The 57,671-nt window shown below is 35.9% G+C and carries 39 protein-coding genes (2 of these 39 cut by a window edge); 15 read left to right on the top strand and 24 right to left on the bottom strand.

All coding sequences use genetic code 11. The annotated features are described in order from the left end of the window. The 6 genes from VB798_RS15190 to VB798_RS15165 form a co-directional block, all read left to right on the top strand. On the top strand, positions 1 to 1,014 hold the 3' portion of the coding sequence (locus VB798_RS15190; RefSeq protein WP_323259793.1) for a glycosyl hydrolase. 888 nt of this gene lie to the left of the window's left edge; 1,014 of the gene's 1,902 nt are visible here — the last part of the coding sequence; its start codon lies beyond the left edge, outside the window; the stop codon is at positions 1,012 to 1,014. A gap of 4 nt (positions 1,015 to 1,018) precedes the next feature. Continuing rightward, on the top strand, positions 1,019 to 3,490 hold the full coding sequence (locus VB798_RS15185; protein WP_323259791.1) for a glycoside hydrolase family 2 TIM barrel-domain containing protein: 2,472 nt from the start codon (positions 1,019 to 1,021) through the stop codon (positions 3,488 to 3,490). A 234-nt stretch (positions 3,491 to 3,724) separates the two neighbouring features. After that, positions 3,725 to 4,324: an RNA polymerase sigma factor gene (locus tag VB798_RS15180; RefSeq protein ID WP_323259789.1), complete on the top strand. Its 600-nt coding sequence runs from the start codon at positions 3,725 to 3,727 to the stop codon at positions 4,322 to 4,324. A gap of 86 nt (positions 4,325 to 4,410) precedes the next feature. Next, entirely contained in the window at positions 4,411 to 5,412 is a 1,002-nt protein-coding gene (locus tag VB798_RS15175) for a FecR family protein (protein ID WP_323259787.1), read from the top strand. A 70-nt stretch (positions 5,413 to 5,482) separates the two neighbouring features. Then, on the top strand, positions 5,483 to 8,923 hold the full coding sequence (locus VB798_RS15170) for a SusC/RagA family TonB-linked outer membrane protein (RefSeq protein WP_323259785.1): 3,441 nt from the start codon (positions 5,483 to 5,485) through the stop codon (positions 8,921 to 8,923). Between the two features lie 9 nt (positions 8,924 to 8,932). Beyond that, positions 8,933 to 10,729, top strand: a complete 1,797-nt coding sequence (locus VB798_RS15165; RefSeq protein WP_323259783.1) for a RagB/SusD family nutrient uptake outer membrane protein — start codon at positions 8,933 to 8,935, stop codon at positions 10,727 to 10,729. A gap of 136 nt (positions 10,730 to 10,865) precedes the next feature. Here VB798_RS15165 and VB798_RS15160 read toward each other — a convergent pair whose 3' ends face one another. The 7 genes from VB798_RS15160 to VB798_RS15130 all read right to left on the bottom strand — a co-directional run bounded on the left by VB798_RS15160 (position 10,866) and on the right by VB798_RS15130 (position 29,157). Next, positions 10,866 to 18,224 carry a cellulose binding domain-containing protein gene (locus VB798_RS15160; protein ID WP_323259781.1) on the bottom strand — a complete coding sequence of 2,453 codons (7,359 nt, stop codon included), beginning with the start codon at positions 18,222 to 18,224 and terminating at the stop codon, positions 10,866 to 10,868. Positions 18,225 to 18,432: 208 nt separating this feature from the next. Continuing rightward, positions 18,433 to 20,163 (bottom strand): RagB/SusD family nutrient uptake outer membrane protein, encoded by a 1,731-nt coding sequence (locus VB798_RS15155; protein ID WP_323259778.1) that lies wholly within the window; start codon positions 20,161 to 20,163, stop codon positions 18,433 to 18,435. 43 nt (positions 20,164 to 20,206) lie between these two features. Then, entirely contained in the window at positions 20,207 to 23,542 is a 3,336-nt protein-coding gene (locus tag VB798_RS15150) for a SusC/RagA family TonB-linked outer membrane protein (RefSeq protein ID WP_323259776.1), read from the bottom strand. 373 nt (positions 23,543 to 23,915) lie between these two features. Further along, positions 23,916 to 25,346, bottom strand: coding sequence for a glycosyl hydrolase family 28 protein (locus tag VB798_RS15145; protein ID WP_323259774.1), 1,431 nt, complete (start codon positions 25,344 to 25,346; stop codon positions 23,916 to 23,918). A 463-nt stretch (positions 25,347 to 25,809) separates the two neighbouring features. Then, positions 25,810 to 28,056: a xanthine dehydrogenase family protein molybdopterin-binding subunit gene (locus VB798_RS15140; protein WP_323259771.1), complete on the bottom strand. Its 2,247-nt coding sequence runs from the start codon at positions 28,054 to 28,056 to the stop codon at positions 25,810 to 25,812. A 22-nt stretch (positions 28,057 to 28,078) separates the two neighbouring features. Then, a complete protein-coding gene (locus VB798_RS15135) occupies positions 28,079 to 28,534 on the bottom strand; it encodes a (2Fe-2S)-binding protein (RefSeq protein WP_323259769.1) in 456 nt (151 codons plus the stop codon). 158 nt (positions 28,535 to 28,692) lie between these two features. Next, positions 28,693 to 29,157, bottom strand: coding sequence for a nuclear transport factor 2 family protein (locus VB798_RS15130; RefSeq protein ID WP_323259767.1), 465 nt, complete (start codon positions 29,155 to 29,157; stop codon positions 28,693 to 28,695). A 161-nt stretch (positions 29,158 to 29,318) separates the two neighbouring features. On the opposite strand from VB798_RS15130, the gene VB798_RS15125 reads away from it, so the two are divergent. Genes VB798_RS15125 through VB798_RS15115 form a run of 3 tightly spaced genes read left to right on the top strand, consistent with a single transcriptional unit; the run spans position 29,319 to position 32,069 of the window. Further along, positions 29,319 to 30,233 carry a helix-turn-helix domain-containing protein gene (locus tag VB798_RS15125; protein WP_323259765.1) on the top strand — a complete coding sequence of 305 codons (915 nt, stop codon included), beginning with the start codon at positions 29,319 to 29,321 and terminating at the stop codon, positions 30,231 to 30,233. 12 nt (positions 30,234 to 30,245) lie between these two features. Further along, complete coding sequence (locus VB798_RS15120; RefSeq protein WP_323259763.1) at positions 30,246 to 31,181, top strand: alpha/beta hydrolase; 936 nt, start codon at positions 30,246 to 30,248, stop codon at positions 31,179 to 31,181. A gap of 33 nt (positions 31,182 to 31,214) precedes the next feature. Then, the gene (locus tag VB798_RS15115; protein ID WP_323259762.1) at positions 31,215 to 32,069 is read left to right on the top strand and encodes an aldo/keto reductase; all 855 of its coding nucleotides are present in this window, start codon (positions 31,215 to 31,217) and stop codon (positions 32,067 to 32,069) included. A gap of 50 nt (positions 32,070 to 32,119) precedes the next feature. Here the strand turns inward: VB798_RS15115 and VB798_RS15110 are convergent, their stop codons facing one another. Continuing rightward, positions 32,120 to 36,340 carry a hybrid sensor histidine kinase/response regulator transcription factor gene (locus VB798_RS15110; RefSeq protein ID WP_323259761.1) on the bottom strand — a complete coding sequence of 1,407 codons (4,221 nt, stop codon included), beginning with the start codon at positions 36,338 to 36,340 and terminating at the stop codon, positions 32,120 to 32,122. Between the two features lie 342 nt (positions 36,341 to 36,682). On the opposite strand from VB798_RS15110, the gene VB798_RS15105 reads away from it, so the two are divergent. Together VB798_RS15105 and VB798_RS15100 are read left to right on the top strand one after the other, a co-directional pair. Further along, positions 36,683 to 38,704, top strand: coding sequence for a protein-disulfide reductase DsbD family protein (locus VB798_RS15105; RefSeq protein ID WP_323259759.1), 2,022 nt, complete (start codon positions 36,683 to 36,685; stop codon positions 38,702 to 38,704). Positions 38,705 to 38,742: 38 nt separating this feature from the next. After that, positions 38,743 to 39,579, top strand: a complete 837-nt coding sequence (locus tag VB798_RS15100) for a sugar phosphate isomerase/epimerase family protein (RefSeq protein WP_323259757.1) — start codon at positions 38,743 to 38,745, stop codon at positions 39,577 to 39,579. Positions 39,580 to 39,671: 92 nt separating this feature from the next. On the opposite strand, the gene VB798_RS15095 is transcribed toward VB798_RS15100, so the two are convergent. The 10 genes from VB798_RS15095 to VB798_RS15050 all read right to left on the bottom strand — a co-directional run bounded on the left by VB798_RS15095 (position 39,672) and on the right by VB798_RS15050 (position 49,176). Next, positions 39,672 to 40,532, bottom strand: a complete 861-nt coding sequence (locus VB798_RS15095; protein WP_323259755.1) for a hypothetical protein — start codon at positions 40,530 to 40,532, stop codon at positions 39,672 to 39,674. Continuing rightward, the gene (locus tag VB798_RS15090) at positions 40,504 to 41,502 is read right to left on the bottom strand and encodes a type IV toxin-antitoxin system AbiEi family antitoxin (protein WP_323259753.1); all 999 of its coding nucleotides are present in this window, start codon (positions 41,500 to 41,502) and stop codon (positions 40,504 to 40,506) included. Before VB798_RS15090 ends, VB798_RS15095 begins: the two co-directional genes overlap by 29 nt. Before the next feature lie 322 nt (positions 41,503 to 41,824). Continuing rightward, a complete protein-coding gene (gene trxA, locus VB798_RS15085; protein ID WP_323259751.1) occupies positions 41,825 to 42,148 on the bottom strand; it encodes a thioredoxin in 324 nt (107 codons plus the stop codon). 28 nt (positions 42,149 to 42,176) lie between these two features. After that, on the bottom strand, positions 42,177 to 43,100 hold the full coding sequence (locus VB798_RS15080) for a sugar phosphate isomerase/epimerase family protein (protein WP_323259749.1): 924 nt from the start codon (positions 43,098 to 43,100) through the stop codon (positions 42,177 to 42,179). Positions 43,101 to 43,127: 27 nt separating this feature from the next. Next, positions 43,128 to 44,078: a thioredoxin-disulfide reductase gene (gene trxB, locus VB798_RS15075; protein WP_323259747.1), complete on the bottom strand. Its 951-nt coding sequence runs from the start codon at positions 44,076 to 44,078 to the stop codon at positions 43,128 to 43,130. Positions 44,079 to 44,220: 142 nt separating this feature from the next. Further along, entirely contained in the window at positions 44,221 to 45,345 is a 1,125-nt protein-coding gene (locus VB798_RS15070; protein WP_323259745.1) for a redoxin family protein, read from the bottom strand. 357 nt (positions 45,346 to 45,702) lie between these two features. Beyond that, entirely contained in the window at positions 45,703 to 46,938 is a 1,236-nt protein-coding gene (locus VB798_RS15065; RefSeq protein WP_323259743.1) for a PQQ-dependent sugar dehydrogenase, read from the bottom strand. 180 nt (positions 46,939 to 47,118) lie between these two features. Further along, the gene (locus tag VB798_RS15060; protein ID WP_323259741.1) at positions 47,119 to 47,511 is read right to left on the bottom strand and encodes a (R)-mandelonitrile lyase; all 393 of its coding nucleotides are present in this window, start codon (positions 47,509 to 47,511) and stop codon (positions 47,119 to 47,121) included. A 14-nt stretch (positions 47,512 to 47,525) separates the two neighbouring features. Then, positions 47,526 to 48,119 carry a flavodoxin gene (locus VB798_RS15055; RefSeq protein WP_323259739.1) on the bottom strand — a complete coding sequence of 198 codons (594 nt, stop codon included), beginning with the start codon at positions 48,117 to 48,119 and terminating at the stop codon, positions 47,526 to 47,528. 76 nt (positions 48,120 to 48,195) lie between these two features. Beyond that, on the bottom strand, positions 48,196 to 49,176 hold the full coding sequence (locus VB798_RS15050; RefSeq protein WP_323259737.1) for an aldo/keto reductase: 981 nt from the start codon (positions 49,174 to 49,176) through the stop codon (positions 48,196 to 48,198). A gap of 193 nt (positions 49,177 to 49,369) precedes the next feature. Here VB798_RS15050 and VB798_RS15045 point away from each other — a divergent pair, with 193 nt between their 5' ends. Both VB798_RS15045 and VB798_RS15040 read left to right on the top strand, forming a co-directional pair. After that, complete coding sequence (locus VB798_RS15045; protein WP_323259735.1) at positions 49,370 to 50,272, top strand: helix-turn-helix domain-containing protein; 903 nt, start codon at positions 49,370 to 49,372, stop codon at positions 50,270 to 50,272. Between the two features lie 37 nt (positions 50,273 to 50,309). Beyond that, complete coding sequence (locus VB798_RS15040; RefSeq protein WP_323259733.1) at positions 50,310 to 50,747, top strand: putative quinol monooxygenase; 438 nt, start codon at positions 50,310 to 50,312, stop codon at positions 50,745 to 50,747. A 72-nt stretch (positions 50,748 to 50,819) separates the two neighbouring features. Here the strand turns inward: VB798_RS15040 and VB798_RS15035 are convergent, their stop codons facing one another. From VB798_RS15035 to VB798_RS15015, 5 genes are read right to left on the bottom strand one after another with little or no spacing between them, the layout of a single operon-like run. Continuing rightward, positions 50,820 to 51,308: a cyclophilin-like fold protein gene (locus VB798_RS15035; RefSeq protein ID WP_323259731.1), complete on the bottom strand. Its 489-nt coding sequence runs from the start codon at positions 51,306 to 51,308 to the stop codon at positions 50,820 to 50,822. Positions 51,309 to 51,319: 11 nt separating this feature from the next. Next, entirely contained in the window at positions 51,320 to 52,384 is a 1,065-nt protein-coding gene (locus VB798_RS15030; protein WP_323259729.1) for an NAD(P)-dependent alcohol dehydrogenase, read from the bottom strand. Between the two features lie 45 nt (positions 52,385 to 52,429). Continuing rightward, positions 52,430 to 54,595, bottom strand: a complete 2,166-nt coding sequence (locus tag VB798_RS15025) for a xanthine dehydrogenase family protein molybdopterin-binding subunit (protein ID WP_323259727.1) — start codon at positions 54,593 to 54,595, stop codon at positions 52,430 to 52,432. Between the two features lie 11 nt (positions 54,596 to 54,606). Beyond that, on the bottom strand, positions 54,607 to 55,110 hold the full coding sequence (locus VB798_RS15020) for a (2Fe-2S)-binding protein (protein WP_323259725.1): 504 nt from the start codon (positions 55,108 to 55,110) through the stop codon (positions 54,607 to 54,609). 11 nt (positions 55,111 to 55,121) lie between these two features. Then, positions 55,122 to 55,883, bottom strand: a complete 762-nt coding sequence (locus VB798_RS15015; protein WP_323259723.1) for a hypothetical protein — start codon at positions 55,881 to 55,883, stop codon at positions 55,122 to 55,124. 169 nt (positions 55,884 to 56,052) lie between these two features. Here VB798_RS15015 and VB798_RS15010 point away from each other — a divergent pair, with 169 nt between their 5' ends. Beyond that, positions 56,053 to 56,937 carry a helix-turn-helix domain-containing protein gene (locus VB798_RS15010; RefSeq protein WP_323259721.1) on the top strand — a complete coding sequence of 295 codons (885 nt, stop codon included), beginning with the start codon at positions 56,053 to 56,055 and terminating at the stop codon, positions 56,935 to 56,937. A gap of 20 nt (positions 56,938 to 56,957) precedes the next feature. Next, positions 56,958 to 57,521 carry a sugar O-acetyltransferase gene (locus VB798_RS15005; RefSeq protein ID WP_323259719.1) on the top strand — a complete coding sequence of 188 codons (564 nt, stop codon included), beginning with the start codon at positions 56,958 to 56,960 and terminating at the stop codon, positions 57,519 to 57,521. A gap of 74 nt (positions 57,522 to 57,595) precedes the next feature. Here VB798_RS15005 and VB798_RS15000 read toward each other — a convergent pair whose 3' ends face one another. Beyond that, positions 57,596 to 57,671, bottom strand: partial view of a glycoside hydrolase family 95 protein gene (locus tag VB798_RS15000; protein WP_323259717.1) — the final stretch only. 2,402 nt of this gene lie beyond the right edge of the window; only the last 76 of its 2,478 coding nucleotides appear in the window; its start codon lies off the right edge, out of view; the stop codon is at positions 57,596 to 57,598.

Raw genomic sequence — 57,671 nt, 5'->3', positions numbered from 1 at the left:
GGCAATATTTATCAGGCACTTATTTTATCGGATAATTCAACGATAGAACTTCAATCTGCTCAACAAATTGCCAAATTAGCGAGTCAAGGAATGAAATTTTTGAATTCAGGAAATTTACCTAAAAAGCAACCATCTTTTCTGAATTGGGAAGAAAATGATAAGAAAGTAGCAACACTTTTAAAATCAGCGATTCAACAGAAAAATAGCACTCAAATTACTGAAAAAGAACAAGTTGATACTTGGATTGCTACCTTAAAACAGACCGTGAAATTTAATGATTCTTATCATTTTACTCGCCAAATTCAAAGAGAAATGAACGATGAAAGTCGTATTCAATTTATCTGGAATAAAAGTGACCAATGGCAAACAATTTCATTATCGCTTGATAAAAAATATACAGGCAGTTATTGGCTTAATGCAGAAGATGGTACAATCACTCAAAATGCTAATCAGTCAAAGGCAAGCTATCAAATTCCGCCTTATAGTTCAGTGATTTTGTATGCTTCTACTAAACCGATTACAGATAATTCTTTACTATCAAAAGCCCCAGTTAGCCCTACAAATGCTAAAACACTTTTGAATATTGAAAAATGGGCTATTGAAGCAGATACATTAAAAGTAACAAACAGTCATTTATTCGACTGGAAAACAAACAATTCCTTTAAACATCTTGGCATTGAAGCAATTTATAAAAGCTCATTTGAAATAAATGAAATAGATTCAAAAAAGCATTACTTACTGGATTTGGGCAAAGTGTATCACACGGCAGAAGTATTCATTAACGGAAAATTTGCAGGTAAAAGAATCAATCCTCCTTATACTTTGGCAGTAGATAAGTATTTGCAAAAAGGAATTAATAAGATAGAAGTTAGAGTATTACCAACTTTGTTGAATCATTTTATTGTTGAAGCTGTAAAAGGTAATTCGCATTATAGACAATTCAAAAAAATGGATGGGCAATTGATGTCAAATGGTTTGGTGGGTACAGTTAAAATCTTAGAAGTAAAAGAATAAGTACATGAAAAATACCGTGAAACAGCTCCTTTGTTTGAGCATCATATTATTGGGAATTACGTTACAAGGAATCGCTAAACCTATTTTGTCAGGAAGAAAAATTTCTTTTGATGACCAATGGAAATTCAAAAAAGGCAAAGAAACGAATGCAAAAGACGTAAAATTTAATGATACTGATTGGCGAAAATTAGATTTACCGCATGATTGGAGTATTGAAGATTTGGTAGAAATGCCAAACGATAGTATCATAGGTCCCTTCTCTAAAAAAGCAGTTGGTAAAAATGCCACTGCTTTCACTGTAGGCGGAACGGCTTGGTACAGAAAACACTTTGTGTTAGACAAAACAAGTGCTGGGAAAAAGGTTTATATCCAATTTGATGGCGTTTATATGAATTCCGATGTTTGGATTAATGGGCATCATGTAGGTAATCACCCGAATGGCTATACTTCGTTTATTTATGAGCTGACTGCATTTTTGAATCCTGTTGGACAAGAAAATGTGATTGTCGTAGAAGTAAAAAATGAAGGAGATAATTCTCGTTGGTACTCAGGTTCAGGTATTTATCGTCATGTTTGGCTGAATATCGTTCATCCAACACATATTGAAAATTGGGGCGTTCAGATAGTTTCAAGCAAAGTTTCTGAGCAATCAGCTGCTATTCAAATTACTACAAACATCAACGATGCTCAAGAAAATCTAAGCTTAACAAGCGAACTATATGCAAGTACGGGAAAATTAGTGGCTACTAATACAGTGATTGTTTCTGGCAAAAGTAAAATGGAGCAAAATATCATTTTGAAAAACCCTGCTTTTTGGAATATCGAAAATCCAATTTTGTATAAAGCAAAAGTGCTTTTGAAACAAAACGGCAAAGTGATTGATGAATACACACAACATTTTGGTATCAGGAATATTCACTTCGATGCTGAAACAGGCTTTACGCTGAATGGAAAAAATATAAAACTCAGAGGTGCTTGTATTCATCATGACAACGGTCCATTGGGAGCGATGGCGATAGATAGAGCCGAAGAACGAAAAATTGAATTACTGAAAAAGAATGGCTACAATGCTGTTCGTTTTGCTCATAATCCCTATTCTGCAGAGCTTTTAGATGCTTGCGATAGACTTGGAATGTTAGTAATGAATGAAGCCTTTGATATGTGGAATATCAACAAAACACCAGATGATTATGCTGATTCTTTCAAAAATTGGTGGCAAAAAGATTTGACATCCTGGATTCAAAAAGATTTTAATCATCCTTCGGTTATTATGTGGAGTATTGGTAATGAAATCCCCGAAATAGTAGATAGTTTGGGCTATGAAACTTCACAGAAATTAGCTGATTTTGTGCGTACTTTGGATAATACAAGACCTGTTACAGCAGCAATTCCTTTCCATATTCCCTTGCTAAAAAGGAAAAAATGGGATGCGACAGCTCCTTCATTCGATGCACTTGATGTAAGTGGCTATAATTACGCCTTGCAATACTATGAAAGCGACCACAAAAAATTTCCCAAAAGAGTAATGGTTGCCACCGAATATTTTCCACCAAAGGCATTAGAAAATTGGAATGCCGTAGAGAAAAATTCTTATGTCATCGGTACTTTTAGTTGGGCAGGCATAGATTATTTGGGCGAGGGAGGCATTGGCTTGGCAAGACTTAAAAGCAATACAGGTAAAAAAGGGGATGGTCTTATGGGCGAAGGTTTTGTCGAAACGTTTATGTCACCCCAATGGCCAATATTTAATTCATATACAGGCGAATTAGATTTGATTGGCAACAAAAAATCAGCTTCCTATTACTTGGATGTTGTTTGGCGAAGAAGTAAAATTGAGATGTTGGTTCATCGTCCCATTCCAGCAGGCTACAAAGAACAGACAGGATTTTATGGTTTTCCAGATGAATTGAAATCTTGGACTTGGACAGGACATGAAAATGACTCATTACAAGTAAGGGTTTTTACAAGAAGCTCAATCGTAAAATTAGAATTGAATGGTAAAGTAATCACCGAGCAAACAGTTCCTAAAGGTTCTATAACAGCAACATTTACAATTCCTTATGTAGCAGGTAAATTAGTGGCTCGTTGTTTTGAAGGCGATAAAGAAGTGGCTTCTGAAACAATCACAACAGCAGGAAAGCCTTTTGCACTACGTTTAAAAGCCGATAGAGCAATTATCAAAGCGAATAAAAATGACCTTGCTTACATTAACGTAGAGATTGTAGATGAATTTGGAAATGTTGTTCCATCTGAAGATGAAGTATTAGTAAAGTACCAAATCGCAGGCAATGGTAGAATCATAGGCGTAGGCAATGGCAATCCAAGAGATATGTCGAGTTTCCAGAAACCAGAGAAAAAAGTATTCCAAGGAAAAGGATTAGTAATTGTTCGCCCAACACAAAAAGTGGGAGAAATTATCTTAAAAGCAGAAGCAGAAGGACTGAAAAGCAGTATTTTGAAAATTAAATCACAGTAAAATTTAGCTGAAATTTTTTTCATCAATTTTATTATTTCAGGAGAAACAAATTGACCTAAACAGATAAAACCCCTTTCCTTTGTGTTTGGGGTTTCTTTGTTTGCTCAAAATACGAGCGTATTATTTGCAAATGGCGGTTTTACTGATGAAAGTACTATTTTTCTTTGTGAAGCCTAGAATCTTGTTTTAACTTGCACATAAACGATTTATGTTTTTTCTTGAAATTATTAAAACTTGTATTCAGAATTACCAAATAACGAAACCGATTGGTGGAAACGCCTTCTTGATGGAGAACAAGAAGCACTGGGCTATTTTTACCAAAAATATGCTGACACGCTATTGAAGTACGGACTTTCGATTGTGTATAATCGAGATTTGGTAAAAGATGCTGTGCAAGAGCTTTTTGTTCAGGTTTGGAATCGAAGAAAAAATCTTTCTACTCCCAATTCCGTCAAATATTATCTTATCGTATCGCTCAGAAGAATTATTTTAAAAAGCGTTGTAAACGACCGAAAGCAGTCGGATACAAACCCAGAAGATGATTTTTTCGTGAATAATTACAGTCAAATCCCAGAATTAGATGCGCCAGATATTGATAATATGCTGAAAGTAGCCATTCGTTCGCTTCCGCCACGCCAGCAAGAAATTGTTTTCTTACGTTTTTTTGAAAACATGAGTTACGAAAGCATTGCTGAAGTAACGGGTTTAGATTACCAGATTTTGCGCAATACTTTACACAGAGCCATCAAAAGTTTAAGACATAACCTTTCGGATAAAATAGATTTGCTATTGCCAATGATGCTTTTGCTGTTCACTTGTTTGCTTCGCAATTAATTTATTTTTAAAAGGTTACAAAAACAATAAAGTACGTCTTTAACGATATAATCCTTAATTTAATCAACAGCTTTCCCATTTTGAAAATGAACTATTTAGCATTTGACATAGAAGATTTTATAATGGATGACTTTTTCCAAAAATGGGTAAAAACACCAGATGAACAAACGGAAGCGTTTTGGAGACAATGGCTTCTTGAACATCCTGAGAAAAAAGCTGTAGTAGCACAAGCGTCTAAATTCATTCAAAAAATTGATTTTAATGAAAAATGGACAGCCACAGAACGCTCAGAAATTTGGCATAATATTGCCATAAATCTGGAAAATGAAGCCATTGAAAATACAAATACAAATATCAAACCGCTTAAAAATTATTGGAATTGGTTGGCAGTTGCTTGTTCTTTGGTAATGATTACTGCTGTTAGTTTATATTTTTATCGTTTTAGAACCCAAGAAGTAACAACGAGTTTTGGAGAAATTAAGCAAATTACCCTAAACGATGGTTCTGTAGTTACGTTAAATGCCAATTCTTCTATCGTTTATAAAAATGGAATGTATGCCAATTCCAACCGTGAAGTTTGGGTAGAAGGCGATGTGATTTTTGAAGTAAGCAAACAAGTAGATAATGGCAATAAACTTCCTTTTATCGTTCATGCAGAGAATTTGAATGTAGAAGTATTAGGAACAATTTTTAGTGTTTCAAATCGCAGACATGAAAAGAATATTGTTTTGCAAGAAGGCTCAGTAAAAGTAACGGATGAAAAAGATGTTGCCAATACTGTTTTGTTACGTCCAAATGAAAGCGTTAGTCAATCGAAAACAGCTTTGGTTAAGCAAGAAGTAGATGCGCTTTATGCCACTGCTTGGAAAAATAAAGTAATGTTGTTTAAACAAAAATCATTGGTAGAAATGGCCAAAATGATGAAAGATTTATACAACATCGACATGGTAATTGATAACCCAGCCTTAAAAAATGAAACTTTTACGGGTTCATTTCCAACGGATTCTGTAGATATATTTTTTGTAAAACTCCAAAAATTATATCCCGTTCAAATTACTAAAAATGGGAACAGTATTCACTTGAAATAAGATTAATCTTACCAATAAGCTATTAGCATTAAAAGTATAAATACATTTTGGGCTAATAAATTAGTAATGAATGGATTATAAATTACTTAGAATTATATTTTTACTGCTTTTTATGTATTTTCCTTTGTGTAATGAATCATTTGCACAAAGAAGTAAAGTACTGTCTAAATCTCCCTTTACGGTTTCATTAGTGGAAGCCATTGATATTTTAGGCAAGCACTATAAGGTAATATTTGAGTATAACGATAAATTATTAGCCAATAAAAAGGTAGAATTATCGGCACTTAATAAGTACAACAACCTTGAAAAAACACTTGATTTTATCATCAAACCCTATGGCTTTAAGTTTGAGAAATTCAGTGAACAATCCTACCTGATTTTCGACCCAAATGTCAGAAAAGAAGTAAAAAACGTTTTGCCAGAAAAAAAAACGATAAGTCAATCTACAGGAGAAATAATCTTAAAAGGAAAAATAAATGACCCTGAATTGGGAGTCGGTTTGCAAGGCGTAAGTGTTGTTCTTAAAGGGACTTCCAAAGGTACACTTACAGATAGTGAGGGCAGTTTTTCGATTAATATTCCTAAAAGTAATACCGTTTTATTGATTTCAAGCATCGGTTATTTAAAGGAAGAAGTCATCGTTAATCAGCAAAATTTCATTCAAATAAGTCTTAAAATTGATAATAATCCGCTTTCTGAAGTAGTGGTAGTTGGCTATGGTATTCAAAAAAAGGAAAGTTTAACGAGTTCAATTGCTGTAGTTGGTCCAGAAATATTTAAGGATAGAGCAGTTAGTAATACTGCTTTGGAATTACAAGGAACAACTCCCGGCTTAACGATTACCCGAAATTCTTCCAGACCTGGTAATGAAGGCTTAAAAATCAGAATTAGAGGCGAATCTTCCATTACAGATGTTGACCCGCTGATTGTGGTGGATGGTGTTCCAACATTGGGTACTTGGGAATTAAACCAACTAAATTCGGATGATATAGCTTCCATTAGTGTATTAAAAGATGCTTCTGCGGCAATTTATGGTGCAAGAGCAGCAGGTGGCGTTATTTTGATTAGCACCAAAAGAGGCAAAGTTGGGAAAATGAAATTAAGTTATCATAGCAGTTTAAGAAGTTCTTCTTTGGCTAGAACTACGCCCATTGCTAATATGTCTGAATATGCAAAGTTATTCTTAGAAGCATCTGAGCAGGACGGCGTAGGCTATTACTGGATTTATGATAAAGAAAGCCTTGAAAAAATGCTTGTTGGCAAGCCATTTTTATGGAGAAATACTTCTTTGGGCTATGATTTAGCTTATGAAGACAATAATTGGATGAACGCTTTGTATGGAAAAGCATTTTCTCAACAGCATAATCTGAGCCTAAGTAATGCTTCAGACAAGTCAAATTATCGTATTTCTTTGGGTTATGCCAATAATAGAGGTTTATTAAAACCAGCCTACGATGGCGAAAAAAAGTATAATTTGCGGGTAAATTATGATTATGAACTCTCTAAAAAAGTGAAAATTGAAACGGGGATTTCTTATGATAAAAGAGAAGTTTCTTCGCCCATTACTGGAGTAGGAGATGGCTGGTACGACCCACCGATTTTTCCAGTCTATAACTTTAAAGGCAATTGGTACGACAATTTTGGCTTTAGAAATCCTGTCGCAAAAACGACCGAAAGTGGCAGAATCACCACCACAGATGATATTATTCGTTTAAATCTTAAACTTTCAGCGAAGCTTTCTAAAGTATTGACTTTCAGCACTCAACTTTCAAATGTAAATCTGAGAGGCTGGAAAAAACAATATTATCAAACCTACCAGCTTTACAATTGGATTGGCGATAGAATCACCAGTGTTCAAAATCCTGACCCAACCATTCAAGAGGATGTGTATAATACCAACTATCAGAATTATGGTGGATTCTTAGATTATAAAAAGGCATTTGCTAACCAACATTCGTTGGCTGTGATGCTTGGTACAACCACTGAAATTAACGAAAATAAATACCTATCCGGTAGAAGAATACGCTTACTTTATCCGGGTTTATATGATTTGAATACCGCCGACCCAACAAATGCAAGTAATGCAGGCGGTTCTAGCCATTGGGGTTTATTTTCTTTTGTGAGTCGGATTAATTACGATTATCAAGAAAAATATCTTTTAGAATTAACGGGTAGGAGGGATGGCTCTTCTCGTTTTGCTAGTGATTTCAGATGGTCGAATTTTGGAGGAATTTCTGCGGGTTGGATAATTTCCAAAGAGAAATTTATGGAAGAAATTCCTGCTATCAGCGAACTAAAAGTAAGAGCTGGTTATGGAGAAAAAGGGGGACAATCGGGCATCGGGCTTTACGATTACTTATCCATTATCAATTCAGGCACTACAATTTTTGGTTATCCTTATACGATTCAACCAACAGCTTATTTGTCGGGAATGACTAGCAATACCAGAACTTGGGAGCGCATAGGCATTGCCAATATTGGCTTTGATTTCGGGATGATAAACAATAAACTAATCGGTACTTTCGATTATTTTCTGAAAAGAAATAACGGAATGCTAATTGATGTTACTTATCCAGAATTATTGGGAACGAACGCCCCTAAAACCAATAATGGTATTTTGTCGATTAAAGGTTGGGAGTTTCAAGTCAACTGGAAAGATAAAATCAGAGATTTTGCCTATAATTTGTCTTTTAATTTGAGTAATAATCAAAATAAATTGATTGCGATGGAAGGCAAAAACTCATGGAATACAGGCATTGTTCCACAGATTCAAGGTTATCCATTGAATGCTATTTTTGTCTATAAAACAGAAGGGTATTTTCAGTCTCAAGAAGAAGTAGATGCTTATTATGCTAGATTGACTGCCATCAATACTGGCGAACTTCCAATGGTAGGTACGCAAAAATTACGAGCTGGGGATTTGAAAAAAGCTGATTTAGATGGAAATGGCTACATTAGTGCCACTGGGAATCCTAATCAAGGGAACGGATTAACGGGTGATCTTCAATATATTGGCGATAATGCACCACATTATACTTTTGGTTTCAATTTTGGCTTTACCTATAAAGGTTTTGATTTTACTTCCATGTTTCAAGGCGTAGGAAGCCAAAATATGTTGAGAAGTGGAAATCTAAATGCTCCTTTTAGAACGATTTATGTGAATCAAAACCCTAATTTTTTAGGAAATACTTGGGCGGTCGATAATCCCAATGCCATGTATCCAAGATTATCTTTAACCACACAAAGAAATGCTTGGAACTATAATTTCACTGATATTATGGTGCAAAAACTGCGCTATGCTCGCTTGAAAAATATGGTATTGGGTTACTCTTTCTCGAATAAAATGGTAAAAAAAATTGGACTAGAAAAGTTCAGAATTTATGTAGCAGGTAATGATTTATGGGAATGGACGACGATTAAAGATGGTTTTGACCCTGAATTTGGAGAAAATACCAATCAAACCTATCCATTTGCTAGAACTTGGGCAGTTGGCTTAGAACTGAATTTTTAATTTTTTAAGATGAAAAAGCAATTCTTTTTTTACGGGCTATTATTGATTGGAAGCTGTTTTGCTTGTAAAGACGAAGTATTAGATTTAGAACCGCTTGACCAAGCAACCGAAGCTATTTTCTTTAAAAATCCTGAACAATTTAAAGCCGCCACCAATGATTTTTATACTAAAATGATTTCGTGGCGAACCATTGATGACTCAAATATTTATGATTGGATGGATATTGGTTCAGACCTTACCTCAAGAGTAAATACTTATGGACAAGGTGGGGGAATAACTGGAGCGATAGATATTTACTGGCGGAATCCTTATAAATATATTCGTTCAAATAATATTTTGATTCAAAAAGGGCAAGTATATACTGGAAATAAAGACGAAATTAAAACATACTTGGCTGAAGCCTATTTTTTTCGGGCATGGCATCATTTCTTTCTGCTCAAACGCTTTGGTGGTGTGCCAATTCTTACAAAAGTACTTGATGTTGATTCGCCAGAATTATATTCAAAAAGGGCGACTAGGTATGAAGTAACCAAGCAAATTCTCTCAGACCTTGATTTAGCGATTCAAGACTTACCAACAGAGCAAAATATCGCAAACAACGATAAAGGTCATGTAAGTAAATGGGCTGCAATGGCTTTTAAAGCGAGAGTTTTACTTTACGAAGCAACTTGGGAAAAATATGTAGGCGAAAGTACAGATTTTGAGAAAAATCAAAAGAAAGAAGATAAAACCAGACAATATTTAGAGGAAGTAGTCAGTCTGACAAAGACAGTTATGGAGCAAGGAGGTTATGAGCTTTGGGACAAATTGGGTGACGAAAGTTATTTTTACTTATTTAATTTAGACGATGCCCTTTCAAATCCATTAGGTTTTACCAAGGCTTCTAACAAAGAATTTATCTTGAAAAGTAATTATGATTTTACTTTTTACAGAGCACAAATGAACATTAGTCATACTGTTACAGGGCATTTAGCGCCGAGCCGAAAAATGATGGATATGTATTTATGCAAAGATGGATTACCGCCTTCAGAATCTACCGTTTTTAAAGGATATGCGAAAATGACGGATGAATTTGATAACAGAGATAACCGCTTAAACAATTTTGTGTATAGACCTTTAAAGAGATATTGGGGCTACGGGAAAAGTACGAGGGGAGGGGGCGCCAATTATGGACAAGATTTTCCTTCGACAATTTTACCTGCTATCGCTATTTTAAATGCCAGTACATCTGGTGGTTATGGAAATCGTAAGTTTTTATCTGAGCATCGCTTGCGAGAAGATAATCAAGAATCGTACGATTATCCACAAATCAGATTGGCAGAAGTGTATTTGATTTATGCTGAAGCTTTGTATGAAAGAGATGGATTTATTTCGGATGAAAACCTGAATATTTCTATCAATAAAATTAGGAATAGGGCAGGAGTAGCCCCATTGACGAATGCCTTGATGGCGACTCATCCGAAACTAAACATGTTAGGCGAAATTCGCAGAGAAAGAGCCTTAGAGTTATTTGGAGAAAACTTCCGTTTTGATGATTTAAAACGTTGGAATATTGCCGAACAAGAGTTGAACCAAGCAATTTTGGGTGCAAGAGTAATCGGCACGGAATATGAAACGTATATTTATAACGGAAAGCCCATTTATACGCCTTCTGCCTATACTACTTTTGGGATGGATGCCCAAACGGGAGCAATTGTTTTAGACCCAGCTAGTAATCGTAAGTTTTCAAAGAAGAACTATTTAGCGCCAATTCCGCTGAACCAAATAATTCTTAATCCTAATCTAAAACAAAACCCTGGTTGGTGATTTTTTAGGATAAGCCTATAAAAAACAAGCCCATACGAAAATCGTATGAGCTGTCTGTACAAACAAATGTATAGATGTTACAATCCGTCATTATACATGAGTACTTGTATTTGTTCGTTGGATTGATGAGGTTTCATTATTTTATGACTTTTATCGTACAATACTTATTGCCAGAAACAATTTTCAATAGATACACGCCAGTACTTAACTGACTAGTCTGGAATGTAAAACGTTCAGTATCATTCGGTTTTTCTAGTGTTTGACTGAAAACTTCAGTACCATTAAGGTTAAACAAGGTAATTGTTGTTGCCAAGCCTTGTGTTCCTCTAATGTCAACTTCCGCTCTATCTCTCGTAATCGGATTGCCTAACATTGTGGCTTCTAAAATAACGGAAGGTTCTTCGTCAACTACCGCCATTCTAGCATTTGCAAGAACTGTAGGTTCTGTTCCATAAATTAATTGTCCTTGATAATAAACCGTTACTTTATCGTTCAGAGCCATTTGCTTATTGCTGTTATACGAATAATCGTCGGCTAAATTGAAATTCGACCAATCTGTTTTGGCGATTCTATACTGAATATTACCCGTAGAACTTGAAGGATAAAAAGTGCCCAAATTTGTTTTTACACCTAGTTCCAAATAGGTATTCGCACCTGTTTTAGCAGGATTTAATGTTACAAATTGTGATTCAATGTTTGCATTTCCCAAAGCGGCATAATCCAAGTAATAATTAAGCGAAGGCGCTCCTTCTTTGGTAAACCAATATCTTACTTTCACATCGCCATAATTGATAGCAACATTTCCTTCATTATTGATTTTCAGATAAGTACTGATGGTATTACTTGTGGTCTGATTCGTCTTTGTTTCAGTATAAACTTTTAAATTCACAAGCGGAGTAACGGTTGCAGGTTCAACTCCCCAAACCAATACGCCATTACGATACATTGTGATGTGTTCGTTATAAGCATAAGTACTTGAATTGCTGTGTGAATAATCGTCGGCTTCACTTAAACTTGTCCAATTGGTATTCGCTAATCTCGACTGAATTACTCCTGAATTTGCACCAGCCAATAAATTTCCCGTAGTCGATTCAAAGCCATACTCAACATAACCATAAGCACCATTTCTTGGATTTTGCAAAGCAACATATTTCATTTTTACCTTGCTGTTTCCTAATTCGGCATAGTCAATCCAAGTATTGATTCCTGCATAATTTTCTGCTGTCAACCAATATCTAAGGGTAAGTTCACTGTAAGGAATGTTATCTGAACCTTCATTGAAAATCATGAGGTTAGGCTTAATTTGGTTGTTCGTCAAATTATTCTCTCCATCTTGATATTTTACTTTCAAAGTAGCGATAACTGTTAAGGTTTTACTGACAGAATCTGCAGGAAGATATATTTCATTGCCAGTTTGTGAAGCCGTAATCAAACAAGTACCTGTGCCAACCAAATGAATTTTTCCATCAATAATCGTAGCAACAGCAGGGTTTGAGCTTGAATATGAAACTGTCAAATTTGAACTAGCGACTGCCCCAGCATCAAAATCAGCATCGCCTAAAACCTTATTCGGAATATTAGCGAAAGTAATGTTTTGGGATTTCTTTAAAACCGTTAAATTTTGAGCTACCGTCGTTGCAGGTAAATACATCGCATTTCCAGTTTGTGAAGCCGTTATCGTACTTGTTCCTGCACCAATAATATGTACTTTGCCATTTACAATTGTTGCAACAGCAGGATTTGAACTTGTATAAGAAACCACCAAACTTGAACTTGAAGTAGCTTCGGCATCGAAATCCGCATCGCCCACATATTTATCTGATAATGAATTGAAAGTAATATTCTGTACAATCTTTAAAACCGTCAGCGTTTGAGAAACTTCTGGGGCAGGAAGATAAATCGTATTTCCAGCTTGTGTAGCCTTAATCGTGGTTGTTCCTGCACCAACAATGTGAATGTTCCCATTTACAATTGTGGCTATTGTAGAATCAGCACTAGTGTATAAAACAGCCAAACCAGATGTAGCTGTAGCAGGTGAAAAATCAGCATCGCCAATGGTTTTTGTTTCGATTTCGGCAAAAGTAATTGTCTGATTTTTTTTCACAACAGTTAATACTTGCGTTTGTGTAGGAGCTGGTCTGTAATCAGTATTGCCAGCTTGCGAAGCCGTAATGGTTGTCGTGCCTGCACCAAGAATATGTACTTTCCCATCCACAATACTTGCCACTGAATTATCTGAACTGCTGTAAGTAATAGGAAGTCCAGAAGTAGCAGTAGCGGGAGAAAAATCAGCGTCACCCATTTCTTTTTGAACTACCGAATTCATCGCTATGGTTTGGCTTAGTTTAGCACTTTCTACAATTTCAGTAGCACTTAATGCTCTGCTATAAATCTTGAATTCATCAATTGAACCTTTAAACATAGGGTCATTCCATTGAGATTTACCCAAGTAATTGAGGTTTGTACTTCCTATATTTGAAGGTTTGATAGTGATACTAGTACTGGTTGTCACCAAGGCACCATTAATATACAAACGACAAGTATTGCCTGATTGAGTAATGGCAAAGTGCGTCCAAGTATTAAGTGGCGTGGCAAAATTATAAGTAATGCCTTGTTCAGTTCCTCCGTTTTTAATAGCGTATCGTACAGAACCCGCAGTTCCAGTTTGAACCGAGAAAAACAGATATTTAGCTGTGCCTGTTCCAAAATCAAAAACACGCATCCAGTTGGCTAAAGCATCCATTTTTACCCATGACGATATGGTAAAATCAGACAAAGTACTCACGATGTTTGTTGGAAGCGTTGCATAAGCATTGGCCGTTCCATCCAGTTTAAGGGTTTGTCCGTATTTTCCAGTGCTACGATTTGCGGTACTCGCCAATGAACCATGATTCGCTCCCCAATTGTCGATTAAACGTGTACCATTTGATTCATCAAACTTCAAATAGGTAATTTGTCCAACATTTGGTGTGGCTACTACTTCGTTGCTATTAGGATTTTCGCCTAAATTATCTACCGAAGAAACTACATAATAATAGCTATTTCCATTACTAACATTACTATCGGTAAATTTCGTACTTGTGCTAGTCCCAATCGTAGTAAAAGGACCGCCTGAAGAATTTGAACGCTTAATTTTGTAACTAAAATCCTGAATAGCCTGCCATTCTATAATGTTTTTAGCATCACCAGATGCCACCATAACACCACTTACTGTGGTACTTTGAACGGTTAAAGTAAGTAAAATGTTACCCGTTGTACTACCATTCGAAGCGGTTAAAGTAATAGGGAAAATGCCATACTCTGTTGGTGTTCCAGTTATTACTCCAGTATTAGTATCAATACTTAAACCCGCAGGAAGTGCTGTAGCTGTAAAACTATTTGGAGATTTAATTCCTGTGATGGCATAAGTAAATGGTCGTCCAATCAATGTCGTATCAGCAATTGCACTGGTAATGACTACTGGCATGGTACGGTCATCTAATAACTGAATATCGTTACCTGTTCCACCGATATAAGTAATTCTGAAATTATAGCCACCCACGTTTACCAAAGCCATTTCAGGTAAATCTTGGAATGTTCCTGTTATGGCATTTGTGCCTGTATTGTCCAGAATAGTTAAAGTTGAGCCTAAAGGCAATTCACCTGAAACAATATTATTAATCAATAATTTAGCTTGACTCAATTGTACATTAGCAGCAACAACTTTATCAGCAGTAACAGCTTGGTTATTGATGTCAACCTTGTAAACAGCATTGCTGTTTAAAGTAAGAAGTCCCGTTGTGGTAAAAGTACCAATTGTTCCGTCAGTTCCCGGTACAAATGTAGTGCCAGCACCAATTGTTACTGAATTTGTACTTTTTCCATTTCCACCTAATGAGCCGTTTTGGACAATAATTGGACTGTTGTATGTCCCTGTTGAACCACTGTTATTCAGTAGAAATGTTCCGTTTAATACAGTCGTTGCTCCTCCGAAAGTACTATTTCCAGAGAAAGTCAAAGTACCAGTTCCTACTTTTTCAACGGATAATGTTCCTGCTGCATTGGCGATTGTACCACTAAAGTTCGTATTTGTATTCAAAGCACCAATTCTGATGATAGGAGTCCCTGCAACATTGCAACGAATACCACCTCTTCCTGATAATGAACCGAATTCAAGTGCACCTGAGCTATACATAATTCTGTGACAATCTACTCCAACTGCATCTAAAAGCCAAGCAGCGTTTGCACTGCCAGATTCTGGCACCATAAATGCCATGCGGTGATTACCACTTCGTAATTTAGTGATGAATGTTCCTGTAAAACTGCTGTTATTTCCATAAAGGCTAATGGTAGCGTAATTGTCAGAACCATCATTGATGAAAGTACCATTGCCCAAGAGTCGTCCATACAAATTTAAATGACCCTGACGTTCATAAAAATAACCAGTGTTTCCAGCAGTTACTTCAATGTCGTTGTATAAAGTGGCAGTTGCGGTATTAGTCCCAGTATATAAAGCACCACCTTCAAGGATGATTTTACCAGTACCTAAAGGGCCAGCAGTAGGAGAGCCAGAAGTTCCTGTTCCGATACCCAAAACCTGAATACCGTCGGTAGAACCCCAAGCATAACCTCTTGTTCCACGAATAAGAGTATTACCTGTATATGTATTTGCTCCAGACATTACAAGAGCCGAAGTCCCTGTTTTCAGTAAACTGCCTGAGCCACTCACTATGCCATTAAGTTCTATGCTATTGTTTTTGGCATTCACATTTAACTGTCCGTCTAAAACAATTGGCGTTGATAATATTTGTGCTTGCGAAGAATTATTCACCAAATCACTCTTTAAAGTAATGGCATTTCCAGCAATGGTATAATTCATGGCATTGTCTGCAAAGAGAATTCTTGAAACCACCAATCCAGTTAAATCATTGTTCAAGGTACTGGTTTCTGTACTCTTGAAAGTTAAAATGGCAGGATTGATTGGCACAACATTTTCTAGCCAGTTAGTAGCAACGCTGAATACATTACTTGTTGGTGTTGTATTCCAAGTTACACTATTTGTACCCGGATTTCCGAATACTTCTGCTGAAATAGCACTTTCTAAAGTAGTTCCTTTAGAAGAAATCACATAGTAATATGCCGTTCCATTCGTAACGTTATTATCAGCATAAGTATTGGTAGCAACCGAAGCAATTTCTGTATAAGGACCACCACTAGTTGTTGCACGCTTTACTTTATACGTTGATGCTCCGTCAGCAATATCCCAAGTCAAATTTACTTGTCCATTTTGGTTTGTCGCCGCAACGTTGGTTGGCACAGCAGGAGGAACGTTACCAAAAACTTCGTTTGATACTGCACTTTCGTTTGTCCCAATCAAAGCCGTTACTACATAATAATTATTTACTTCATAAGCTGGCGATGGGTCTGTAAATGAAGTAGCGGTAATGTCCGTTTGAATTGTAGTGTAAGGACCACCAGCTGTTAAAGAACGTTTTACAGCATAAGAAGTAGCATTATCGGTTGCCGTCCATGTAAGTTTGATAGCAGAACTCGTAGAACTTACGGCTAAATTATTGATGGCAATCGGCGTTAGATTACTCAAAACATCAATTACTAAAGCTGCTTTTCCTGCTCCATTAGCATTGGTTGCTTCTAAAAGAACCACATTTTTACCAACAGTAGTGGGTGTTCCCGAAATCACACCAGTAGCAGCATCAATACTTAATCCAGCAGGTAAACCTGTAGCTGCAAAAGCTGTTGGTGTTCCTGTAGCGGTAACATTAAAATTGAAGGCAGTTCCAACTGTTGCCATTGCCGAAGTAACACTATTGATTTCAGGGGAACCAACAGCAAAAGTATTATTAACCGCTACATTTGTAAACGTTGCTGTATTTAAAGCTGAAGTATTTCTTGATGCTGTATAGAAACCAATATAAGCATCATTAGGTAGTGGAATGATAAACAAAGCGATATTTGTCCAAGTGATTCCATCGTGTGAATGATAGGCAAATACTCTGTTCCCAACTCGTTCTAATTTCAACCACCATGATGAGCTTGTACTGTAATGAGTATAACCGCTATTGGCAGCAGTTGCTCCTAAACCACTTACGTTGATTGTGCCCGGTGGGTTAAAATTGATAGATACATAGTTGGATGTAGTTGATAACGATTCACGAATCATCAACCCTGAAACTGCACCGCTAATTGAATTATTTTCTATTTTAGCCACAATGGCAACATCACCTTTTACTGGTTTAAAAGTAAAATTGCTATTATTGGCAGGAGATGAACCTGCCCCTTTTGCTGTCCAAGTTCCTGCGTTGGTCGTAACACTTCCTTTAATGCCAGTCACGCCAATATCGGTATTACTAAAATAGCTTGCAGGCACAGCACTTTCAGAAGGATACACAATCGGAGTCATAGGCGTTGCCGTTGAATTATCCGATGATTTTAAATATAAAAATGACCATGCTCCTTCACCAACCAAGCTTCTCATTTGGTCGGTATAAGGAGTAGGAATACCTTTACGAAGCGAATAAGCCCCTTGAATGATATTATTAAATGGGTGCTGTTTACGAGAACCCGTAGCAATTCCCCAGCCTGAAGTCCAATAAACAGAATAACCACCATACGGAGTAAATATTAGTCCAGTAGGGTCAATGGCATAATGATTGTATAATTCACCAATTGCTAATAAGCGATTATTCATTTCGGCAAACATATCATCACCTTGTTTAAAAGCTACTTCAGCATCCCAAGCCAATGCCCAAGCCTGTCCAAACCAGTGGTCATCTCTACCCGTATCGCCAACCTGACCAGAGGGAATACTATTCCGTAAACCCGCTCCAGCTTCCATACGGTATGATTCAAGGGCTTGATTCCACTTTACTTCATCATTTAAAAAGGCAGCAATACCCAATGCAATTTGTAGTTGAATAGCTCCTTTGTTACAGTCTCTAAGCGGGTTTGGAACCCAAGAAGCTGGATAGAGTACATTCGCAAAATAATTATTGACGTGTGCTGTATTGTCGGCTGTCCAACCCGGATAAGTACTCTTTAGAATATCAGCAGCTGTGATAAAGTATGGTGCATAATCACCAATATCAAGCATGTTTTCGCCACCACCCCAAGTAGTATTGGTAACAGCCCAAGCATCTAATATTTGGGTAGCTTTGGCGGCATAAGCGGCATCGCCCGTAAAAACATACATAAAAGTAAGATTGTGAATAGCAACCATGTCTATTTTCCATGCGCTATTATTCAAATCGGGAGCTCTGGTAACGGTTGCGAATGGCCCTCTCATGGAGAAAGAAAGTTGAGAGCGATAATCATTTCTTAGCGCATTATAACCTGTTAGCCAAGGTTCTTGGGTAATATTGACTTTCAACTGATTCAAATCAGATTGAGTAAATGGAATACCCGGATGCACAAATGTTTTTTGGGCTAATATCTGTTGCTGAAAGCCAAAGAAAATTAGCAATAATCCAAATATAAAATTCGAATAATTCTTTTTCATCGTTATGTTTTTTAGAGATATGATTGTTAAAAAAATGCTTAGAACATCATCTTTTAAAAGAAATAGTAGTTGTTTATCATCATGATTTAATACTACTCATAGCAAAAAGTAGCGAAAATGTGGCTGAATAAATTCCTTATTGGGAGTTTTAGAATATGGAGTGATTTAAGCTCACCCCATATTCAGATAATAATTGAGTGGTAGGCGATTACCAACCAGGGTTTTGCGTCAAATTAGGGTTGAGTTGCATCTGGTTAGTTGGAATTGGAATTAAGTAATTTTTCTCGCTAAACTTTCTTTCTTTCACTGGGTCAGCGATTACATCACCTTCGGCGGTTAATGGCGGTGGTGTCTTAGTGTATTTTGTTTCAAATTCTGTTCCCTTCCAACGAACCCCTAATGAAGGTTTGGTAAGTTCGATATGTGCGATATACCAACGTTTTAAGTCGTCCATTCTAAAGTTTTCGCCTTGTAATTCTACAGCTCTTTCTCTGCGAATTTCTTCTCTCATCGACAAACCATTATTGTTGACTAAAGCATTACTTAATACGGGCATATTTTTATTGATTCGAGTACGCACCAAGTTCAAGGATTTATTCAAATCATTATCACTGATTGAACCGCTTCGTTCAAAAACAGCTTCTGCATAATTCAAATATACTTCTGCCAAACGAATTACTGGATAGTCGTAACCTTCTTGATTATTAGGAACTTGTCTTTCTGCCGACCACTGTTGTCCGTTATAGCCAGTTACGTCACCATTCCAAGGGTCATGAATTCGGGCATTCATCATATCAGCAGGACCCCAGTCCCAATTGATGTGATAATTGACTGCATTTTGCCAATAAGGACGACCCGGAATCATCATGAAATTACTCATTCGATTATCTCTGTTTTTATATTCAGCGTCTAATTTTTGTCTGCTAAAAGGCATTTTGGTTTTATCAATTGGCAAACCGTCGCTTGATAAATACATATCTGCCATTGTACGACTCAAATCTGGCCCTAAACTGTAAAAAGAAATTGAACCGGGGATTGTTCTAAGCAAATTATTTGATTCATAACGTACACCTAAAATATACTCTTGATTTGCCGCTTTGGTAACACCTGCTGGATTTGACTTTTGATTTTCTAAAATAAAAAGATACTTCAAGGCTGAATCACCCAAGGCAACAGGCTTAAATAATGAATATTGGGCACTGCTAATAACTGCCTCAGAATTACTAATGGCTTTATCTAACAATGTGTTGGCTCTTGTGATATTTCCTCTGAATTTCTGCCAAGTACCTTCATACAAAGCTACTCTTCCTAAAAAAGCCTGAGCTGCCCCTTTGCTAATTCTACCTTTGTCTCCTGCTAAAATCGTATTTTCAATCGGTAAATCAACAATGGCTTCTTCCAAATCTTTAATGATAAAATCAATTGTTTCGTCTCTTGTATTTCTCGTTGCTTTCAATTCTGGAGAGTCCACATCTAATACATCTTTTACCAAAATTACACCACCATAAGAAGTAAGTAATTTGTCAAAATAAACGTATCCTCTGAAAAACTTCGCTTCAGCTACATAGGTTTTAATTTCCTGAGGTTTTGGATATACTGCCGCTTTTGCCAACATATAATTAATAGATCTTATCCATTTATAAGCATCGTTATAGTTATTATCGTTTGAAACTACAGTATTTGTTCCTCTAGCTAATGCACCTCTGTCTGGACCTAAATCGGTTCCTAAATGTCCATCTCCATTATTATTGCCGAAAGTGCGTAAATAGCCATAAAAATTATTGGCTGCCAATTTAAACTTGGTGGCATCATTCCAGAAATTTGCATCTGAAACTTGGTCAAGAGGTTTTAAATCTAGGGCATTCTGGCAACCTAGCGAGATGACGATAAACATCATTCCAAGCCATGTAGTGATATATGTAATTGAATTCTTTTTCATTTCAGTAATTTGTTTTAATATTAAAAACGTATCCAAATGTTAGTTAGAAAGTAATGTTTGCACCTAAAGTGTATAATCTATAAAACGGATAACGTTGAGCTCCTACGCTAATACTGTTTGTTTGTTCTGGATCCCAATTGTCTTGTACTTTCGTGAATTCCCAAAGGTCGTTTCCAGAGAAATACACTCTTACTTTTTCAATTTTAGCCTTTCTTGTAATACTTTGCGGAAGCGTATAACCAACAACTAAGTTTTTCAAACGAACGTAGCTACCATCTTGAATAGACCAATCTGAAATTTGGTAATTGTAAGCAGTATATGAACCAAAACCTTTATTGGTTGCTGTTGTTAAAATGGGTAATTCAGCATCAGGATTTTCTGGTGTCCAAGTTTTACCTATCCACCAAGTAGCATGTGCTTGAAAAATGTTTAGGAAAGGAGCACTCCAGTCAGAGCGGCGATAAACATTTCTTTTACCTACTCCTTGAAATACTGCTGAAAAATCAAAGCCTTTCCATTCTGCTCCCATGTTTAAACCAAAAACATAACGAGCATCACTTCTTCCTAAAAACACCACATCACCATCTGCAATAGGATTACCGTTGGCATCTTTTTTACCCAATAAATACTGGTCGGCACCTGCATTGGTTAATTTACCATCACCGTTAATATCTGTAAACATATTGAGTCCTCTAATCATTTGTGTAGCACTTGGCATGTTTCCGACATTACTACCCGGCACTAATTTAGCGTATTCAGCAGCTTGGTCTGTAGTCTGGATTCTTCCAGCGTATTTGTAGCCAAAGTATGAACCTAAAGGATAGCCTTCAATTGTTTGTTGTCCTGCCACAACAATATTTGCTCCGCCATAATTGATTAGTTTATTATCGTTATCGCTCAATGTTCCACTTACATGATATGATAAACCTCCGATTTTATCTCTCCAGCCAATAGATGTTTCCCAACCCCAAACTCTTAATTTACCAATATTGGCTGTTGGTGCTGTTGCTCCTAATACAGAACTGTAAGTCTGTGGTAAAAGCATATTATTGTTCTGTTTCCAATAGTATTCAAATGAACCAAATAAGCGATTATTCAATACGGCATAATCTAAAGCGATGTTGGTATTTTCTACTTTTTCCCAAGTACGGTCAAGACTTACCAAAGTTCCCGATGCACCAGCAGTAACTGAACGAGAAGTATAACCTCCTAAAATTGGCCCACCAGCTCCTAAACCAATTAATTGAAGATAATCGTACAAACCAATACCTGTTTGATTACCAACATTTCCGTAAGAACCTCTTAATTTTAATTCATTCACAAAGCCTAGTTTTTTCATGAATTCTTCTTGTCCGATTCTCCAACCAGCTGATACTCCTGAATAAAACTTCCAACGATTACTTGGGTCAAATTTTGATGAACCATCATAACGTGCAATGATTTCTAATAAATACTTATCATCAAAATCATAATTCAAACGACTAAATCCTGAAGCAATAGCCCAATGGTTACGGTTCTGGAAATTTGTTTTTGTCGTATTATCTCCCAAACCAAGTCCTAAAGAAGGAACATCGTTACTTGCCTGATAATTGGTTTGACTTCCGAAATAACCAAACTCATCTTTTTCATAATTACCGCCCGCCGTGATGGCTAAATTATGTTTATCCGCAAATTTGTTTTGATATTCTAAGTAAGCATTACTATTAAAATAAGCATCTCTGATGGCTGCTTCTGAATAGTAAGATTGTGCTTGAGTAGGATTATCTTGATATTGATAAGACTCCGTATAATTATAAATTCCTGTAATGTATTTATACTGTTTTTTGAAGTCTGTATTTGCCCAGTTGTAACCAACCGTTCCAATTAAATTCAAGTGTTTCAAGAGATTTAACTCTAATTTTGAATTAACATAAATACGGTTGTTAAACTGTTTGTCTTCACCGCCTAATTCCAACAACCAGTTTCTCGCATTCTGAGTACCCCAAGCATAAGGTTTACCACTAACAGTTGCAACTGGGAAACCCGGTTGTGAACCAACATTGATTTCAGATTGGCGGCTCGGAATAACTAAATCGTTTTGTTCAAGAGAAATATTAGTGGTTAGTTTTAATTTTTCCGAAAACTTATAGTCGAAGGCAAAACGAATATTATAGCGTTTATTAGAGTTTTGTCCCCATTCTAACATACTTCCTTCGTTCATATAGCCCAATGAAAGGCGATAACCCATTAAATCAGTTCTTGCCGATAAACTTAAGTTATGTTGCTGAGACATCGCTCTGCCTTTTCCCCATAAAATATCAATTGGGTTTGTATCAAAAAAAGTATAGTCTTTTACATCTGTAAAACCGATGGTTTCGCCTCCTGCAATGTATTCAGGCGTATTTTTGTCAATGTAACCACTGGCAGGGCGATTCATCCATGCTTTTGCATATTTTGTCCAAATCCAGTTTTCATCTGGTACACCACCTGTTGAAGCATTTGAAATAGCTTGATACATCAATTGTCCATAATTGCTACCATCTAAAAATGATGGTTTTAAACCCATTCTTTGTTCAGACATTGAAATATCATACTGAATAGAAGGTTTGCCAGATTTAGCACGTTTGGTGGTAATCAATACAACTCCACCTGCGGCTCTTGCTCCATAAATAGCCGCTGCCGCATCTTTCAAAAAGGAAATATTATCAATATCATTGGGGTTGATAGAGTTCAAAGCATTCATGCTAATCAAGGGAGAGCCATCAACAATGATTAATGGATCGGCATAATTAGTAGAAGCAGCGCCTCTGATTTGTAAATTCCAACCTGCTTGCCCCGGAGCAGCAGAACTACGAGTAACAATAACGCCCGGAACTTGTCCTTGTAAAGCAGATAGAGGATTTGCGACTGCTCCACGATTGGCTAAAACCTTATCATCTACACTACTTACCGAACCAGTCAAAGTAGCCTTTTTACGTTCACCATAACCTACTACAACAACCTCATCCAATGCCTGAATGTCTGCAACCAAGCTAACGTTGATTACTGTACGTTTATTCACAACTACTTCTTGGCGAGTATAACCAATAAACGAAAAGACCAAAGTTGCATTTTCATCAGGAACGCTAATGCTAAAATTACCTTTTGAATCTGTCGTTCCGCCTTTAGCACTTCCTTTGATAGAAATACTTACTCCCGGAAGTCCTTCGCCTTTTTCAGCATCTACTACTTTACCCGTAATAGTCTGGTCTGCTAATGATATAATAATTTTTGAGTCATTTACTTTTGTGATGTTTCCCAAAGCATTCGCTTCATTCGTGAGCATCAAAGTAAGTGCCAAAGGAATCTGATAAAGACTTATCCTAAGGACTGATGAAAATGTTTTGTTAATTTGTAACATGTTTTTCATACACTTTTGTTTAATTTTTTGGACAAAAAAATCCCTGACACCCTTTTTCAAGGGCGTATTCAATTGTTGATTAATGAGCACCGCTTTCTCTAGCAATTCTGCTATTTTGTGTTGTTATACATTTGTTTTTTCTACATATAAAAAGATTATGGAATGTTTAAACGATTAAGCCAGTTTTGATAAAAAATAGAATGCTTACAAACGCACTCTATTGGCATTAAATAGTTATTTTAAATATAAAGAAAGTACAACAGTTGTTTTGTAACCTTGGAAAATCAATTTTTTTAAATAAAAAATTGCAATAAATTTAAGTAATTGATATACAGGTATTTAAAATTGCCGTATTATGCAAATGGATGAAAGATTACCGCTTTACTTCAGATTTTATAAACTGAACATCTTTAACATGTTGCCCTATTACAATATTCCCTGCTACTGGATTTGAGATGAGTTTGCCATTTATTTTCACATTTTCAAATACAATATCTTCTACTTTTCTCGTCGCATCAAAGCCTTGAAGTAAACTAGGATTGTCCAAACGTCCTTGATAAGTAATATTTTTAAATTTTACATGTTGAATGCCTCTTCCAGCCGCAGCACTATATTTTTCGTTGAAATATACTCTAAGATTAAAAACCTGACCTTCTTGAAATTTTTCTATGCGGATGTCTTCATAGAGAAGATTGCGAACAAGATTATTATCGCTTGCATTGATGGATAAACAACCTTGATAATTACGGTCGTCTTCGTCATGTTCTAGGATGTCGATATTTCTTAAAGTAACGTTTTCTATGGTATCGCCAGCCCAGCCTTTTTCGGCATTGCCATGTAGCCCAATATTGGTAGGATGGGCAATGTCAGCCCAAAGAGTTGAGTTTTTCACAAGGATATTTTTAACATTTCCATAAAAATTCCAGCGATGAGCATAAATAGCGATACAATCGTCTGAAGTACGCAAAAAAACACCATCAATAAGTACGTTCGAACAACTCATTAAATCAATGCCATCTCCCCAACCTTTATGACTAAACGACTTAATATTTTTGATAATAATTCCCTGACTTTCACCACCATAAACAGTATAATGTTCTGGATTGCGAACAACGATTCCATCTACTTCAATGTTTTTAGCGTGCATGATTTCTATGCCACGTTGCGGGTTATCAATAATACCCCTGCCATAAATTTTTACATTTTCTACTTTACTACAAACCAATTTGCCTTTTAGTACTGCTCCGCCATCAATATACACTGTTGTATTACTCGGAATAATAAAAGCTTTACCTGTTGAATCTTTCGGAAAATGTGTTCCTGCTCCGAAATACATCACATTTTTATCTGTCGCTTTAGGAATATTTTCAAGGATTGGATTCGCAAAAACATGCAGGTTGTGTAATTTATCGCCATTTACTTCAACGGATAGATTAACAGGCTTGTTCAAAACAAAATGAATCGTATTGTCTGTAAGGGTTGATTTGATTCCATGTGACAAAGGTCTAATTTTCACAGAGTGGATATCACCATTGTTTTTTGTGATAGCTAGTTCTATCGGCTTGGAAAAGTCGAAATTAACCATTGAAGCTTCTTGCACATTATCAGCATCAACCTTTACTTTGTATTCATATAAATCTTGCCATTTACCTCCAATAGAGCGCACTCTTACAGTAAAATCATCATTATGAGCCGCATAGTATAGTTCTTTAGGAACAGAATACGACACGATATTTTGAGCATATCCAACATTTTTTATCAGACAAAGTAATAATAATGGTAAAAAAGCTAATTGTATTTTCATAATTTGTTTTAAATGTTTGTTTTATAGGAATAAACCTGATGAACAGATTTATGTATAATTAAACGATTAAGCAAAGGCAATTAAAAATCTGCTCCAAACAGTATTTTATCCAAAGAAAGCCAGATATGATTTTTGTAACCTTCGAAAAAGAATTATTTTTCAAAAAAAAATCCAATGTATATGTGGAGTGAACTCAAACCAGATGTTATTTAATATTGTATTCTGGATTTTGATAGAGGAGTATAGCTAAAAACATGAGTCATCCCGAATTTTACCAAACAATAGAGATTTTAGAGAATCAAAATAAAATAGCCACGCAAAGGCGAAATATAGGTAGAAGAGGCTAAATAAAAAGCGGGCGAAAAACTAATTTCGACCGCTTTTTATGATTGTAAAATTTGGAATGGCTCATGTGCACTAATTTTAATCTCAGAAGCTTTTAGTCCATTCGTTAATTATTGACTTATAATTTTGTTCCTTCAACAGTAAATGGCTGATTGTAATACCTTTTGCCCGTAGATTTATACAAAGCATTCGCTACTGCACCAAATACTGGTGGGAAAGGAGGTTCGCCAAGCCCAGTTGGGTCAATGTCGTTTTGTACAAAATGCACATCTATTTTTTTAGGGGCTTCATTATGACGAATAATGCGGTAATTATGGAAATTACTTTGTTCTGCCGCACCGTCTTTATGCGTTAAAGCGCCATAAAATGAATTGCCAATTCCGTCAACTACTGCACCTTGTACCATATTGATTGCCGCATCAGGGTTTACGACAACGCCACAATCTATGGCACTGGTTACTCTTTCAACATAAGGCTGACCGTCACGAATCACCATATCTACTACATGACCTGCATAAGAAGCATGGCAGAAGTAAGCGGCTACACCTCGTTTTTTTCCACTATTTTCTGGTTTTCCCCAGCCAGATTTTTCTCTGAGTAATTCCAATACGCCTGCATATCTATCAGCGTCATATTCATTGTTTTTGCCTACTGGATTTTCTTTGGCACGTTTCAACAAATCAAGACGGAAGGCGATTGGGTCTTTGCCCATAGCTTCGGCTACTTCATCCAAGAAAGATTGTTCTGCGGCTGCATTAAAGTTGGAGCGAGGTGCACGGAATGCACCAATGGTAATATTAGAAGGAATTTCCCAGCCTTCGGCTAAGTAATTGTCAACAGCACCAGCAGGGAAACGATTGGCATGAATAGGATTTTCAGGAATACCACCGCCTTTTACATGAAACGCAATCAGATTTTTATTAGCATCTAAAGCCGCACGATAAGTAGCTGTGTACATCGGGCGATAGATTCCGTAACTCATATCGTCTTCACGAGTGTAAATCAATTTTATCGGTGCTTTCAATCTTTGAGAGATGCGAGCTGCCTCATATACATATTGTGCGTAAGCTCTACGTCCAAAACCACCACCCATTCGGGTCATCTGAATTTCTATTTTATCAGCAGGTAAATTCAAAATTTTTGAAAGCGTAGGCTCCATCCAACCGGGTGCTTGTATTGGTCCAGCTACCAAAGCCTTACCTTCTGAAACATGAGCGAAGAAGTTCATTGGCTCCATGGTATTGTGTGCCAAAAACGGAGCATTATAAGTACGTTCGATAATCTGAGCAGCATTTTTGAAAGCTGTTTCTGGGTCGCCATCTTTTCTTAATTGCTGTGCAGGCTTTTTAGCGTATTCAGCCATTAATTCCATTTGGCTACTTGTCGTTTCTAATCTTCCCGGAACGGTCACTTCTCTTTTGCCACCTCGTCCCATCATGGTTTCTTTTATATCGCCAGCCGCTTCCCATTGTACTTTGATTTTTTTACGGGCGTTCATTACTTCCCAAGTAGATTTGCCTACAATGGCAATCATTTCGTTGAAAGTACGAGTATCAAAACCCGCTTGTTCAAAACCATCATCGTATAATTTAAAGCTAAAAATATCTTTAATACCCGACATTTTTAAGGCTTGCGAAGCATCGAAAGATTTGAGTTTCATACCAAATGCAGGCGGATGCTGAATCATGGCAATCAGCATTCCTTCCACATGATAATCAATTCCGAAGAGGGGCTTACCTGTAACTACTTTTAGTCCTTCAGTATTTTTCTTTGAATTTCTTACAATCGAAAAGTCTTTTGGAGCTTTCAATTTTACATCTTTCGGAACGGGAATGGTAGCCGCTTTATTCGCCATTTCACCATACTTCGCAGATTTGCCACTTGAATGTGATAAAACACCCGCTTTCGTCGTGATTTCACTGGCAGGAACGCCCCAGGTTTGAGCCGCCGCTTCAATAAGCATTTGTCTTGCCGATGCTCCTGCGTTTCTCAAAGGTTTCCAGTACATTCTTACTGAGTTACTACCGCCCGTAAATTGTGGCCCTAATTTCACGTTATCGTGTGGCCCCATTTCTACGACTACATTCTTCCAATCTACGTCCAATTCCTCTGCCACCATCATCGGTAGCGAAGTCATTACGTTTTGACCAAATTCTGGGTTCGGACATATAATTTTGATAACATTATCAGGAGTAATTTTAATATATCCGTTGAGTTCATTCCATTGTTCAGGCAAATTCATCGCAGCCATTTTGTCGGCGGTTTGAGCATTTGCGAGCCAACTGAAACTCAGCATTAATCCACCGCCTGCAAGAACGGAAGACTTTAAAAACGAACGACGATTTTGTGTATTTGTATTTTCCATTTCCAATCAGGTTTAAGGTTAATTACTTTTTTGCAGCAGCTTTAATCGCCTCTTTGATACGTAAATAAGTACCACAACGACAAATATTTCCACTCATATAGTTATCAATATCTTCATCTGAAGGATTTGGATTATCTTTCAATAAAGCCGCCGCACTCATGATTTGTCCTGCCTGACAATAGCCACATTGAGCCACGTCGTGTTCAATCCAAGCTTTTTGTACTGGGTGAGTACCGTTGGCAGATAAACCTTCGATAGTTGTAATTGCTTGTTTACCCACTGCCGATACTGGTAAACTACAAGAACGTACCGCAGTGCCGTCCAAATGAACAGTGCAAGCACCACACATAGCCATTCCGCAACCAAATTTAGTCCCTGGCATATTAAGATGATCTCTTAAAACCCAAAGTATTGGCGTTGAAGGGTCAACATCTATTTGTTGTGTTTTCCCATTTACTTTTAAAGAATATTTTGCCATAATGTTGTATTTACTTTATTATTGATATTTAACAAAAATATATGAATAAATCAATGGTAAATAATGTTTTTCAAATAAAAACTTACGAAAATCAAATAGACACTTTTGTTGGAGTAAGAAGATGAGTCATGATTTTAGACAGCTTCATTGTATTTATGTTATTTCTTAATCTGATGTGTATCTCGAACACTACTGAAGGTCAAGGCTAACATCTTCCACGCTTTGCCTTGTTTTTGATATACTTCTGTTACAGTAAATTCTACTTTAGCTTCATTTCCTCTAACGATGGATTCAAGTGTTATTCTATTCCAAACAATGGCGGTTTTTCCAGAAACTTCTATCGCAGAGTCATGGATAGTAGCTTTTTTATACCAAATACTTCCTGTTTTAATGATTTCAAGCTCCTCATCTTTTTTCCAAGTACCACTCATGTGAACAAATTTTGATTTATCATCAAATAATTTATCCAACTTTTCTACATCTTTATCAGCCATCCATTGCCATTTGTCTTTGGATAATTGTAATACTGTTTGCTCTTCACTAGTATTTTGACTGCTCTGTTGAGCAAAGATTAATTGTACACTAACGATTAAAAGTACGAGACTAAAAAATGAAGATTTCATATTTTTTTATTTAAAAGAATATTCTGTGGTACAAAAGTAGATACTTTAATGACAGAGAATAGTATAAAAATTACTGCTTTTTCTACCATTTTCACTGATTGAAATCTGTGCTTTAAAATAGTTTTAAGAGAATGAGTACTTTTGTTTCAAATCAGAAAAAAATGGAAATTTTATATCCCATCAATAACATCAGTAAGTATAATGCTGATAATAATCACAAAACACTTCATCCTTTGGTAAGTGTGATAGATTTTTCAAAAGCTCCAGAAAGGAATTGGGGTACAGAAGCCAAAACGATTAAGTTTCAGTACGGGCTATATTGTATTTACTTGAAAGACGTGAAGTGTGGCGATATTCGTTACGGAAGAGATTATTATGACTATCAGGCGGGTACTTTGGTGTTTTTTGCGCCGGGGCAAGTAATGGAAGTAGATAATTTGGGTATAAGTTATCAGCCTGTGGGTTATGGATTGGTTTTTCATCCAGACTTAATACATGGAACCATTTTAGCCAAAACTTTCAGTGATTATAATTTCTTTAGTTATAAAACCAACGAGGCATTGCACATTTCTGATGATGAACGCCAATTGGTGTTAGACCTTTTTGTCAAAATTGAATTAGAATTAAAACAGCCCGTTGATAAGCATAGCAAGAAACTTATTGCTTCAAACATAGAATTATTTCTTAATTATTGTGAGCGTTTTTATGACCGACAATTCATTACAAGAGATAATGTTAACAGAGGAGTTTTAACAAAATTTGAAGATTTGTTGAATAGCTATTTCCTATCAGAAAAACCACAAAGCATTGGTGTGCCTTCAGTGGCTTATTGTGCTAACACACTACATTTGTCTGCGAACTATTTTGGGGATTTAATAAAAAAAGAAACAGGACAAACCGCAAAAGAATACATCCTGAATAAAACGATTGAAATTGCTAAAAATAAAGTATTTGAAGGCGATAAAACCGTCAATGAAATTGCTTACGAGCTGGGTTTTAAATATCCGCAACATTTTACGAGATTGTTCAAACAACGAGTAGGGTGTACTCCAAATGAATATAAGAATTTGAATTAACCATAAAACAAGATGAAAAACTTAATCTCAACTATGAAAAACTATGCGTTTCCAAAATCCTTGTGTGTTATTGTTTTACAATGGCTTTTGCTAATCAATACTACGTTTGCACAAACAGACAATCCAGTATTAAAGCTGTTTCCCAATGGTACAGAATTACATGGAAATATTGCTTATCAAAATGATACGCTCAAAAAGCATTTATTAGACATTTATTTACCTGCGAACACAAAAGGAAATATTCCATTTGTGGTGTTCATTCATGGTGGTGGATGGCTTGTGAACGACAAATATGCCGATATTGGATACATGGGAAATACTGTTTCAGCTTTGATTAATAATAATATCGCAGTGGCGTCTATTGATTATAGATTTGCCTCACAAGCTCAGTTTCCTGCTTTGATTCAAGATTGTAACCAAGCACTTACATTTCTTTGTAATAATGCCGAAAAATATCATTTAGATAAGAATCGTATTGCCATTATGGGTTTTTCGGCGGGTGGACATTTGGCATCGCTTCAAGGTTTGTCGAATAACAATAAGGTTGCCTCATTTTTTAATGGCAATCATGCACAAGTATTTAATATCAAAGCAGTGGTTGATTATTATGGACCTTCTGAACTTACTTCATTAGGAAGTAGCGAAGACCCAAAAGCACCAGAAGCGATTTTATTAGGAGCAAGCCCTATTGCCAGACCCGACTTGGCAAAAATTGCCAGTCCTGTAACGTATGTAGATAAAAACGACCCTCCATTTTTGATTTTTCATGGAGAAAAGGATAATCTCGTAAACAATCGTCAGTCAAAATTATTGAGTGGTTGGTTGACATCTGTAGGAGTAAAGAACGAACTCATTATTGTCAAAGATGCTCCTCATTTTGGAAAAATGTTTGACATAGAAGAGTTCAAAACAAAAGTAATTTCATTTTTAAAAGAAGCTCTTCGATAAGAAGGGTAGGAGGGAATACAAATTTTAAAATATATGCAAACTGTAAGATTAAATAACGGAATCGAAATGCCTATTTTAGGCTTTGGTGTTTTCCAAATTCCAGATGCGAAAGAATGTAAAAAATCTGTGATTGATGCCATAGAAACGGGCTATCGCCTGATTGACACTGCGGCATCGTATATGAATGAGCAAGCGGTAGGAAATGCTATCAAAAACTGTGGCGTAGGAAGAGAAGAACTTTTTATTACAACCAAACTTTGGGTACAAGATACTGGTTATGAAAATACCAAAAAGTCTTTTCATAAATCTTTAGAACGATTACAATTGGAGTATTTGGATTTATACCTGATCCACCAACCTTATGGCGATGTTTTTGGCTCGTGGCGAGCGATGGAAGAACTTTATAAAGAAGGTAAAATACGAGCCATTGGCGTTTCTAATTTTCAGCCTGATAGAATTATGGATTTATTAATGTTTGGAGGAGAAACGCCACCAGCAGTAAATCAAGTGGAAACACATCCGTTCTGTCAACAAATTGAAAACCAATCATTTTTGCAAGAAAACAATATTCAAATAGAATCTTGGGGGCCATTTGCTGAAGGGAAAAACGACATTTTTCAAAATGAATTATTACTTGCTTTGTCGGCAAAATATAATAAAAGTGTAGCTCAAATCATTCTGAGATGGCTTACGCAAAGAGGCGTTGTGGTTATTCCAAAGTCGGTTCGTAAAGAAAGAATGGCAGAGAATTTTAACAGTTTAGACTTTGAACTTGATGAAGCCGATATGGAAAGTATCAAAAATTTAGATACAAAAACAAGTCTCTTTTTCGATCACAGAAATCCAGAAATCATCAAATGGATGGGAAGTAGAAAATTGGATATTTAAGTATTTTTATTCCACGAATTCATTCGTGAATTCGTGGAATATTATCACTTTCAAACATTTTTATCGAATTCTGTCACTACGTTTTCTCCACCATACTTTGCATATTCAGAAGGACTAACACCAAATTCTTTCTTGAAACAGGTTCTAAAATATTGTAGGTCGGTAAAGCCCACTTCATAAGTAACTTCTGATACATTTAATTGTTGTTGTTTGAGTAACTGTGCCGCTCTTTTTAACCTTATATTTCGAACAAATTCAACGGCAGTCTGACCCGTCAAGGCTTTTATTTTTTTGTATAGTGGCATTCTACTCATGCCTACTTCTTTCCCAAGGTCTTCCACACGAAATTCTGCATCTGAAATATTTGCCTCAATGCACTCCAATACTTTTTTCATAAATATTTCATCAAGTGGAGTAATCGTAATATCTGTAGGTTCAAGTACGAGTTTACGACTTTGAGAAAATCTTTCCGCCAACATTTTTCGGGATTTTATCAAGTTTCTTACTCTTACTTCCAGCTCATTAGAATCGAAAGGTTTAGCTACATAATCATCTGCTCCAGTTTCAAGTCCTTCAATTTTATTCACAGAATCGGTTTGCGCTGTCAATAAAATGATAGGTATGTGCGAGGTTTGAACATTATTTTTCAAGGAACTACACATCTCTATTCCAGTCATTTTAGGCATTAAAATGTCGGAAATAATTAAATCAGGCATTTTGTCTAATCCTAATTGCAAACCTTCTTGTCCGTTGACGGCTTCTATCACATTATATTTTTTGCAAAGTCTTATATGCAGATAATTTCGCATATCGTCGTTGTCTTCCACCAACAAAATAAGTGGCTGTTGTTCATCGCTAGAATTATCGACAGATGTTAGGGCTGTACCATCGACCATTGAAATGGGTTCAAAATCGTTAACTACATAGTTGTTTGACCTATCCTGAGCGATAATTTCAGTTGCTTGCTGTTCTACTCCTAATGGCAACAAAATTTTAAAGGTAGTTCCTTTTCCTACCTGACTTTCTACAGAAATCGTTCCTTGATGAAGTTCAACCAATTCTTTGGTTAAAGATAGACCAATTCCAGTCCCTTCATTTTTATGATGATTGTGAACGACTTGATAAAAATGGTCAAAAATATAACTTAAATTATCTTGAGGGATTCCAATTCCACTATCTGAAACGGTTATTTCTATATATTGACTAAGGTTTAAATCTACATTTTTATGCTTTTCAACAGCCTTAATTGAGAGTACGATGCTTCCCGATTCTGTGAATTTAAAGGCATTAGAAAGTAAATTGGTTATAATTTTTTCAATTTTATCAGCATCCGCTAATACAAAAATATCCTCTGAAGAACAGTCTAATACATAAGTAAGCCCTTTTTTCTGTGCTAAAGATTCGAACGATAAGAATATTGGTTTTAGGAAATCTATCAAATTAAACTTTGTTGATGCAAGAGTCATTTTGCCAGAATCAAGTTTTGATAAGTCAAGTAATTGATTGATTAACCGCAACAAGCGTTCTGCATTACGAATCATTAATTGATATTGATTTTGGGGATTACCCTCGAACGTATCGTGATACATATCCTTCAAAGGACTTAATATCATTGTTAGTGGTGTACGGAATTCATGCGAAATTTTGGCAAAGAAATTCGACTTTAAGCGTTCCAATTCTTGCATTTTAGTGAGTTCTAAATGCTCTAATTTCAAATCACTTTCCAAACGCATTTGCTTGATAATGAGTTGACGATACCACCACAATAAAGCCATTGAAATAAGTAAATAAAGTAGATAAGCCCACCATGTTTTCCACCAAGGAGGCAGTACCGTAATGCTTAATTTTACTTCAGTTTTATCGTTTGTATCCAAACTTTTCACCCTGAAAGTATATGAACCCGAAGGAACTTTAGCATAGCTGGCATTTCTATCAATACTTGTGTGATGCCATTCTTCATCATAGCCTTCGAGGATATAGGCAAACTGTGCATTTTGTGGTGCTGAATAATTTAAAGAGGCAAAACCAATACTAAAGTCGTTGTTATCGTGCGAAAGCGTTATGGCTTGGGTTTCGCTGATATGTCTTTTTAATGGCGAATCCTTCTGATTGGGTTTTATCAGAATATTATTGATTTTAAGGTCCGTCAAACACAGCGGTAGTTTGTTCTTTTTTTCCAAAATGTTTTCTGGGAAAAAACTATTATAGCCGTTAATTCCTCCAAAAAAGAATTCTCCCGCTTTACTTTTGAAAAATGAGCCTTTGAGAAACTCTGGCGATTGTAAACCATCAGCAACAGAATAGTTGATAAATTTTTCCTTCGCAGGGTCAAACTTACTGATGCCTTGATTGGTACTAATCCATAGAAAACCTTTTTTATCTTCTATCAATCCGTTGATAACATTATCTGGAAGCCCATTTTCTTTGGAATATTCTGTAAAAATATCCTTGTTATCATCAAATTTATAAAGCCCTTTACCAGTGCCAATCCATAAATTATGCTTGCTGTCTTCGATAATGGCATTAATCAAATTACTACCAATTCTACCTGATTTACTTCCTTCAAACTTATTATGTGTAAAAGTAATTTTCCCATCTTTTCGGTTTAATCTATCTAATCCGCCCCCAACAGTACCAATCCAAAGGTTTTTTCTACTGTCTTCAAATATCATAGAAATCAAATTACTGCCCAGACTATTAGGGTTATTTGCGTCGTTTAAAAATTGTTTGAAAGAATCCGTCGTTGGTTCGTATAGATAGAGTCCGCCGTAATAAGTTCCAACCCAAAAATTACCAAAACTATCTTCGCACATTGCATACACATTTTCGCCCTTCATATTCGCTCCTTTGTTCGAAGTATGCAGATAATGTTTGAATGTGCGGGTTGTTTTATCAAATAAATTAAGCCCACCGCCCCAAGTACCAACCCATAAATTTTTCTTTTTGTCTATATGAAGTGAAATTACGGCATTACTTCCAAGACTATTTTTATCTTTCGGATTATAAAAATAACGGATATGTTTATTGGTTTTCTTGTCGAAATAATTGAGTCCACCACCATCCGTTCCTATCCATAAATTACCCAATTCGTCTTCCTGAAAACAAGTAACATCATTGTTATTTAATTTTTGGTTTCCCGAAATGCTTAAATTATAGTGTTTAAATTGCTTGTGATAATAGTCCCATTTATTGATACCTCTGTTTCTTGCACCAAGCCACATTGTGCCCATTCTATCTCTGTACACCGACCATACCGAATTACTACTGATGCTGTATGGTTGAAGTGGGTCAGGATAAAAATTGGTAAAAGTATTCTTTTGTTGGTCATAAATGTATAATCCATTAAGCTGTGTACCCATCCAAATTCTTCCATTCAAATCCTCTGAAAGACATACGATAACATTGTTCCCAAGGCTATTTGGGTCATTTTTTTCATGTTGATATCGTTCAAATGTTATACCGTTTGGGCTTTCAACCAAGCGATTCAATCCATTTTGTGTTCCCAGCCAAACTTGTTTTTTTGAATCCTTGAAGGCACTATTGATAACATTATTGCTGATAGATTTTGGGTTACTTACTTCATTGACATAACTGATAAACTTCTGGTGTTTTTGATCAAAAAATTTGAGACCGCCACCCTTTGTTCCTAACCAAAGATTATAATGACTATCTTCAAAAATCGCTGAAATATTATTGCTGTTAATACTTTTGGGATTTCCGTTGATGTACCTAAAAAAAACAAAGCTATTCTTCTCTGGTGCATAATAGTTCAGGCCGTTTTCTGTACCAATCCATAGTTTATGATTTTTATCTTCATAAATACAAGTGATATTATTATGGCTAATACTTCCTTGTTTCTTGTTACTCTTAAAATGGATAAAGGTTTCATTTTCCTTGCTAAAAAGATTCAACCCACCTTCCATCGTTCCAACCCAAATATTCCCTTTAGCATCTTCAAAAAGAGTAGTGATATAGTTATGACTAAGCGAAGAAGTATCAGATACAATATTTTCAAAAGTTGTAAATTTTACGCCATCATAACGATTCAGTCCATTCCTTGTTCCAAACCAAAGAAAGCCTTTTTTATCTTGTAAAATACAGGTGACGGTACTCTGAGAAAGTCCCTCAGAAATATGCTCGAACTTGATATTTCCCAAAGCATCAAAAGCTTGCGCATATCCTTTTATCTGCAAAAAGATGAAGAGCAGTAAAAACAGAGCAATTATTCTTCGAGAAAAACGCATTATTTGACGAGTATTTATAGCTTTCATTATTTAAATTATGTAAAATAATCTTGCAATATTACATTTTTATACCTTGTAGAACCATTGTTTTTTGCACAAAAACCAATGCTATTTTAATCTTCGCTTTTGCTTAATCTCTTCGTAACAAGATTGTTAAAACCTCATTGGTATTTATGATTTATCCCATCCATGCAAGGTTTATAATCTTCCTTACTTTGTCGTAGCCTAATTGATGACCCAATACTTCATTGAAGGCACGATAAAAGCATTCCATTTTTTTCTCAATTTTCAAAAAATACTATGAAATTATCCATCCAAAAACACTGGTTTTTATTTCTTTTGATATGCCTTTGCTTATCAAAAAAAGGCATGGCTCAAATTATTCAGCCTGCCAAATGGACTTACTCTGTCTCAAATAATTCAGCAAAAGTAGGTGAGCAAACAGACCTTATTTTCAACATTAAGATTGATAAAGGTTGGTATATGTACTCTTCTGATTTCGACCCTAATTTAGGACCGATGGTAACAACTTTCAATTTTCAACCTAACGATTCATATGAATTAGTGGGAAAGATTGAACCTGTTCATCCTAAAAAAAAGAACAGTGAAGTATGGGGCGGTACTTATACCTACTTTATGAATCATGCCGAGTTCAGACAAAAAGTAAAGATACGTGCTGTTGATTATAAAGTTTCCGGAAATGTAACTTATCAAGTGTGTACAGAAGCCGATGGAAAATGTGTTTCGCTTGATGAAGGTTTCTCTTTTATGAATCAAAATGCTAAAAATGTAGCAGGGAAATCGGTAACGATTTCATCCATCAAAGGCGATAGCTTAATCAAAGTAGAGGCTTCAGAGACAACAATATTTCCTACTAAAAAAGCAGAAGTGCTTCCTAAAAAAGCGAATATTATTCCGGAAAAAAAAGCCGTAGAATCCCTTTTTACTTTTATGTTATTAGCTTTTATGGCAGGTTTGGCAGCTTTATTAACGCCTTGTGTTTTTCCGATGATTCCCATGACGGTGACTTTTTTTACCAACACCAGTAAAGACCGTAAAAGCTCCATTTTCAAAGCACTCATGTATGGTTTTTCAATTGTTTTTATTTATACTTTGGTTGGGACAATCGTTGCCAGAATCAACGGGCCAGAATTTGCCAATTGGCTAAGTACTCATTGGTTGCCGAATCTTATGTTCTTCGTCATTTTTATCTTCTTTGGCTTATCTTTTCTTGGACTTTTTGAAATTGTGCTTCCTCATAGTTTGGTCAATAAAATGGACAAAGAGGCTGACAAAGGCGGTTATTATGGAATTATTTTCATGGCTTTTACCATTGTACTGGTTTCTTTTTCATGCACTGGACCTATCGTCGGGAGTATTTTGGTAGAATCGGCTGGTGGTGCCATTTTAAAACCGATTGCAGGTATGTTTGCTTTTTCGATGGCATTTGCCATTCCATTTACTTTGTTTGCCATTTTCCCCAATTGGTTAAAATCATTACCTAAATCTGGTGGTTGGTTGAATTCGGTAAAAGTAGTATTAGGTTTTTTGGAATTGGCTTTAGCCTTGAAGTTTTTGAGTACGGCAGACCAAGTTTACCATTGGAGAATACTGGATAGAGAAACTTTTCTGGTATTGTGGATTGCTGTTTTTTCTTGCCTTGAATTATACCTACTTGGCAAAATCAGATTGCCACATGACAGTGAAACCAAATCGGTAAGTGTTCCAAGATTAATTGTTTCGATACTAACTTTTGCCTTTGTATTTTACCTCATTCCCGGTCTTTGGGGAGCGCCGCTTAAAGTCCTTGCAGGTTTTTTACCTCCCATGCACACGCAAGATTTCAATTTTGCCAACTTAAATATTGAAGGTTCAGAGGCACCAGTATCTACTTTATGCGAAACGCCAGACAATCCTGCTTCACTTAGTTTTCCTCATAATATTCAAGGATATTTTGACCTTGAGCAAGCAATTGCTTGTGCTAAAAAACAAAACAAACCTGTATTTATAGATTTCACAGGGCATGGCTGTGTCAACTGCCGAAAGATGGAAGAAAATGTTTGGGTGGCTACTCCAGTGATGAGTCGATTGAAAAATGACTTTGTAATGGTAGCCTTATACATTGATGAAAAAATGGAATTGCCCGAATCAAAATGGTACACTTCAATGTATGATGGCAAGGTTAAATCTACGATTGGAAGTCAAAATGCTGATTTGCAAATCACTAATTATCAAAACAATGCTCAACCATATTATGTAATTCTTGACCCGAATACGAAAGAATTATTGGTAAATCCTGTATCCTACGAAACCGATATTGCGAAGTTTACTTCATTCCTTGATGCTGGAATAAATACTTTTAAACAGAAGTATAAAAAGGCGATTCTCTAAATAATTTATCCAACACATTTTACGGTAAAATATATCAAATGAAAAATAGACGTGAATTTTTAAAAATCGCTGGAGGTGCTACCTTTTTGAGTATAATAGGCTCAGGAATGGCTCAGGCTGCACAAGTAAAAAATGTGGGAGTAAACCTTTATTCTCTACGTGAACCAATGGGCTTAGACCCCATTGGTACATTGACTCAATTAGCCAAAATTGGCTACAAAGTAATTGAATCTGCACCGAGTGCAAAAGGTAATTATTATGGATTGACTCCTAAGGAAATCAAACAAGTAATGAACGATTTAGGGCTGATACTTTCCAGTGGTCATGCCATCATTAATGCCAATTGGCAGAAAAGTATCGACGAAGCTGCTGAGATAGGTCAAGAGTTTTTAATGGCTCCTATGCTTCCTTCCAAAGGACAAACGGTTGATAATTACAAAAAAGTGGCAGAGACCTTTAATAAAATGGGCGAAGCCTGTAAAATGTCTGGTGTGACTTTTGGTTTTCACAACGGTGTTACAGAGTTTGAAAAAGAAAATGGACAAGTATTATACGACGTTTTATTAGATAATACGGATGCCGAATTAGTAAAAATGGAATTGGATTTAGGTTGGGCTATTGTGGCTGGAGCGAATCCTGAGCATTATTTTGAAAAGTACGCTGGTCGTTTTCCACTTTGGCATATCAAGGATATTAAAAAAGATAAAAACGAAAGTATAGAATTTGGCAAAGGGAAAATAGATTTCGTATCACTGCTCAAACAACAAAAAAAATCTAACATGAAATATATGTTTGTTGAACAGGAACATTTGACGCAACCAGCACTTGCTACTATGCGTGATAATTTTAACTATTTGGCAAAGTTGAAATATTGAGTTTAAAGAATAAGAGTACAACCAGTGGGCAGATAAAGACAATTTATCTTGCCCATTTTTTGTTAGCTGATGAAGTAGGTGTAAATAGAGATTTATGATTCTTGAAAACCTTCTTTAATATGTCCTATCAATCTCACATTATCCTCAACCGTATTCTTAAAGTATTCAATCATTATAATTGCCATATTGCTATTGGTTTTGTCATTGGTATTACGTTCCAAAATACTCATTATTCTTTCTTTCAATTTTAGATTACGCTTGGCAATCTTCTTAATTTCTCTTCCCATTACTCTGGCTGACAATTCTCTGAGGCTAAATTCTTCTTCTCCAAATAAATCTAAATGATTGGTATAAATTTCTTCATTATACATATCAAAAAAATGATTGAGAATATCGCTGATGTCCTTAATATCGTCTCTTCGATGTTCTGGTCTATCATCGAAAGCTATCATTTTCAACAATACTATTCCTGGCAATGTACAGAATTTGAATTGATGTTCACCTTCCAAATTCAATTCGGGTAAACCTTCATCGTAAATTTCTGTAAAACCTTGCAATGAGATATTCGTCAAGCCTATTCCGTTAGTTGAAACCTTACCATTTTCATCTTCAATTGCTCCAAAAGGGAGTAAATCTACCTGAGTTCGTCCTTTCCAAATCAGCACAAAGTTGTTTCCTTTGTACGGAAAAAAGCCTTCTTCGTAGATTAAATGCTCTCGGAGTTCGTCATAAGTTGATATGTTATTGATAAATACTGCAAAATCAATATCCCCCGTAGTTCTTCGAGGTTCAATTTTGTTGATGCCACTCATCCAAACATCCCGAGCCACTGCTCCTACCAAATAGAAGTCAACCCTGTATTTTGTTAATCCTCTTTCCAGAGCGGACAACATCTCTGATATTTCGGGTTGTTGTCTGAGTTGATTATAATTGAGTTTGTAGGTGTTCATCATAAATTTTTTGAGCTGTTTCAATACATCTTCTATCATTAATAGCCATCAAATCGGCATACACAACAAGTGGTGGAGCTGTTTTATAAGTCGAGTTATCCCCTTTCCAAAACTTCTGATAAACTTTCACATTTCCTTTTTCATCTGGAATCAGTTTATAGTTTTTAATGAGTTCATTACGACTTTCTTCTGTGTATAGCGTAAACTCGGCGGGGTGAAGATAATCGGTCAATAAATTCCCTGCTGGTTCACCACCCCAAACGGCTTTTGTAGTATCAAAATCTTTCCATGCCAATAAATTATCTTCTTTCAAGAAACGAAACGTTCCGATGCGTAAAGTTGGTTTTAGATTTTTGGTAAATTCATCCGCCCATTTTTTAATTAATAATTCAATGTTAGTGAGTTTTAGGGTATTTTTATTAATTGATAAAATAAAATTCTCCTGTTTCAAGCCTTGAATAATATTGGTAATATTTCCGATTGAAGTACCTGTTTGTTCCGCAATTTGTCGATAAGGTTGATTAATTAAGATTGGGTTTTGGAGAAATTCAAATAATACTTTCAAGCCTGTTTTAGTAAATGCCCGATTGCGATTATCAATTTCAATTTTCATAGGTTCGTGAGTGTCTATCCAGAACATTTTATTACTCTCTCTCAAGTAAAAATTACCATTAGCTTCCAGATAAGCTACATTATGAACTTGCAATTGCTTTTTAATGGCAGGTGAAATTCGACTTGCCACCAACATAAAAGGTTTAAATTGTTCATTAAGTTGGTAAATTTTTGGCAAAGCCTGATTTTTCATTTCTCCTTTTATTTCAATATTATAAGTAGAAACCTCATTGGGAAACATTAAAGACAATATTCCATCCAAATTCGGAATACCTTTTTGTTTCCAATTCCCTTTAATCAGAGTCGTTTTTTGAAGATTATCAAGAGCTTTATAAATGATTATTTGTTCTTGTGTGTTCATTTTTTTAAAATGTTTACGAAATCGTGAACAATTGTTATTTGTGAACAAAGGTAGAACGTTTATTTATGAAATTCAAATTATAATTTGAATTTCATAAAAGCCTTTAAAAGGCAGTAAGTTGCTGATAAATAATAAATTGTGCTTAAATATATCTCAATATGAGTAATTGAAACAAAATAGCCAATACTCTTACAACATTCCTGTGAAAGAAATCTGTATTAAAAAAATGCTGAAATGAAAAAGGCATAAAAAAGCTGTTTTATTGCTTTTTTATGCCTTTGAGAACTAAAATTCCAAATGTCAAATTAATTCACCTTTCTACTTACACATGTCTCAACAATGTTTGAGACAATTGATTTTTGGGAATATTTCCTCCTACAAATTTCTCTTTCAATACACCATTTTTGAAAATCAAGATAGTCGGAATAGAGCGTACTCCTAAAGTAGCGGGAATGGTTGAGTTGGCATCAACATCCATTTTAGCGACAATTGCTTGTCCTTTAACATCGCCTGCTAATTCTTCCACTATTGGTCCAATCATTTTGCATGGGCCACACCACTCTGCCCAAAAATCTACTAAAACAGGTTTATCTGAATTGATTAATTCTTGAAAATTATCATCGGTTGCAACTACGTATTTTTCCATTATCTTCTTTATTAGAGTAATTCCTATTTTAGATTTTGTAAGCCGCTAATCTTTTACAGTTTATTTCCATACTTTCCAGAACAGGACCACTAAAATTATCTTGTTCAACGATGAAGTGTTTCATTCCTGCTTTTTTAGCTTCTTTCAATAAGTTGGTATAATCTATTGTGCCATCGCCAATTACCACATTTTTCTTGGCATCCAACTTCGACATATCTTTAATATGTCCCAACGTAAAGCGTTCTGGATATTTTTTGAAGTAAGCTATTGGGTCAGCTTTTGCCGCAACCAACCAGTAAACGTCCATTTCCCATTGTACCAATTTTGGGTCAGTATTATCAAGGAGGTAATCAAAAATCAACGAATCTCCCACTTTTTCAAACTCGTAAGCATGGTTATGAAAAGAAAACTGTAAACCTGATTGATGACAAGTTTCGCCTGCTTTGTTGAACAATTCAGCTGTTCTTTTTAAATCATCTGGTGTAGTTCTCAAACTTGGAAATATGTAGGCACAAGTAAGGTGCTTTTGTCCTGTTTCAGCAGCTTTTTCCACCAACTCATCAAATCTTGACAAAAGTGTAGCTTGTCGCCATGTTTCAGCTTTTTGTTCTTGTGTCCCAGAAATCAAATGACTACCGATGAGTGTCAAGCCTTTATCTTTCAGCATTCCAGAAAATTCTTTGGGCATCATGCCAAAGTAATGTCCTTTACTATTTGAAAAAGCTTCCACTTCTTTATAGCCCATTTTAGCAATTTGCTCTAAGGTTCCATGCAAATCTTTTTCTAAAAGGTCTTTGATAGAATACAGTTGAATGCCAACCGTTTTAATTTCTTTGGCTGTTGAAATACTCTCTGTGTGCAGGATATTTCCTTTCATTATTTCTGGTATTACCAAGGTTCCCAAGGCAATTGCACCAGTATTTTTGAAAAAATTTCTTCTATTGATATTCATGTTAATACGTTTTCTTAAATATGAAATTTATACTTCTACAGCAGATTGTTTACTTTCTAAAACCATTAAAAACCTTTCAGCTTCTAATGCTGCCATGCAACCAGAACCTGCCGCTGTTACTGCCTGTCGGAAATTTTTATCTTGTACATCGCCACAAGCAAATACACCAGCTACATTGGTTTTGGTAGAATCAGGTTGAGTAATGAGGTATCCTTGCGAATCCATTTCAAGATATTTACTAAATACTTCTGAATTGGGTTGGTGACCGATAGCGACAAAGAATCCCTGAACAGGAATTGTATCAATTTTTCCTGTTGAAACTTCTCTTACTTTGATGGCTTCCACCACATTTTCTCCTAATATTTCCTCTGTTTCTGTATTCCAGTGAATGGTGATGTTTGCCGTATTTTTTACTCTTTCTTCCATAATTTTTGAAGCTCTCATCGTACTTTTTCTAACGAGCATGTGTACATGTAAACAAATTTTGGACAGATATAAAGCTTCTTCACAAGCAGTATCGCCAGCTCCTACGATGGCTACCGTTTGTTTTCGATAGAAAAACCCATCACAAACAGCACAAGCAGAAACGCCACTTCCATTCAATCTGGATTCTGAGGGTAAGCCTAACCATTTAGCAGAAGCTCCTGTAGCAATAATTATCGAATCTGCGGTTAAAGTTTTTTCTCCATCAATCGTTACGAGATGAGGATGTCCAGAGAAATCTACTTCAGTAACTACACCATAACGCACATCTGTTTCAAATCTTTTGGCTTGTTTAGCGAACATTTCCATCATTTCGGGTCCTCCAACACCATCAGGAAATCCGGGATAATTTTCAACATCGTTTGTAATGGTCAATTGTCCGCCGGGCTGATTTCCAACATACATGACGGGTTTAAGATTTGCTCTGGCAGCATAAATAGCAGCCGTATATCCAGCAGGACCAGCTCCTATAATCAAAGTTTGTAAGTGTTCCATTGATATACTAAAGGGAATGATAAGTATTCTGAATAAATTAATTGAGAAGATAAACCTATAAGAATTTATGTTTGAGTATCTGATTATTAGATAATTGCAAAAATGCTTATAGGTTTAATGAAATCGAATTTTGGACTTACTATTAATAAACTCTACCTACTTGTTCCACAATCATTCTTTTCATTTTTTGTGGAACGATAGTGCCTTGCGTTCTGTAAAGAATTTTTCCACCGGGAGCAATCAGCAATGTATAAGGTAAAGCACCTTGCCATTTTGGATCAATAGCTTCAACTAATTTGTACTTATCTTCTGAATTATAAATATAATTTTGACCAGAGGCTTGCATTCTTTTTAGTAATTCTTGAGCCTTATCTTTTTTATCTGGTTTATCCGCACTGATGGTGATAAATTCAAAATCACGTCGTCTGTACATACGATTGATATTGACAAATTCAGGCATTTCAGTAACACAAGGTCCACACCAAGTTGCCCAAACATTGATTAATTTTACCTTATCCGTTTTATTAGCAAGTAATTCTGCAATTCCTTTATCATCAATGATATTCATGTTTACGGGTTCTTTTGCCCATTCCAAAGGAGCTTTTACCGCCCACTCACTTTTTTCAGCCCACTTCGTTGAGCAACCAAATGTTTTAGTTACTGGCGTAGCAACTGGGTTTCCAGCCAAAAGAGCATCTAAAGCATTTCGAGCATCTTCTGCATTAGCCTTACCCGGTTTTTCAGCACCATCAAGGCGACCAACGTATTGAAGTTTACGGTTTTTATCAAAAATAAACAAGTGAGGAGTAGCAATTGGGCCATAAGCTCTGGACATTTTTTGCGTTGCTCCATCATATAAATAAGGAAATGTATAACCTTTTTCTTTGACACGAATCTTCATTTCTTCAAATGAATCACTCATATCGCTATAACCTAATTCGTCAAGTGCAATTGCCTTTGGGTCATTTGGCGAAACAGCGATTAAAGTAACTCCTTTGGCTTTGTATTCATTCGCCAAAGAAATAATTCTATCTTCATAAGCCTGTGCAGTAGGACAATGATTACAAGTAAAAACAATGGCTAATACTTTTGCACTAGCAAAACTCTTTAAACTATACGTTTTCCCGTCTGTTCCCGGTAAACTAAAATCAGGAGCTGAAGCTCCGATTTCAAGTGTTTTTACATCGGCAGCAAAACTGCTCCAACTCAATAAGAGCATAAAAAGAATGGCTTTTCCTAAAAATAAATTTGGTCTTGAAAATTTCATAATTACCTTACGATTTAAAATTTTGAAAATTAAAATGTTTCTGTTTCATGTTTTAAAACATTGGATAATTGCAAGTGCTTGAATTAGACAATTACAATTATTTATATTTTAAACCATATTTTGTTGTGTCAAAATTGGAGATAAAATCAGCCTTTGTACCATGACAGATGTAACAAAAAGCAAGGGTATTTTAGGAAATAATTCAAGATTTGAAGACTACAGACGACTTTCTAAGGGGAAAGAGAATATATAAAACAAAAAATCGGTACCGAACTGTTTCGATACCGATTTACTGCATTTCAAAAGAAGATAAAATTTAATGTTTTCAGGGAAGTTGTATGCTGTTTTTTTAAGTTATTATCTTCTGTCAATCTTATATAATCGACCTTGGTCGGTGATAGCGTATAAAGCACCATCAATACCTTGCGTAATATCTCTAAATCGCTGACCTTCATTCGAAAGTAATCTTTCTTCACCAGTTACTTTATTATTCTCAATAACCAGCCGAACGATATGGGTACCGCTGAGCGAGCCTATAAAAAGATTATTTTGCCATTCAGGAATACGATTACCACTATAGAAAGTCATACCACTTGGCGACACCACTGGATCCCAATAATACACAGGTTGTTCCATTCCACTTTGTTGCTGAATAGCTGAACCTATAGCTTGTCCTCCATACTCTATGCCATAAGTAACAACTGGCCATCCATAATTGCTACCTGCTTGTAAACGATTGATTTCATCGCCACCACGTGGACCATGTTCGCTTTGCCATACATCTCCTGTTACTGGATGGACTGCTAAGCCTTGAGGGTTTCTATGTCCCATCGTAAATAATTCAAGCAAAGCATTCGATTGACTAAAAGTTGGATTCCCCGAAGCAGGCTGACCATTTGTTGTAATACGCACTACTTTCCCCAAACTACTATTGGCAGACTGCGCCATAGTACGGATTTCTGAAGAAGAACGTTCTCCGATACTTACTATTAGATTTCCAGTGCGGTCGAAAACAACTCGTCCGCCATAGTGTAAGTTGCCATTATAAGGAGTATTTGAACGATAAATGACGCTTATTCCTTCCATGCTCGTTTCGTTATTGGCTAATCTAGCTTTAGCAACCGATGTAACAGTACCTCCAGAAACAGATTCTGAAAATACCCAATAGACCATTCTATTAGATGTAAAAACAGGGTCGAGACATAAACCAAGTAAACCACCCTGACCTGCGGAATTGACAGTAGGTATCCCACTAATAGGATTACTTACTTCACCAGTAGTAGGAGAAACAATACGCATACGCCCTGCTTTTTCTGTTATTAATAGACGTCCGTCAGGTAAAGCAGTGATTCCCCAAGGATTGGAAAGATTTGTAGTAAGGTTACTTACTTGATAGTCGGAAACTGTTCGTACACGATTTATACGGGTTTGGCCCGAAAATGCGGGACTATAATTAGTATTTGGCGGATTTGTTTCCACCGGCGAAGTAGGAGTGCTTGGAGTGCTGGGCGTATCAGAACTACCATTTTGTGAACAATGAGAAAATATCATTAAGCATCCTATAAAGTAAATAATATTGTTATTCCTGTTCATAAATAAGAAAGTTTATATGATTAAAGATTTAGTCAAGACATGATTTATTGCTTTGATAACTAACGAAAAATCGTTGGGTGTATTTCTATCCTATGTGTAGTAGATTTCAATACTCTGAAATTTTGGTGGGATAAAACAAAAAATCGGCACCAAAATAATTCGATACCGATTTCCTGCATTTCAAAAAATACTGTTGTACTCGTCATCACTTACTGGCTGTAGCCATTCTGTTTTGTCTTTGTCATAGTCGGGAACTAGAGCAATATGTCGCATTAACCTTTCATGAGAAGCTCCGTGCCAATGCTCTACACTTTTCGGAATTTTTACCACATCGCCTTTTTGAATTACTTCTATAGGCTTCCCTTTTTCTTGATAATAGCCTGTTCCTTCAATCACAAACAATATCTGACCGCTGACGTGCGTATGCCAATTGGTTCTTCCTTTTGGTTCAAAAGTAACCGTAGCCATATTGATGTTATACCCTTCGTCGGGTTTTACATTTATATTTACCCAAACTGTTCCTGTGAAATACGCTGTGGGTGCTGGTGTTCCTTTTTCTATAAATGATGCCATCTTGAGATTGATTTCTATTGAATACCGATTTTTGTAAGCCAATTTGCTATTAGTGTTTTGGCTTCTTCTGCTTTTTCATCTTTCATGACAAATAAAACGCCATCTCGTTCTATTCCGCCTTTGATTTCGAACCCTTCTAACACGTTACTCTTTTTACAAAGCTCTTTTACTGTTTGGAAACTACTTCCAATTCCATAACCAGCATTGGTATTGAAGGGAACAATTGTCTTTCCGCTTAAATCATATTGCTTTAAAAAACTTTTCATTGGCGGCGGTAATTGCATTCCCCAAGTTGGAAACCCTACAAAGACTATATCGTATTTCCCAATGCTGTCAATTTTTGTTTTTAATGGCGGAAGAAAACCCGTTTCATTTTCTTTGGCTACTTGTGCTACCGTTGCTTGATAGTTTGTCGGATATGGTTTTTCTAATTCAAGTGCTACCAAATCACCCCCAATATTTTTCTGAATAATTTCAGCAATTTCTTTTGTATTGTTGGTTCGAGATAAATACACAATCAAGATTTTTTTATGACGAATCACTTGTGCTTCTGAACACGAACAGAGCGTACAAAAAGCAAACATGAGTAACGAAATAGTGATTTTCATAGATTTTATTCTTTTTATGTGAAACATCTTTGATTGTATTCTGAGTAAAGTATTTATCAATCACTAATTCACTAACTTACTTCCCCACTCTTTGCATTAGATGAGCTGGATAGCGGTCTCCTTGAACATTGGTTTTTGCAAAGGCTTCATCAATGGCTTTGACATCGTTTTCAGATAAATCAATAGAAGCACCACCAATATTTTCAGTTAAACGATGTGATTTTGTAGTGCCCGGAATTGGTACAATCCAAGGTTTTTGTGCGAGTAACCAGCCCAATGCAATTTGTGCAGGCGTTGCTTGTTTTTGAGAAGCAATTTCAGCCAATAACTCCACCAATTTTTGATTCGCTTTTCTATTTTCTTCCGTAAAACGAGGAACGAGGTTTCTAAAATCTGTTGGGTCAAATTGAGTATCAGCATTGATAGCACCTGTTAAAAAACCTCTACCTAATGGACTAAATGGCACAAAGCCAATGCCTAATTCTTCAAGCGTAGGAAAAATGGCTAATTCGGGTTCTCTCCACCAAATAGAATACTCACTTTGCAAAGCAGTTACAGGTTGTACAGCATGTGCTTTACGGATTGAGTCAACACCTGCTTCTGAAAGTCCAAAATGTTTTACTTTTCCTTCTTGAATAAGGTCTTTAACCGTTCCAGCCACATCTTCCATCGGTACAGAAACATCTACTCTGTGTTGGTAAAATAAATCTATGACATCTGTTTTTAAGCGTCTCAAAGATTCTTCCGCCACGGCTCTGATACGTTCTGGACGACTGTCTTGTCCTTTCTTAGCATCTCCATCTCTAAATCCAAATTTAGTAGCAATCACTACTTCTTTTCTAAAAGGCGCTAAGGCTTCCCCTACCAATTCTTCATTTTCTTTACCATAAGCTTCAGCTGTGTCAAAGAAAGTGACTCCTTGTTCATAAGCTTCTCTAATCAAGTTGATGGCAACTTGTTTATCTGTTGCTGGACCATAGCCAAAACTTAATCCCATGCAACCCATTCCAAGGGCTGATACTTCTAATCCGCTATTCCCTAATGTTCTTGTTTTCATGTTGATTTTGTGATTGTTTATCTGTTTGATCTTAGTCAAAACCTTAATGACAATACAAATTTCAGCCTTTATTATTTTCAAAAAGTATATATATTCCTGATGTTACTACCATCATTACTGATTTGAGGATTTGGGTGAACATAGATAAAATCAGACTGCTATATTTACATCAATAGATTTAAAAATTAGGGTTATGGAAAATAATATTATAAGGCTTGAAAAGCTTTCGCAATACAATGCACTAAAAGGTATAGAAACACAGCATCCACTCATAACTGTGTACGATAATTCAAAAACAAAAGCACTTCCAAATCACTATCGTTTTCATTTTGGTTTTTATGCCATCTTTTTGAAAGAAGTACGTTGCGGAGAATTAAAATATGGAAGAAATAGCTATGACTATGATGAAGGAACGCTTGTTTTCATAGCACCGGGGCAGATTTTGGAAGTAAATCATGATGAAAGTTACCAGCCAACAGGTTGGGCTTTACTTTTTCATCCTGATTTAGTAAAAGGAACGGCTCTTGGAAAATTAATGAGTCAGTATTCATTCTTTTCGTATGAATCGCATGAAGCACTTCATTTGTCTTTGAAAGAACAGCAAATTATCAAAGATTTATTCAGCAAACTTGAATATGAAATAAGCCAAGCAATTGATAAACACAGCAAAAGAATCATTACCAACAATATTGAATTACTCTTAAATTATTGTGTTCGTTTTTATGATAGGCAATTTATTACTCGTGAAAACATCAATACTGATGTTTTATCAAAATTTGAACACTTTTTACATGACTATTTCTATGCTGAAACAACCACAGAATTAGGACTTCCAAGTGTTGGTTATTTTGCGAATTGTTTGAATCTTTCACCAAAATATTTTGGGGATTTAATCAAAAAAGAAACTGGAAAAACGGCTCAAGAACACATTCATTTAAAATTAGTCGATGTAGCGAAAGAGCGGATTTTTGATACCGAAAAATCCGTCAGTCAAATAGCTTTTGAACTTGGATTCAAATACCCACAGCATTTTAATAGAATGTTTAAAAAGAGTACAGGCTATACGCCTAATGAATATAGAATGTTATCAAATTAGATTAATTATTTATCAATCAAAAATTTAAAATACAATAATGCAAAAATACATCATTGAGTTATCGCAAAAAAAGGTTCAAATCGTGTTCCTTTTTCTTATTTCTTTCGCTATGATTTTTTCAACACACACATCGTCTGCCCAGCAAAAAGACATGATGATTCGTATTGCAGAAATAGAGATTTTTCCCGAAAGTCTTGAGGAGTATAAAGCTATTTTAAAAGAAGAATCTGGAGCATCATTAAAACTGGAAGCGGGTGTTGTGTCTATTTTTCCAATGTTTCAAAAGGAAAATCCGACTTTAATAAAAATTCTGGAAATATATGCAAACCGAGAAGCGTATGAGGCACACTTGAAAACTCCTCATTTTTTACATTATAAAACTTCAACCCTGAAAATGGTGAAGTCATTAAAATTAATAGAAATGAATGCCTTGGATTTGGAAGCGTTACCTGCAATATTTTTGAAAATGAAATAAGCAATTATATGAGTTATCCCGAAATTTAAAATCATAAAGCGGTCAAAATTAGTTTTTTGACCGCTTTATGATTTATGGAATCAGTTCAAATTTTACGGTTACATCGCCTGAACCAAGTGCTTCGGAAAGTTTAGTAGTATCGTCTATTTGTCCAAGTTTTGTATATCTGTAAGAGCTTGAAAATGTTTTGTAGAAAAGTACAAAAGTGTTTGAGCCGTACATCATCAAATCTCCGTTATGAATAGAAGATGGTACAGATGAATTTGTTGGTAAACTTTTGGGAAGGTCAAAGTACTTTTCATTTCCATTGAGCTCATTCATTTTAATAGTAAGAGGCAACATCGCTTTAAAAGCTACTGATGTTGTATTATAGAGAAGTGTTGCCGAAAAAGTAAATGAATTTACTTTTATGCTTAATTTATTGCTCATCTGTACGCTAACTGTATCCGATTTTGCTGGATTTATCTCTATATTACTAGGTTGTTTTACCTCTCGACTACAAGAGGTAAAACAGGTAATTACAGAAAAAACGAATGAGGTAAATAAAAATGGTAGATTCATTTTATATTTATTTAAAAGCTTGTTCCATCAATTACAAACCTTTTATGACCTGATTCATTTTTAATGATTTTTTCCCAAGCTTCATTGATTTCCTCTGCCTTAATCAATTGTGTATCAGGGAAAATGTTGTTGTCAGCACAATAATCCACTACTTCTTGAGTCTCAGGGATTCCTCCAATCAGCGAAGCATTATAATTAACACGAGAAATAGATAAACCAAGATTGTTTAATGTGATATTAAATCCAATGGGCATTCCTACTTGTGTAAAATGTCCATTTCGTTTTACAACTGATGTATAAGCGGCAACATCATATTGTATAGGAATGGTGGAAATCATGTAATCCAATTTTCCTTTGTAAGGTTTTAGTTTAGCAATATCATCCACAACGATTACTTCTTTAACTCCCAAAGCAAGTATTTCTTCTGTTTTCTTTGCTGATGAAGTAAAAGCATAGACTTCTGCACCTTTTGAAACAGCCAATTTGATGGCAATATGTCCTAATCCGCCCACACCCGCTACTCCAATTTTATCTCCTTGTTTCACTTTCGCATTCATCAAAGGCGAGTAAGTGGTAATTCCTGCACAAAGTAATGGTGCCGCTTTTTCTAAACTAATGTGTTCTGGAATATGAACTGCAAAGTGGTCTCTTACTACAATATTGTTGGCATACCCCCCTTGCGTAATACCTGTTGGAGAAGTTTTATCTGGAGCACCATAAGTAAATACAGTTGCACCATTATCACAGTGATGTTCTTCGCCATGTGTACAACTTTCACAAGTCATGCAACTGTCAACCATACAACCTACGCCCGCTCTATCGCCAATTTTGAATTTGGTGACATTTTTTCCTACAGCAGCAACAATCCCAACAATTTCATGTCCCGGAACTTGAGGATATTGTTGTGTTCCCCAATCTCCCTTCATTTGATGGATGTCTGAATGACAAATGCTGGCAAATTTAATATCAATTAAAATATCATTATCGCCTACAGGTCTGCGTTCAAATTCCCACGGACTTAATACTCCAGATGTATCTTTGGCTGCGTAGCCTCTTGATTTTATGTTTGTACTCATTAGTTTTATGTTGAAATTTTTACGTGATATTGCTATCGCATTGAACTATAAATTATCAATATCAAAAGGCATTTTGCGTACTCTTATGCCTGTTGCAGAGAAAATAGCATTTGCCAAAGCAGGAGCAACGGGTGGAAGTCCCGGCTCGCCAACGCCTTTGATGTCTTTTCCGCCTTCTGCTAAAATATGTACTTCTATTTGTGGCACTTCACTGATTCTTAATACAGGATTATCGTGAAAATTACTTTGTTCAACTTTCCCATCGGCAAAGGTTATTCCGTTTTTGATGGCTGCGGTAATGCCCATTACAACGGCTCCTTCTACTTGTGCTTTTACAGTATCTGGATTCACAACTGTTCCTAAGTCTATTACAGCGTAAACTTTGTCGATTTTTACAGCATTGTTTGAAAGCTTTGTTACTTCAATTACTTGTCCGCCCAAACCTGCAAAAAACTCCCATTGTGCCACACCACGACCTTTCCCTTTAGGCAAAGGAGTATCCCATTTTGATACTTCTTTGAGTTTATTTAATACTCGTTTGGTGTCAGATTCTTTCGTAAGCATTTCCAAACGAAAATCCATTGGGTCTTTGCCAGCGGCATGAGCCAACTCGTCAATAAAACATTCATGCGAAAAGGCTAAAGTGGAACTCGTTACCGAACGCCACCAAAACATCGGAATATGAATATCCGAATACACAAAAAGGTTTTTCATGTTTGGAATCTCATATTTTTGATGACTGATGCCTTCTGTCATGGTGCCATCCAATTTGGTTTTATCATTGTTAGGGGTCAAAAATGACATGATGGTTGGCGAAATCACTTTATGTTGAAATGCCACCAATTTACCATCTTCCGAAATAGCACCTTTAAAAGCAGAAAACGTTGGCGGACGGAAAGGGCCTATCTGCGTATCGTCTTCTCTTGTCCAAATCATTTTCACAGGCTTTTTGAGTACTTTGGTCAAATTCACCGCCTCAATGATAAAATCAATGGCTAATCTGCGTCCAAAACCACCGCCACTAAAACCTGTATGCAAAGTAACGGCTTCTTCTTTTAAGCCAAAACGAGTTGGTAAATCACGCATTACATCGGATGGAACTTGCGTTGAAGTCCAGATTTCCAGCGTATTATCTTCTTTCCAATGAGCAGTACAGTTCATGGCTTCCATTGGCGAATGCGAAACAAATGGAGTTTCGTAAAAAGCTTCAATCTTTTTGGCTGATTCTCCAAAGCTTTTATCAAAATCACCAATATTAGCATCAATTACACCTTCGTTCTTGGCTAATTCATGCAAAGATTTTGTGTATTCTTGTGAGTTGAAGGTTTCTTTCCCTTGATAATCCCAGTTTACTTTTAAGGCTTTTCGTCCTTTGAGTGCCGCCCAATAGTTTTTGGCAATTACCGCTACACCTGTTGCTTTATAAACACCAAATACTCTTTCTACTTCCAACACTTGCTCAACTCCTGCTACTTTTATGGTAGCCGTTTTGTCAAAATCTTTCAATTTTGCTCCAAAAACAGAACAATGTTCTACCGAGGCATAAACCATATTGGGGATTTCGGCATCAATTCCAAAAACGGCTTTACCAGAAACTTTTAAGGGGACATCTTGGCGTTTAATTGATTTTCCTAAGATGTTGAAATCCTTGGCATCTTTCAAAGTAGGATTTTTCGGTACTTCTAATTTTGAAGCTGTTTCTACCAATTCGCCATAGCTTAAACTTTTTCCTGATGGCTTATGAAAAACTTTACCTTGTTTGGCGTAACATTCTGATACGGGAACATTCCATTGCTGACTGGCAGCCGAAATGAGCATTTCACGTGCAGAAGCACCTGCTTTACGCATATCGAAATAGCTTGAGCGTACCGAAAAACTACCGCCTGCAAACTGGGCATCACCAAATTTCTTTTCTCCACCCGTCTGCTTTACTGTATATTGTTCAGGCGAAAGTTCTAATTCTTCGGCAATCAATGCAGGAATTGATTGAAAAGTCCCTTGTCCAATTTCTGGTTTTGAATTGAAAAGAGTAATCTTTCCAGATTGTTCGATGATGATGTAGGGTGTAAAATTGAATGGAACGTTTGGTAGAGACGTTGCATGCAACGTCTCTACCGCGGCATTTGCATTTGATATTCCTAAAATAAATGCCGCTCCCGATAAACCTGTATATCGTAAAAAATCACGGCGATTGACGTTTTTAGTTGACATTTTTGTATCGTTTAGCGGGTTGATTTAACGGTTTTATTATTATTTTTTGCTGATTTCAATTCATTCGCTGCTGAATGAATTGCTTTACGAATACGAACATAAGTGCCACATCGACAGATATTTCCTGACATATAATTGTCAATATCATCATCTGTTGGATTTGGATTTGATTTCAAAAGTGCCACTGCAGACATAATTTGTCCTGACTGACAATAACCACATTGCGGTACTTGCTCTTCTATCCAAGCCTTTTGTACTACATGGTCGATATTGTTAGAAATGCCTTCGATAGTAGTGATTTTACTCGTAGCTTTTACAGAAGAAATTGGCGTTTGGCAGGAACGAATCGCTTGTCCATCGAGATGAATGGTACAAGCACCACAAAGCCCCATGCCACAACCAAACTTTGTGCCTTTTAGTCCTACATAATCACGAATAACCCAAAGCATGGGCGTATCTGGCTCTGCTTCAACTTTGATAGTTTTGTTGTTGATGTTTAAAGAGTATGTTTTCATTTGAGTAAATATTATTTTACACTTTTAAGATTTTTATTAAAATTATAACTCAACATGACATTCCACATAAAATCTTTATTATTGGGAATATCCGACTCAAGTGTTTGATTAATAGTAGATTGTACAGTAAGTGGAATATTTTTGTTAGATAAAATTCCTGTGGCAGAGAAATAATCTCCTCTAAAACCATCGGTGCTCAAAAAGTAAACAGATGGCATGAGTTGAAACCTAAAATCTCCACCGAGCTTTATATTTGAAATACTTGTATTTAAAAACAATACTCGTGTAAGTTGTGGTCCATGTTTCTGTAATCCATTACCTTGTAAATATACTGCACTGACATTCCAATTAGGAAAAATTTGATAGCTTGGCGTAATTTCATAAGCTAAAAACCTTAACATTTCTGTGATTTCAATAGCATTTCCATTATCATCAATGCTTCTTCTAATCAATGTAAAGGCTGGATGAGCGCTTATTCGCAAACCAAATTTCTTTTCTTGAATGGCCTGATACCTAAACCAGAAAATCATCCCTCCTTTACTGGCATCTGATACTAAACGAATATCAGGATTAAAACTAAATCTATTTCTTTGCCACGAAAAATTCATAATAGTGGCTGGTCTATGCAAGGAAAAAGTAGGAATGATAGAAAAACCATTGTTCGTAATACCAATTGAACCCGAAAATTTGGTAATAGTACTATCTTGTTGGGCATAACTTGTTTGAATAAACAAAAGTGAAATCAATAAAAAGTTAAATTTTAAGTGATTCATTTTCAATAGTTTAATGGTTAGGATTTTACGCTTCAAAATTATCTCATAAAGACCTTTAAAATTTTATAGATTTTACTGTTTTACTTACCAATTTTACAGATGCCGAAAATAAGCTTATAATTCTTTGATATATTTCGAACAATATTTCAATCTAAAAGCTGTAAGAACCATGATAATATATGATACAATAAAGCAATACAGTCAGATGTTTAATAACCCAACTTTGCATCCGCTCATTAGTTTGGTTGATTTAAAGAAATCTGATATGTTGAAGAGAAGTAAGTTTATGATGGGCATTTACGCCATTATCATCAAAGAAGCTAATTGTGGAGATTTACGCTACGGTAATAATTATTATGATTATGATGAGGGAACGATTGTATTTTTTGCTCCAGGACAAGTAATTACAAACGAACCCGAAGGAGAATTACACCAACCTTATGGTTTAGCTTTGGTTTTCCATCCCGACTTAATTAAAGGAACGAGTTTGGGCAAACAGATTCATGAGTACTCATTTTTTAGTTATCAATCCAACGAAGCATTGCATGTTTCTGAAAAAGAAAGAGAAATTATCAATGTTTGCTTTGACAATATAGAATCTGAAATTAAACAGAATATTGATAAACATAGCAAAAAGCTAATCGTAGCCAATCTTGAGCTATTATTAAAATACTGTTCAAGGTTTTATGACCGCCAGTTTATTACCAGAGAAAGTGCAAATCATGGTATAATCGAACAGTTCGAACAACTGTTGAATGATTATCTTTTTCGTGAAGAGCTTCAAAGCAATGGACTTCCGTCGGTAGCTTACTTTGCAGACCGATTACATCTTTCTCCAAATTACTTTGGCGATTTAATCAAGAAAGAAACAGGCAAAACAGCTTTAGAATTTATACAATTAAAATTTATAGACCTTGCCAAAGAGCGAATCTTAGACACAAGTAAATCATTGAGTGAAATTTCATATCAATTAGGCTTTAAGTATCCACAACATTTTTCACGATTTTTCAAGCAAAAAGTAGGCGTTACACCACATGAGTATCGAATGAATTGAGCTTTTAACCAATTAATTTTATGAACAATAGTGATATTTTTCAAAGAATGAGGGCTGGAGAACCCATCAAAAAAGATGATCCTGAGTACAATACATTTATGGAAGCAGTTGCTCGAACCATCCGTTTGTGTTCAGAAATGAATGCTTCAGCAACAGATGTAAATCAAGTAAGAACAAAATTGAGCGAAATCATTGGTACAAAAATAGACGAATCAACCGCAATTTTTCCTCCATTTTATACCAATTTCGGGAAGTTTATCAGCCTCGGTAAAAACGTTTTTATCAATCATGCTTGCTCGTTTTTAGATTTAGGAGGTATTACGATTGAAGACGACGTAATGATTGGACCAAGAGTAAATCTTACGTCTGAAAATCATCCTTTAGACCCAAACGATAGAAAAACCGTTATTTTACAGCCGATTGTGATTAAACGTAATGTTTGGATAGGCGCTGGAGCAACGATATTGCCCGGAGTAACAATTGGCGAAAACGCAATTGTTGCGGCAGGTGCAGTGGTAAACAAAGATGTGCCAGCTAATACTATAGTCGGTGGTGTTCCCGCAAAGATTTTGAAAGTGTTGTAAATGAATACTTTATCTTTTAATGCAGGAAATTATTATTCAATTTCCTGCATTAAAAGAATTAAAGCTGAGTGCTTTTACTGTACATCAAAAGTATAAACCTTACCTTTTTCAGTGGTAAAATCATACAAGAAAGTCGGAGGAATTGATGCT

The sequence above is a fragment of the Arcicella lustrica genome, assembly GCF_034930985.1.
Taxonomy (GTDB): Bacteria; Bacteroidota; Bacteroidia; order Cytophagales; family Spirosomataceae; genus Arcicella; species Arcicella lustrica.
The sequence above is the reverse complement of the archived record's forward strand: the minus strand, read 5'-3'. Positions and strand labels throughout refer to the sequence as shown.

Bases quoted from the DNA above. Each gene is read 5' to 3' on its own strand.
- VB798_RS15120 (WP_323259763.1), top strand. From the start codon at position 30,246: ATGAAAAACTTAATCTCAACTATGAAAAACTATGCGTTTCCAAAATCC.
- VB798_RS15055 (WP_323259739.1), bottom strand. From the start codon at position 48,119: ATGAAAATCACTATTTCGTTACTCATGTTTGCTTTTTGTACGCTCTGT.
- VB798_RS15185 (WP_323259791.1), top strand. From the start codon at position 1,019: ATGAAAAATACCGTGAAACAGCTCCTTTGTTTGAGCATCATATTATTG.
- VB798_RS15025 (WP_323259727.1), bottom strand. From the start codon at position 54,595: ATGTCAACTAAAAACGTCAATCGCCGTGATTTTTTACGATATACAGGT.
- VB798_RS15110 (WP_323259761.1), bottom strand. From the start codon at position 36,340: ATGAAAGCTATAAATACTCGTCAAATAATGCGTTTTTCTCGAAGAATA.
- VB798_RS15095 (WP_323259755.1), bottom strand. From the start codon at position 40,532: ATGATGAACACCTACAAACTCAATTATAATCAACTCAGACAACAACCC.
- VB798_RS15170 (WP_323259785.1), top strand. From the start codon at position 5,483: ATGGATTATAAATTACTTAGAATTATATTTTTACTGCTTTTTATGTAT.
- VB798_RS15130 (WP_323259767.1), bottom strand. From the start codon at position 29,157: ATGAAATCTTCATTTTTTAGTCTCGTACTTTTAATCGTTAGTGTACAA.
- VB798_RS15165 (WP_323259783.1), top strand. From the start codon at position 8,933: ATGAAAAAGCAATTCTTTTTTTACGGGCTATTATTGATTGGAAGCTGT.
- VB798_RS15040 (WP_323259733.1), top strand. From the start codon at position 50,310: ATGCAAAAATACATCATTGAGTTATCGCAAAAAAAGGTTCAAATCGTG.
- VB798_RS15070 (WP_323259745.1), bottom strand. From the start codon at position 45,345: ATGAAATTTTCAAGACCAAATTTATTTTTAGGAAAAGCCATTCTTTTT.
- VB798_RS15065 (WP_323259743.1), bottom strand. From the start codon at position 46,938: ATGAACAGGAATAACAATATTATTTACTTTATAGGATGCTTAATGATA.
- VB798_RS15015 (WP_323259723.1), bottom strand. From the start codon at position 55,883: ATGAATCACTTAAAATTTAACTTTTTATTGATTTCACTTTTGTTTATT.
- VB798_RS15150 (WP_323259776.1), bottom strand. From the start codon at position 23,542: ATGTTACAAATTAACAAAACATTTTCATCAGTCCTTAGGATAAGTCTT.
- VB798_RS15145 (WP_323259774.1), bottom strand. From the start codon at position 25,346: ATGAAAATACAATTAGCTTTTTTACCATTATTATTACTTTGTCTGATA.
- VB798_RS15010 (WP_323259721.1), top strand. From the start codon at position 56,053: ATGATAATATATGATACAATAAAGCAATACAGTCAGATGTTTAATAAC.
- VB798_RS15100 (WP_323259757.1), top strand. From the start codon at position 38,743: ATGAAAAATAGACGTGAATTTTTAAAAATCGCTGGAGGTGCTACCTTT.
- VB798_RS15020 (WP_323259725.1), bottom strand. From the start codon at position 55,110: ATGAAAACATACTCTTTAAACATCAACAACAAAACTATCAAAGTTGAA.
- VB798_RS15060 (WP_323259741.1), bottom strand. From the start codon at position 47,511: ATGGCATCATTTATAGAAAAAGGAACACCAGCACCCACAGCGTATTTC.
- VB798_RS15140 (WP_323259771.1), bottom strand. From the start codon at position 28,056: ATGGAAAATACAAATACACAAAATCGTCGTTCGTTTTTAAAGTCTTCC.
- VB798_RS15090 (WP_323259753.1), bottom strand. From the start codon at position 41,502: ATGAACACACAAGAACAAATAATCATTTATAAAGCTCTTGATAATCTT.
- VB798_RS15005 (WP_323259719.1), top strand. From the start codon at position 56,958: ATGAACAATAGTGATATTTTTCAAAGAATGAGGGCTGGAGAACCCATC.
- VB798_RS15050 (WP_323259737.1), bottom strand. From the start codon at position 49,176: ATGAAAACAAGAACATTAGGGAATAGCGGATTAGAAGTATCAGCCCTT.
- VB798_RS15080 (WP_323259749.1), bottom strand. From the start codon at position 43,100: ATGAATATCAATAGAAGAAATTTTTTCAAAAATACTGGTGCAATTGCC.
- VB798_RS15045 (WP_323259735.1), top strand. From the start codon at position 49,370: ATGGAAAATAATATTATAAGGCTTGAAAAGCTTTCGCAATACAATGCA.
- trxB (WP_323259747.1), bottom strand. From the start codon at position 44,078: ATGGAACACTTACAAACTTTGATTATAGGAGCTGGTCCTGCTGGATAT.
- VB798_RS15175 (WP_323259787.1), top strand. From the start codon at position 4,411: ATGAACTATTTAGCATTTGACATAGAAGATTTTATAATGGATGACTTT.
- VB798_RS15035 (WP_323259731.1), bottom strand. From the start codon at position 51,308: ATGAATCTACCATTTTTATTTACCTCATTCGTTTTTTCTGTAATTACC.
- VB798_RS15105 (WP_323259759.1), top strand. From the start codon at position 36,683: ATGGCTCAAATTATTCAGCCTGCCAAATGGACTTACTCTGTCTCAAAT.
- VB798_RS15115 (WP_323259762.1), top strand. From the start codon at position 31,215: ATGCAAACTGTAAGATTAAATAACGGAATCGAAATGCCTATTTTAGGC.
- VB798_RS15135 (WP_323259769.1), bottom strand. From the start codon at position 28,534: ATGGCAAAATATTCTTTAAAAGTAAATGGGAAAACACAACAAATAGAT.
- VB798_RS15030 (WP_323259729.1), bottom strand. From the start codon at position 52,384: ATGAGTACAAACATAAAATCAAGAGGCTACGCAGCCAAAGATACATCT.
- VB798_RS15125 (WP_323259765.1), top strand. From the start codon at position 29,319: ATGGAAATTTTATATCCCATCAATAACATCAGTAAGTATAATGCTGAT.
- trxA (WP_323259751.1), bottom strand. From the start codon at position 42,148: ATGGAAAAATACGTAGTTGCAACCGATGATAATTTTCAAGAATTAATC.
- VB798_RS15160 (WP_323259781.1), bottom strand. From the start codon at position 18,224: ATGAAAAAGAATTATTCGAATTTTATATTTGGATTATTGCTAATTTTC.
- VB798_RS15155 (WP_323259778.1), bottom strand. From the start codon at position 20,163: ATGAAAAAGAATTCAATTACATATATCACTACATGGCTTGGAATGATG.